General features: G+C 47.4%; 47 protein-coding genes, 9 tRNA genes and 1 pseudogene (1 of these 57 cut by a window edge). 17 read left to right on the top strand and 40 right to left on the bottom strand.

Translation table 11 applies throughout. The annotated features are described in order from the left end of the window. Together EYR25_RS18385 and EYR25_RS18390 are read left to right on the top strand one after the other, a co-directional pair. Positions 1–269, top strand: a 269-nt coding sequence (locus EYR25_RS18385; RefSeq protein WP_243729914.1) for a transposase, incomplete at its 5' end; no start/stop codon positions are given. 115 nt (positions 270–384) lie between these two features. Continuing rightward, positions 385–1,342, top strand: a pseudogene (locus EYR25_RS18390) (IS630 family transposase). Between the two features lie 231 nt (positions 1,343–1,573). Here EYR25_RS18390 and EYR25_RS18395 read toward each other — a convergent pair. From EYR25_RS18395 to recA, 14 genes are all read right to left on the bottom strand, one after another. After that, a tRNA-Arg gene (locus EYR25_RS18395) sits at positions 1,574–1,650 on the bottom strand. A 94-nt stretch (positions 1,651–1,744) separates the two neighbouring features. Next, positions 1,745–1,836 (bottom strand) — tRNA-Ser (locus EYR25_RS18400). 36 nt (positions 1,837–1,872) lie between these two features. After that, positions 1,873–1,949 (bottom strand) — tRNA-Arg (locus EYR25_RS18405). A 44-nt stretch (positions 1,950–1,993) separates the two neighbouring features. Further along, positions 1,994–2,070: transfer RNA gene (locus EYR25_RS18410), tRNA-Arg, on the bottom strand. Between the two features lie 43 nt (positions 2,071–2,113). Then, a tRNA-Arg gene (locus EYR25_RS18415) sits at positions 2,114–2,190 on the bottom strand. A gap of 43 nt (positions 2,191–2,233) precedes the next feature. Continuing rightward, a tRNA-Arg gene (locus EYR25_RS18420) sits at positions 2,234–2,310 on the bottom strand. Positions 2,311–2,393: 83 nt separating this feature from the next. Further along, a tRNA-Arg gene (locus EYR25_RS18425) sits at positions 2,394–2,470 on the bottom strand. Between the two features lie 28 nt (positions 2,471–2,498). Next, positions 2,499–2,575 (bottom strand) — tRNA-Arg (locus EYR25_RS18430). 18 nt (positions 2,576–2,593) lie between these two features. Continuing rightward, positions 2,594–2,685 (bottom strand) — tRNA-Ser (locus tag EYR25_RS18435). 203 nt (positions 2,686–2,888) lie between these two features. Next, the gene (csrA, locus tag EYR25_RS18440) at positions 2,889–3,086 is read right to left on the bottom strand and encodes a carbon storage regulator CsrA (RefSeq protein ID WP_006082602.1); all 198 of its coding nucleotides are present in this window, start codon (positions 3,084–3,086) and stop codon (positions 2,889–2,891) included. A gap of 118 nt (positions 3,087–3,204) precedes the next feature. Then, positions 3,205–4,461, bottom strand: coding sequence for an aspartate kinase (locus EYR25_RS18445; RefSeq protein WP_133182064.1), 1,257 nt, complete (start codon positions 4,459–4,461; stop codon positions 3,205–3,207). A 9-nt stretch (positions 4,462–4,470) separates the two neighbouring features. Continuing rightward, complete coding sequence (gene alaS / locus EYR25_RS18450) at positions 4,471–7,095, bottom strand: alanine--tRNA ligase (RefSeq protein ID WP_133182066.1); 2,625 nt, start codon at positions 7,093–7,095, stop codon at positions 4,471–4,473. 268 nt (positions 7,096–7,363) lie between these two features. Then, positions 7,364–7,831 carry a regulatory protein RecX gene (locus tag EYR25_RS18455; protein WP_412085088.1) on the bottom strand — a complete coding sequence of 156 codons (468 nt, stop codon included), beginning with the start codon at positions 7,829–7,831 and terminating at the stop codon, positions 7,364–7,366. Positions 7,832–7,848: 17 nt separating this feature from the next. Beyond that, complete coding sequence (recA, locus tag EYR25_RS18460; protein ID WP_023267542.1) at positions 7,849–8,922, bottom strand: recombinase RecA; 1,074 nt, start codon at positions 8,920–8,922, stop codon at positions 7,849–7,851. A 379-nt stretch (positions 8,923–9,301) separates the two neighbouring features. Between recA and mutS the strand changes: the two genes are divergently transcribed. Then, positions 9,302–11,887, top strand: a complete 2,586-nt coding sequence (mutS, locus tag EYR25_RS18465) for a DNA mismatch repair protein MutS (RefSeq protein WP_133182068.1) — start codon at positions 9,302–9,304, stop codon at positions 11,885–11,887. A 195-nt stretch (positions 11,888–12,082) separates the two neighbouring features. On the opposite strand, the gene rpoS is transcribed toward mutS, so the two are convergent. From rpoS to mazG, 11 genes are all read right to left on the bottom strand, one after another. Continuing rightward, on the bottom strand, positions 12,083–13,063 hold the full coding sequence (gene rpoS, locus EYR25_RS18470; RefSeq protein ID WP_011621912.1) for an RNA polymerase sigma factor RpoS: 981 nt from the start codon (positions 13,061–13,063) through the stop codon (positions 12,083–12,085). Between the two features lie 80 nt (positions 13,064–13,143). After that, complete coding sequence (locus EYR25_RS18475) at positions 13,144–14,040, bottom strand: peptidoglycan DD-metalloendopeptidase family protein (RefSeq protein WP_133182071.1); 897 nt, start codon at positions 14,038–14,040, stop codon at positions 13,144–13,146. Between the two features lie 97 nt (positions 14,041–14,137). Then, the gene (locus EYR25_RS18480; protein ID WP_133182073.1) at positions 14,138–14,773 is read right to left on the bottom strand and encodes a protein-L-isoaspartate(D-aspartate) O-methyltransferase; all 636 of its coding nucleotides are present in this window, start codon (positions 14,771–14,773) and stop codon (positions 14,138–14,140) included. After that, positions 14,770–15,519 carry a 5'/3'-nucleotidase SurE gene (gene surE, locus EYR25_RS18485; protein WP_133182075.1) on the bottom strand — a complete coding sequence of 250 codons (750 nt, stop codon included), beginning with the start codon at positions 15,517–15,519 and terminating at the stop codon, positions 14,770–14,772. The genes EYR25_RS18480 and surE overlap by 4 nt, the downstream gene beginning before the upstream one ends. After that, on the bottom strand, positions 15,516–16,643 hold the full coding sequence (truD, locus tag EYR25_RS18490; RefSeq protein ID WP_133182077.1) for a tRNA pseudouridine(13) synthase TruD: 1,128 nt from the start codon (positions 16,641–16,643) through the stop codon (positions 15,516–15,518). The genes surE and truD overlap by 4 nt, the downstream gene beginning before the upstream one ends. A gap of 29 nt (positions 16,644–16,672) precedes the next feature. Beyond that, complete coding sequence (gene ispF, locus EYR25_RS18495) at positions 16,673–17,152, bottom strand: 2-C-methyl-D-erythritol 2,4-cyclodiphosphate synthase (RefSeq protein ID WP_023267548.1); 480 nt, start codon at positions 17,150–17,152, stop codon at positions 16,673–16,675. Positions 17,153–17,203: 51 nt separating this feature from the next. After that, complete coding sequence (gene ispD, locus EYR25_RS18500) at positions 17,204–17,953, bottom strand: 2-C-methyl-D-erythritol 4-phosphate cytidylyltransferase (protein ID WP_133182079.1); 750 nt, start codon at positions 17,951–17,953, stop codon at positions 17,204–17,206. 10 nt (positions 17,954–17,963) lie between these two features. Then, positions 17,964–18,263 (bottom strand): cell division protein FtsB, encoded by a 300-nt coding sequence (ftsB, locus tag EYR25_RS18505; RefSeq protein ID WP_011625569.1) that lies wholly within the window; start codon positions 18,261–18,263, stop codon positions 17,964–17,966. 100 nt (positions 18,264–18,363) lie between these two features. After that, positions 18,364–19,659, bottom strand: a complete 1,296-nt coding sequence (gene eno, locus EYR25_RS18510; RefSeq protein ID WP_011621904.1) for a phosphopyruvate hydratase — start codon at positions 19,657–19,659, stop codon at positions 18,364–18,366. Positions 19,660–19,872: 213 nt separating this feature from the next. Beyond that, on the bottom strand, positions 19,873–21,513 hold the full coding sequence (locus EYR25_RS18515; RefSeq protein WP_011621903.1) for a CTP synthase: 1,641 nt from the start codon (positions 21,511–21,513) through the stop codon (positions 19,873–19,875). Positions 21,514–21,629: 116 nt separating this feature from the next. Next, positions 21,630–22,517, bottom strand: coding sequence for a nucleoside triphosphate pyrophosphohydrolase (gene mazG, locus EYR25_RS18520; RefSeq protein ID WP_133182082.1), 888 nt, complete (start codon positions 22,515–22,517; stop codon positions 21,630–21,632). 528 nt (positions 22,518–23,045) lie between these two features. Between mazG and EYR25_RS18525 the strand changes: the two genes are divergently transcribed. Beyond that, entirely contained in the window at positions 23,046–23,462 is a 417-nt protein-coding gene (locus tag EYR25_RS18525) for a hypothetical protein (protein ID WP_133182084.1), read from the top strand. Between the two features lie 150 nt (positions 23,463–23,612). Further along, the gene (locus EYR25_RS18530; protein WP_133182087.1) at positions 23,613–24,647 is read left to right on the top strand and encodes a transposase; all 1,035 of its coding nucleotides are present in this window, start codon (positions 23,613–23,615) and stop codon (positions 24,645–24,647) included. A gap of 383 nt (positions 24,648–25,030) precedes the next feature. Here EYR25_RS18530 and relA read toward each other — a convergent pair whose 3' ends face one another. Both relA and rlmD read right to left on the bottom strand, forming a co-directional pair. Then, entirely contained in the window at positions 25,031–27,238 is a 2,208-nt protein-coding gene (relA, locus tag EYR25_RS18535) for a GTP diphosphokinase (RefSeq protein WP_023267554.1), read from the bottom strand. A 190-nt stretch (positions 27,239–27,428) separates the two neighbouring features. Then, complete coding sequence (rlmD, locus tag EYR25_RS18540) at positions 27,429–28,778, bottom strand: 23S rRNA (uracil(1939)-C(5))-methyltransferase RlmD (protein WP_133182089.1); 1,350 nt, start codon at positions 28,776–28,778, stop codon at positions 27,429–27,431. A gap of 101 nt (positions 28,779–28,879) precedes the next feature. Between rlmD and barA the strand changes: the two genes are divergently transcribed. From barA to EYR25_RS18555, 3 genes are all read left to right on the top strand, one after another. After that, complete coding sequence (gene barA, locus EYR25_RS18545; protein ID WP_133182091.1) at positions 28,880–31,687, top strand: two-component sensor histidine kinase BarA; 2,808 nt, start codon at positions 28,880–28,882, stop codon at positions 31,685–31,687. Continuing rightward, a complete protein-coding gene (locus EYR25_RS18550; protein WP_023267557.1) occupies positions 31,662–32,261 on the top strand; it encodes a YjaG family protein in 600 nt (199 codons plus the stop codon). Before barA ends, EYR25_RS18550 begins: the two co-directional genes overlap by 26 nt. Before the next feature lie 98 nt (positions 32,262–32,359). Further along, complete coding sequence (locus tag EYR25_RS18555) at positions 32,360–32,593, top strand: DUF3319 domain-containing protein (RefSeq protein ID WP_023267558.1); 234 nt, start codon at positions 32,360–32,362, stop codon at positions 32,591–32,593. Between the two features lie 5 nt (positions 32,594–32,598). Here EYR25_RS18555 and lldR read toward each other — a convergent pair whose 3' ends face one another. Continuing rightward, positions 32,599–33,498 carry a LysR family transcriptional regulator LldR gene (gene lldR, locus EYR25_RS18560; RefSeq protein ID WP_023267559.1) on the bottom strand — a complete coding sequence of 300 codons (900 nt, stop codon included), beginning with the start codon at positions 33,496–33,498 and terminating at the stop codon, positions 32,599–32,601. A gap of 276 nt (positions 33,499–33,774) precedes the next feature. Between lldR and EYR25_RS18565 the strand changes: the two genes are divergently transcribed. Next, positions 33,775–34,737: an AEC family transporter gene (locus EYR25_RS18565; RefSeq protein ID WP_133182094.1), complete on the top strand. Its 963-nt coding sequence runs from the start codon at positions 33,775–33,777 to the stop codon at positions 34,735–34,737. Between the two features lie 129 nt (positions 34,738–34,866). After that, positions 34,867–36,525, top strand: a complete 1,659-nt coding sequence (recN, locus tag EYR25_RS18570) for a DNA repair protein RecN (protein ID WP_133182096.1) — start codon at positions 34,867–34,869, stop codon at positions 36,523–36,525. Between the two features lie 398 nt (positions 36,526–36,923). Here the strand turns inward: recN and EYR25_RS18575 are convergent, their stop codons facing one another. The 9 genes from EYR25_RS18575 to glyA form a co-directional block, all read right to left on the bottom strand. After that, positions 36,924–37,418 carry a phosphatidylglycerophosphatase A family protein gene (locus tag EYR25_RS18575; protein ID WP_133182098.1) on the bottom strand — a complete coding sequence of 165 codons (495 nt, stop codon included), beginning with the start codon at positions 37,416–37,418 and terminating at the stop codon, positions 36,924–36,926. Then, complete coding sequence (thiL, locus tag EYR25_RS18580) at positions 37,418–38,374, bottom strand: thiamine-phosphate kinase (RefSeq protein WP_011716204.1); 957 nt, start codon at positions 38,372–38,374, stop codon at positions 37,418–37,420. The genes EYR25_RS18575 and thiL overlap by 1 nt, the downstream gene beginning before the upstream one ends. Positions 38,375–38,452: 78 nt before the next feature. Next, complete coding sequence (gene nusB / locus EYR25_RS18585) at positions 38,453–38,857, bottom strand: transcription antitermination factor NusB (RefSeq protein ID WP_011621889.1); 405 nt, start codon at positions 38,855–38,857, stop codon at positions 38,453–38,455. Positions 38,858–38,871: 14 nt separating this feature from the next. Continuing rightward, positions 38,872–39,348 (bottom strand): 6,7-dimethyl-8-ribityllumazine synthase, encoded by a 477-nt coding sequence (ribH, locus tag EYR25_RS18590; RefSeq protein ID WP_133182100.1) that lies wholly within the window; start codon positions 39,346–39,348, stop codon positions 38,872–38,874. A 140-nt stretch (positions 39,349–39,488) separates the two neighbouring features. After that, a complete protein-coding gene (gene ribBA, locus EYR25_RS18595; RefSeq protein WP_133182102.1) occupies positions 39,489–40,592 on the bottom strand; it encodes a bifunctional 3,4-dihydroxy-2-butanone-4-phosphate synthase/GTP cyclohydrolase II in 1,104 nt (367 codons plus the stop codon). Between the two features lie 67 nt (positions 40,593–40,659). Continuing rightward, positions 40,660–41,316: a riboflavin synthase gene (locus EYR25_RS18600; protein WP_011716201.1), complete on the bottom strand. Its 657-nt coding sequence runs from the start codon at positions 41,314–41,316 to the stop codon at positions 40,660–40,662. Positions 41,317–41,323: 7 nt separating this feature from the next. Next, complete coding sequence (ribD, locus tag EYR25_RS18605) at positions 41,324–42,469, bottom strand: bifunctional diaminohydroxyphosphoribosylaminopyrimidine deaminase/5-amino-6-(5-phosphoribosylamino)uracil reductase RibD (protein WP_133182104.1); 1,146 nt, start codon at positions 42,467–42,469, stop codon at positions 41,324–41,326. 87 nt (positions 42,470–42,556) lie between these two features. After that, positions 42,557–43,006, bottom strand: a complete 450-nt coding sequence (gene nrdR, locus EYR25_RS18610) for a transcriptional regulator NrdR (protein WP_011073317.1) — start codon at positions 43,004–43,006, stop codon at positions 42,557–42,559. Between the two features lie 196 nt (positions 43,007–43,202). After that, entirely contained in the window at positions 43,203–44,456 is a 1,254-nt protein-coding gene (gene glyA, locus EYR25_RS18615; protein WP_011625551.1) for a serine hydroxymethyltransferase, read from the bottom strand. A 190-nt stretch (positions 44,457–44,646) separates the two neighbouring features. Here glyA and ettA point away from each other — a divergent pair, with 190 nt between their 5' ends. Further along, positions 44,647–46,314: an energy-dependent translational throttle protein EttA gene (ettA, locus tag EYR25_RS18620; protein ID WP_023267567.1), complete on the top strand. Its 1,668-nt coding sequence runs from the start codon at positions 44,647–44,649 to the stop codon at positions 46,312–46,314. A gap of 90 nt (positions 46,315–46,404) precedes the next feature. Here the strand turns inward: ettA and EYR25_RS18625 are convergent, their stop codons facing one another. Beyond that, a complete protein-coding gene (locus EYR25_RS18625; protein ID WP_133182106.1) occupies positions 46,405–47,316 on the bottom strand; it encodes a LysR family transcriptional regulator in 912 nt (303 codons plus the stop codon). Between the two features lie 189 nt (positions 47,317–47,505). On the opposite strand from EYR25_RS18625, the gene EYR25_RS18630 reads away from it, so the two are divergent. Both EYR25_RS18630 and EYR25_RS18635 read left to right on the top strand, forming a co-directional pair. Continuing rightward, entirely contained in the window at positions 47,506–48,405 is a 900-nt protein-coding gene (locus EYR25_RS18630; protein WP_133182108.1) for an MBL fold metallo-hydrolase, read from the top strand. 96 nt (positions 48,406–48,501) lie between these two features. Next, on the top strand, positions 48,502–49,155 hold the full coding sequence (locus EYR25_RS18635) for a DsbA family protein (RefSeq protein ID WP_133182110.1): 654 nt from the start codon (positions 48,502–48,504) through the stop codon (positions 49,153–49,155). 129 nt (positions 49,156–49,284) lie between these two features. On the opposite strand, the gene EYR25_RS18640 is transcribed toward EYR25_RS18635, so the two are convergent. Further along, entirely contained in the window at positions 49,285–49,620 is a 336-nt protein-coding gene (locus EYR25_RS18640; protein ID WP_023267571.1) for a TapY2 family type IVa secretion system protein, read from the bottom strand. A 22-nt stretch (positions 49,621–49,642) separates the two neighbouring features. Next, positions 49,643–53,314: a pilus assembly protein gene (locus EYR25_RS18645; RefSeq protein ID WP_133182112.1), complete on the bottom strand. Its 3,672-nt coding sequence runs from the start codon at positions 53,312–53,314 to the stop codon at positions 49,643–49,645. A 614-nt stretch (positions 53,315–53,928) separates the two neighbouring features. Here EYR25_RS18645 and EYR25_RS18650 point away from each other — a divergent pair. The 4 genes from EYR25_RS18650 to EYR25_RS18665 all read left to right on the top strand — a co-directional run. Next, the gene (locus EYR25_RS18650; RefSeq protein ID WP_133182114.1) at positions 53,929–55,095 is read left to right on the top strand and encodes a metallophosphoesterase; all 1,167 of its coding nucleotides are present in this window, start codon (positions 53,929–53,931) and stop codon (positions 55,093–55,095) included. 264 nt (positions 55,096–55,359) lie between these two features. Beyond that, positions 55,360–56,154 carry a substrate-binding periplasmic protein gene (locus EYR25_RS18655; RefSeq protein WP_133182116.1) on the top strand — a complete coding sequence of 265 codons (795 nt, stop codon included), beginning with the start codon at positions 55,360–55,362 and terminating at the stop codon, positions 56,152–56,154. A gap of 200 nt (positions 56,155–56,354) precedes the next feature. Continuing rightward, positions 56,355–57,467: an efflux RND transporter periplasmic adaptor subunit gene (locus tag EYR25_RS18660; RefSeq protein ID WP_133182118.1), complete on the top strand. Its 1,113-nt coding sequence runs from the start codon at positions 56,355–56,357 to the stop codon at positions 57,465–57,467. After that, positions 57,467–57,671, top strand: partial view of a multidrug efflux RND transporter permease subunit gene (locus EYR25_RS18665; RefSeq protein WP_023267576.1) — the 5' portion only. The gene runs 2,951 nt beyond the window's last position; 205 of the gene's 3,156 nt are visible here — the first part of the coding sequence; it begins with the start codon at positions 57,467–57,469; its stop codon lies beyond the right edge, outside the window. Before EYR25_RS18660 ends, EYR25_RS18665 begins: the two co-directional genes overlap by 1 nt.

The following is a 57,671-nucleotide window of genomic DNA, read 5'->3' on the forward strand; positions in this document are numbered from 1 at the left end:
TCACACTGGTGACAAACGTGCGTAAGAATATGAAAGCGAAGGCAATGTCGTTGTGGGATAGAGCGATGCTGTCGAGACGTTTCATNATAGAAACCATCAACGACCAGTTAAAAAATATCTCTCAAATAGAGCACTCTAGACACCGTAGCGTGCATGGTTTTATGCTCAATATGATTGCGGGACTTATCGCCTATCAATTGAAAGACAATAAGCCACAACTGAACATCACTCACGCGGAGTTTAATGCTATTGCAGTTATGGCTTGTTAAACCGATCTCAGGTTAATTATGTGATCTAATTGGTCATCAGTTTTTAATCATACAAAATATGAATCATCCCCACATCGCAGCCTGAGTAAAATCGGAGAAAAGCGCACGCAAACGTATGCGCTATCTTGCCTTACTCCATTTCACTGAAGGTCATTCTCGTACAGCCATCGCAAGCATGCTCAAGGTCAGTAGAACCAGTTTCAATCGCTGGGTCACCGCCTATTTAACCCATGGGCTGACTGGCCTTGCGATGCGCCCAATCCGGGCCGTCCTGCGACACTCTCCAACCCTCAGCTCGCTAAGCTTAACGCGTTCGTACAGCACAGAAGTCTATCTGAACAAGGTGGCAGGTTGATGGCCAAGGATGTCGGCCTGTATATTCAGTCTGAATTTGGCGTGACGTTCAAGCAAGCGAATATCTACCGCTTGTTACATCAACTTGGCTTCTCATGGATTACCACTCGCTCTCGCTACCCGAAACAATCTGAGGCTATACAAGAGGCTTTTAAAAAACTTCCGGATGGCAACGCTCCTTAACACACCTGGGCACATTGCACTCGCTCGCATTGACGTTTGGTTTCAAGATGAAGCCCGCTAATACTACCAGCCATATTGGGGCTGAGAAAGGGACTCGTCCACGAGTCGTCAAGCAACAACAATTTGAATCTGCGTATTGATATGGCGCCGTGTGTCCGGCAACGGGGGCGACACAAGCGATTATAGCCCCGCATGCCAATAGCGAATATATGCACGAGCATTTAAAACTGATTTCAACTGCCACCGCATTTTGACGTCATACGCTGGTCATCATGGAGGGTGCGGGCTGGCATCAACAGGATTTGGCTGATGGCTTTGCTAATCTGACGCTTCTCAAGTTGCCGCCTTATTCACCGGAGTTAAATCCGATAGAGCAGGTATGGTAATGGTTGCGTCAAAATGTGTTGGCTAATCGTTGTTTTAGTGGTTACGACGATATTGTCGAACAGTGCTATATTGCATGGAATACCTTCATAGAGAAGAAAGCAAGAATGATAGAATTGTGTACTAGACAGTGGACAATTTTGACCAGTTAGTTAATGGAATTGGTATTATCTCTTTAACTGTCGCCAAACAGCAAGCCAGCGCGATAAACATTACCGCTTAAGGCATAGGTACAGGATTAACCATAACGTGGCGTAAGAGGCGGATTATCAAGGCGCTAAAGCATAGGAAGAGATAAGGATTGAAGCGAGATTATGCGGAAAAATTCCATTAAAAAAGCCCTGCAATTGCTTGCAGGGCTTATCTAAATCTAACTAAATATATGGTGCGCGTGGAAGGATTCGAACCTCCGACCGCCTGGTTCGTAGCCAGGTACTCTATCCAGCTGAGCTACACGCGCTTAAATACGGGGTAAGTTGCTAACTTACCTACAGACTAGAGTTTAGAAGAAGCACTTAAGTCTCGCAAATTAAATCTATTCACTAGGAATAGAATGGCGGAGAAGGAGGGATTCGAACCCTCGATGGGAGATAAAGCCCATACTCCCTTAGCAGGGGAGCGCCTTCGGCCACTCGGCCACCTCTCCGCAAAATCTGCATTTGTAAGCTAATGCTTACTAAAATGGTGCGCGTGGAAGGATTCGAACCTCCGACCGCCTGGTTCGTAGCCAGGTACTCTATCCAGCTGAGCTACACGCGCGATTTTTGCGTTTTGCTAACAAAGCAAATGCTTTGCCTGCGAATTGGTGCGCATGGAAGGAGTCGAACCTCCGACCGCCTGGTTCGTAGCCAGGTACTCTATCCAGCTGAGCTACATGCGCATTTTTAACTGTTATCTCAACACATTCGCATTAAGATTGAATATGGTGCGCGTGGAAGGAGTCGAACCTCCGACCGCCTGGTTCGTAGCCAGGTACTCTATCCAGCTGAGCTACATGCGCATTTTTAACTGTTATCTCAACACATTCGCATTAAGATTGAATATGGTGCGCGTGGAAGGATTCGAACCTCCGACCGCCTGGTTCGTAGCCAGGTACTCTATCCAGCTGAGCTACACGCGCTTAAAAACACTTACTTGAAGCACTAACTACAAAATTTCGTCTGAAATTCAAACCTGATGAGTTAAACATAACTAATGCAGAGATGGTGCGCATGGAAGGAGTCGAACCTCCGACCGCCTGGTTCGTAGCCAGGTACTCTATCCAGCTGAGCTACATGCGCGACTTGTATCTATCTTGCTTCAATAAAATGGTGCGCGTGGAAGGATTCGAACCTCCGACCGCCTGGTTCGTAGCCAGGTACTCTATCCAGCTGAGCTACACGCGCACTTTTATCGGTAAGAAATGGCGGAGAAGGAGGGATTCGAACCCTCGATGGGAGATAAAGCCCATACTCCCTTAGCAGGGGAGCGCCTTCGGCCACTCGGCCACCTCTCCGTTTTCTTGGCGCACATATTACTGTTTGACGAAAATAAGTCAAACCCTTTTTCTGAAACAACTTCTGTTTGAAGCGTTTTTAATCACATTGCTGTTATATCAATCCAATGTGTTGATTTGCGCCAATCTTTCGGTTCAAAAAATAAAAAAGCCAGTTAAAAAACTGACTCTTCTATGTCGTTAATACTCGCCTAAACGCCGTATTAAAAGTTACCACCTTCTGAAGGTGTACCTGATTTTTCAGATTGAATGCGTTGGTAGATCTCTTCACGGTGGACAGAAACCTCTTTCGGTGCATTCACACCAATACGCACTTGATTGCCTTTTACCCCTAGCACTGTAACAGTGACTTCATCACCAATCATCAGTGTTTCGCCAACACGACGAGTCAAAATCAGCATTCGATAGCTCCTTTATGTCTTAATTCAGCTTACACACGGCACTCATCCGGTAGATGGGCTTATTATAGGGTCAGCTGAGTACAAATTAATAGTATTCAATACTCAAACGGTTATTTAATTACACCTTATTTAGCTCGAAAGCGTGATGTAGCGCCCGAACCGCCTTGTGTAAGTCCCTTTCATCGATCACAGTTGACAATTTACTCTCCGATGTCGAAAGTAACTTAGCATGGATTGTTTCATTACCCAATACATCTAACATCTTAGTCAATAATCCAACTTTTGCCTGTAAACCTTTGCCAACTAAAGACACTTTTGCACGTTGGCGCTCAACAATCAATTGGCCTAGATCAAGACTTTCACTTAAAAGCTCTAGCTCATGCAATAAAATATCCACCTTGGCTTCGGCCAGCATAAAACTGACACATTCGGCTGCCGAAGTCTCATTGAGTTTGAGCGGGGTAATAAACTCAACATCAATCTCAAGCCGTGCCAAGCAAGCTAACAGTGCTTGATAATGCTCACTGCTGGTAAATAACCCTTTTATGGTTAAGGTCGCGAGCGCCTTATTAATCGCAATACCTTGCACAGATGCTGCCATCGCCAGCTCGGACTCATCACCAAATTGGATTAATGTCCCATGGCCCGCCTCAAAGCTCGACAATACACGCAGTGGCACTTTAAAACGTTGTGCGTATTCAACCGAATCGGGATGCAACACCTTAGCGCCGAGTTTTGCCATTTCTAGCATCACATCAAAACCAATCACATCGAGGCGTCTAGCACTGCTGTCGATATTCGGATCGGTAGTAAATACACCGGGTACATCGGTAAAGATTTGGCATTCATCGGCTTTTAACGCCGCAGCGAGTGCCACCGCCGTAGTATCTGAACCACCGCGTCCTAAGGTTGTTACATCACCATTGGGATCGATACCTTGAAAGCCAGCCACTATCGGCACAATGCCGTCGTTTAGTAAGGAGGTTAAGTATGTCGTATCGACATGCTCAATACTCGCTCGACCAAACTGACTGTTTGTATGAATTTGCACTTGATCGCCAGTCAGGGATCTTGCATTAATGCCGCGACGTTGTAACGCCATCGCCATTAACGCAATACTGATTTGCTCTCCCGTCGAGACCAGCATATCGAGTTCCCGCGCACTCGCGCGGGGATCGATCTGCGCCGCTAACGCAAATAGTCTATTGGTCTCCCCTGCCATCGCAGAAAGCACCAAGACTTGCAGCTCACCATTGTGAGCGGACTTTGCAATTTGCTCGGCAACCACTTCGATGCGTTCAATCGACCCCACCGAAGTGCCACCAAACTTCTTCACAAAAAGCTTGCTACCACTAAGCTTTCGTTTTTCGAGCACAGCAACCTCTTAAGCTAAACGCTCAGTAATCCAAGGTAATACTTGAGACAGTGCCGCATCCAGATTTTCTGGTTGGCTACCACCCGCTTGGGCCATATCAGGGCGACCACCGCCTTTACCACCCACCTGTGCAGCAACCATAGCAACCAGTTCACCGGCCTTCACTTTACCGACTAAGTCGTTGCTTACACCAGCAATTAGGTTCACTTTGCCTTCTTGAGCCACACCAAGCAGGATAACGGTGGATTTCAGCTTTTGCTTTAACTCATCTTGCAGGCCACGCAGTGCACCTGCTTCAACGCCTTCAAGCTTCTTAATCAGCACATTTACGCCATTAACCACAACCGCATCACCAGCTAAATCAGCACTCGCTGCTGCCGCTAACTTATCTTTTAGTTGCTGCATATCTTTTTCAAGTTGCTTCATTTTATCCAGTTGCGCTTTCAGCTTAGCCACAACAGATTGAGTATCGCCTTTCAGCAGTGCTGCTGCTTCTTCAAGTTGCGCTTGTTGCTGTGCCACATAGGCCATCGCCGCAGCGCCGGTTACCGCTTCGATACGGCGAACGCCCGCAGCAATACCGCCTTCAGAGGTAATTTTGAATAGACCGATGTCACCAGTTCGGCCCACATGCGTACCACCACAAAGTTCGATTGAGAAATCGCCCATAGTGACAACTCGCACCTCGGCATCATATTTCTCACCAAAGAGTGCCATCGCGCCTTTTTCTTTCGCTTCATCAATCGCCATTTCAGCGACTTTCAGCTCATGGTTACGGCGAATTTGGGTGTTGACTAACTCTTCAACCTGTTTCAATTCAGCAGGCTTGACCGCTTCGAAATGAGAGAAGTCGAAACGTAAACGCTCAGGGTCAACTAACGAACCTTTTTGAGTAACGTGAGTGCCTAATACTTGACGCAGTGCAGCATGTAATAAGTGAGTCACAGAGTGGTTTAACTGAGTACGGTGGCGCAGTTTCTTATCTACTTTCGCTTCGAGTACTTGACCAACGCTTAGGCTGCCAGCCGTTAACGTCCCTTTGTGGCCAGAGGCTTGACCAAACTTTTGTGTATCGCTAACAGCAAACTCAATACCTTGAGCCACTAATACGCCCTTGTCACCGACTTGTCCGCCCGATTCGGCGTAGAATGGCGTCACATCAAGCACGACTACAGCATCATCACCCGCATTGATTGCAGGAACTGATTCACCGTTTAGGTAAAGTGCAGTGACTTTGGCATTGCCAGTGAGTTCTGAGTAACCACAGAATGCGGTTTCAGCATCAATTTTCAGTGCTGCGTTGTAATCGGCGCCGAAATTACCCGCGGCTTGAGCACGGCTACGTTGTTCTGCCATCGCCACTTCGAAACCCGCTTCGTCGACGATAATGTTGCGCTCACGGCATACGTCAGCGGTTAAATCCACTGGGAAGCCATAGGTATCGTACAGTTTGAAGACAGTTTCACCGTCCAAGGTGTCGCCCTGCAATTCGTTTAATGCGCTATCCAGAATACCTAAACCACGCTCAAGCGTACGGGCGAACTGCTCTTCTTCCGCTTTAAGGGCTTTTTCAACAATCACTTGGGTATCGGCAAGACCTTTAGCAGCATCGCCCATCACTTCAATTAACGTCGGAACTAACTTGTAGAAGAAAGCTTCGGTGGCGCCTAACTTGTTACCATGACGCACGGCGCGGCGAATAATACGACGCAGTACATAGCCACGACCTTCGTTTGATGGCATCACACCATCGGCAACTAAGAAGGCGCATGAACGGATATGGTCGGCAATAACGCGCAGCGACTTATTAGATAAGTCAGTCACACCGATGATTTCGGCCGCTTTAGCAATCAAGGCGCGGAAAATATCGATTTCGTAGTTTGAATGCACGCCTTGCATAATCGCAGCGATACGCTCGATACCCATACCAGTATCGACAGAGGGTTTTGGCAGCGGTAACATTTCACCAGAGGCTTGGCGATTGTATTGCATGAATACGATGTTCCAGATTTCGATGAAACGGTCGCCATCTTCTTCTGGGCTACCAGGACGTCCGCCCCAAATATGATCGCCGTGATCGTAGAAAATTTCGGTACAAGGGCCACAAGGACCTGTATCACCCATTTGCCAGAAGTTATCTGAAGCGAATGGCGCGCCCTTGTTGTCGCCGATGCGAATGATGTTTTCAGCGGCAACACCAATTTTTTTATTCCAAATTTCAAAGGCTTCATCGTCCGTTTGGTAAACAGTTACACACAGACGTTCCTTCGGTAGCTTTAATACTTCGGTCAGGAAGGTCCAACCAAAACGAATCGCATCTTCTTTGAAATAATCACCAAAGCTGAAGTTACCCAGCATTTCGAAGAAAGTATGGTGACGAGCGGTGTAACCAACGTTATCTAAATCGTTGTGTTTACCACCCGCACGGACGCAGCGTTGGGCAGTGGTCGCACGTGTATAGCTACGTTTGTCCATGCCAAGAAACACGTCCTTGAACTGGTTCATACCGGCGTTGGTGAATAACAGTGTGGGATCGTTGCCTGGTACAAGAGAGCTACTGTCCACAACTTGGTGACCATTGCTGCGGAAAAATTCGAGGAAAGCACTTCTAAGCGCTGCTGTCGTTTGATACATGAAATCGTCCTGAATTGGGTAAGCATGACCAGCTACACCATAAGGTAGCCGTATTTCTATTTGCCCAGCATTATAAGCAGACTAAGGAAAGACGACCAGCCTTGAATAGCGATATAGGCTTAGGAATCTCATATTTTCGGTGAGTTTGCTGCTAAGACATGGCTTATCACAAAAGCCAAGCGCTAAAGATGAGCCGAACCAGCACCCGCGGCCGAACGTACAAGACAATGAACAGACAAGCCTAGGGCGGCAAGTTTATGCCATGAAATTAGTCATCATTATCTGCCAAAGGGTCATAATCTAAGGCATAGGAGACTTGTTCGTAGTTAAAGCCTTGGCTCAGTAAAAACCGCACCCGTTTGGCTTTTTCTTTCGCTACTAGCTCACGGGATTGTGAGCCTTTAACCTCGGTGACTTTAGGGGTGACATATTTTTTGATGGCTTTGGCTTTTGCTAGCTCAAACCAATCATGATCATTTGCCGATAACGCGGCTTCGATACAATCCTTTGAAAGCCCCTTTTGGGCAATGGCTTGACGAATACGGATAGGCCCATGACCACGGGTAATGTGACTGCGAACAAGAAGCTCGGCATAACGCTTATCATTGATAAAGCCAGATGCTTCACAATCATCAAGCACAGGCTCGATATCAACGACTTCAAAGCCTTTTTCGAGCAGTTTAGAGCGGATTTCTTGGCGGGAATAGTCGCGGCGCGCTAACAGCGCGACCGCGATTTGACGGGCTGACTGGCTCAGAATACTTCGCCTGTTTCGAAATCAACATTACCTTCGTTACTCTCATCATCAGAAGAAGATGAAGACAATGCACTTGGGTTACTCAACAGTAATTCACGCAGTGTTTTATCGATTTCAGCAGCAATTTCTGGGTTTTCAGTCAGATATTTACCGGCATTTGCACGGCCCTGACCAATCTTGTCACCCTTATAGCTGTACCATGCACCGGCTTTTTCGATCAGTTTATGAGCCACACCTAAATCGACTAACTCACCAGTACGGTTGATACCTTGACCGTAAAGAATTTGGAACTCAGCTTGTTTAAATGGCGCGGCAACCTTGTTTTTAACCACTTTAACACGCGTCTCGTTACCTACCACTTCATCGCCTTCTTTGATAGCTCCGGTACGGCGAATATCGAGACGAACAGAAGCATAGAATTTCAGCGCGTTACCACCCGTTGTGGTTTCTGGGTTACCAAACATTACGCCAATCTTCATACGAATTTGGTTGATGAAGATTAACAGAGTATTCGATTGCTTGAGGTTACCCGCGAGCTTACGCATCGCTTGGCTCATCATACGCGCCGCTAGGCCCATGTGTGAATCACCAATTTCACCTTCAATTTCCGCTTTGGGTGTTAATGCCGCAACCGAGTCAACGATGATCACATCTACCGCACCAGAACGGGTTAACGCATCACAGATCTCAAGGGCTTGTTCACCAGTATCGGGTTGTGAACACAGTAAGTTATCGATATCTACGCCTAACTTTTTAGCATAGATAGGGTCTAGCGCGTGCTCGGCGTCGATAAAGGCACAGGTTTTACCTTCGCGCTGAGCGGCGGCAATCACTTCTAATGTCAGCGTCGTTTTACCTGATGATTCAGGACCATAAATCTCAACGATACGTCCCATTGGTAAACCGCCAGCCCCTAAGGCGACGTCAAGGGAAAGTGAACCAGTAGAAATAGTCTCAACATCCATAGAGCGGTCTTCGCCCAGCTTCATAATGGAGCCTTTACCAAATTGCTTTTCAATTTGGCTCAATACCGCAGCAAGTGCTTTCTCTTTGTTTGGATCGACCTTCATTCCTGTTCCCTCATCTAGACAGTATCAGTACTGTCAAAAGTGATATTCAATTTAATAAAGCGGGTGATCAAAAAGCGAAGCTCTTTGTCATAATCTGCTGACTAGTATACTGTACAATCATACAGTATCAAGACCTGTGAATGATTTATTTTTCAGTCAGAAAATTTTCCCGTTGAGACAAGCTTTTACCGACTCGTGCTGCAGATTTGTCAGGATATCAGTGAATATCCATGGTTTAAGGGTCAATTTTCAGAAAATTATTGCTAAGATTGGCGTCAATTTATTTTAGACAGTAACAGTGCACATTCACTGATTTTATCCCATTACTGTACGACTTATTTCCCCGCTTTGGGCCGGCATAACGGACGAAAACGATTTAATGAATCCTATAGATACCGATGATTTAGAAAAACATACCCCTATGATGCGTCAATATTTGACTATGAAAGCAGAGCATCACGATATGCTGCTGTTTTATCGTATGGGTGACTTCTATGAACTCTTCTATGATGACGCAAAACGCGCCTCTGAATTATTGGGCATTTCCCTTACGGCCCGCGGCAAAAGTGGCGGCGATCCGATCCCGATGGCAGGTATTCCTTACCATGCGGTTGAAGGCTATCTGGCCAAACTGGTTCAAATAGGTCAATCGGTCGCGATCTGTGAGCAGATTGGTGACCCTGCTACCTCAAAGGGCCCAGTTGAGCGAAAAGTGGTGCGTATTGTCACCCCAGGTACCTTGACCGACGAAGCCCTGTTGCAGGAGAGACAAGACAATCTGTTAGCCGCGGTTTACCAAGGTAAAGTTGGTTTTGGCTACGCGACCCTCGATGTGTCTTCCGGCCGCTTCGTGATTGCTGAATTAGAAACGAAGGAATCCCTCGAAGCCGAACTACAACGTACTAATCCAGTCGAAATTCTCTATAGCGAAGATTTTGGCGCTATGGAATTATTGAACCATTTCAAAGGCAAGCGTCGTCGCCCTGAATGGGAGTTTGATTACGATACCAGCATTAAACTGCTGCTGGCTCAATTTGGCACTAAGGATTTGCACGGCTTTGGGATTACCGATGCGCGGCTGTCGCTGCAAGCGGCTGGCTGCTTAATGCAATATGTGAAAGACACCCAGCGCACCGCCCTACCCCATATCAATGCCATTACCCGCTTCAATCAAACCGATACGATTGTCTTGGATGCGGCAACGCGCCGTAACCTCGAGCTGACACAAAATCTGAGTGGTGGTCGAGATAACACCCTAGCAGCCGTGCTTGACAATACCGCAACAGCGATGGGCAGCCGGATGTTGCAACGCTGGATCCATCAGCCGTTGAGGGACCATGCCCAGATTTTTGCTCGTCAAACGGCCGTGAATGAATTACTCAAGACTACGGCCCATGAGTCATTGCATGAGCAGCTTAAAGCCCTAGGCGATATCGAACGTATCATGGCAAGGCTGGCACTGCGTACCGCTCGTCCAAGGGATTTTGCCCGCCTACGCCAAGCATTAAACCTATTGCCTCAGTTGCAGCAGTCACTCGCGCAGCTAAGTGCGCCCCATATGGTGAAACTAGGCCAACTCTTAGGTGAATTTCCCGAAGAGCAACAGCTGCTTGAGCGCGCCATTGTCGATAACCCGCCCATGCTTATCCGTGATGGCGGCGTGATCCGCGAAGGCTACAATGCCGAGTTAGATGAATGGCGAGGCTTAAGTGAAGGGGCTACTGATTATCTTGTTCAGCTCGAGGCGCGGGAAAAAGAGCGTACCGGCATTGCCACGTTGAAGGTTGGCTACAACCGAGTGCATGGCTACTACATCGAAGTCAGTCGCCTGCAATCGCAGCAAGTGCCATTAAATTACCAGCGCCGTCAAACCCTTAAGAATATGGAGCGTTACATCACGCCTGAACTTAAGGAATACGAAGAAAAAGTGCTGTCGAGCCAAGGTAAGGCGCTTGCCCTTGAAAAACAACTTTGGGACGAATTATTTGATTTAATCCTCCCCAAGTTGCATGAACTACAAGCCTTTGCCAGAGCGGCAGCCGAACTCGATGTGCTGAGTAACTTTGCCGAACGTGCCGAAACCTTAGGCTATACCTGCCCAGAACTGAGCAGCGAAATCGGGGTAAAAATCGAAGCGGGTCGCCACCCTGTGGTTGAGCGTGTGAGTCAAACGCCTTTTATCGCCAATCCTGTCACCCTGCACAATCAACGCCGGATGTTGATTGTTACCGGTCCAAACATGGGCGGTAAATCGACCTACATGCGCCAAGTGGCGCTTATCACCCTAATGGCCCATATTGGCTGCTTTGTGCCAGCAAATCGCGCCATCATAGGCCCTATCGATAGGATTTTTACTCGGATTGGCGCCTCAGACGATCTCGCCTCTGGCCGTTCAACCTTTATGGTGGAAATGACAGAAACGGCAAATATTCTCCATAATGCGACCGCACAGAGTTTAGTCTTGATGGATGAAATTGGCCGTGGCACCTCAACCTACGATGGTCTGTCATTAGCTTGGTCTGCAGCGGAATATTTAGCGCAACAAGTCGGCGCAATGACGCTGTTTGCGACCCATTATTTCGAGTTAACACAATTACCGGAACTCATGGCTGGCGTCTATAACGTGCACCTCGATGCGATTGAGCACGAAGACACCATCGCCTTTATGCACGCGGTGCAAGAAGGTGCGGCCAGTAAGAGTTATGGCTTACAGGTTGCGGCCCTTGCCGGGGTGCCAGCTCGGGTGATTAAGGCGGCAAAACACAAGTTACATCAGCTTGAGAGCCGCGATAATCAAATGGAAGGTGCTAATGTTAACGGCACTAGGGCACCAATCCAAACCCTGTTAGCCCTGCCTGAGCCGGTGGAGAACCCAGCCGTCAGCAAATTAAAAGCCATCAATCCCGATAACCTGACCCCAAAACAGGCGCTAGATTTACTCTACGAGCTAAAACGCTTGAGCTAACACATAGAGTGAAAACTCGCGATAGCATAAACGTGAAAGCATAAAAAAACGCCCTGAAAATTGGGCGTTTTTTTATGACTTATTGAACTGGTTTAAGGCTAAATTCAAATCCTTTGTCTTCTAACTTTAACCTCTTAACTTTAGTCTCTGAACCTTAATTTCTAAGCCTAGTTTCTAAACTTTAGTCTCTAAACCTTAGTTTCTAAATAGTGCCTCGACAGAGAGACCTTGAGCGCCTAACAAATCACGTAAGCGTTTAAGGGCTTCCACTTGAATTTGGCGAACACGTTCACGGGTGAGGCCAATTTCTGCGCCCACGTCTTCAAGGGTTGAGGGTTCATAACCTAACAAACCAAAGCGGCGTGCTAACACTTCTCTTTGTTTGGTATTAAGTTCGTTGAGCCATTTGACCACTGAGTTAGAAATGTCTTCATCTTGTACTTTGTAGTCTGGGCCTACGTTGTCGTCATCGGCAAGCACATCGAGTAAGGCCTTGTCGTTATCGCCACCTAAGGGGATATCGACAGAGGTGATCTTCTCGTTAAGCTTCAGCATACGGCTGACATCAACACTGGATACTTGCAGTTTTTCGGCAATTTCTTCTGCAGTAGGTTCGTGGTCAAGTTTTTGCGCTAATTCCCGAGCCGTACGTAAATACACGTTGAGTTCTTTTACAACATGGATTGGCAAGCGAATCGTGCGGGTTTGATTCATGATGGCACGTTCTATGGTTTGTCTGATCCACCAGGTCGCATAGGTTGAAAAACGGAAGCCTCTTTCAGGGTCGAATTTTTCCACCGCACGGATCAAGCCAAGATTACCCTCTTCGATTAAATCCAGCAGCGCTAGGCCACGATTATTGTAACGACGGGCAATTTTAACCACGAGTCGCAGGTTACTCTCAATCATGCGATTACGGGATTTTTCGCAGCCTTTTAAGGCCTTACGGGAAAAGTAAACTTCTTCTTCTGCGCTAAGCAGTGGGGAAAACCCTATTTCACCTAAATAGAGTTGGGTGGCATCAAGATTTTTTTGCAGGTCATCTTGAACCTGTTGTTCGAGTCCTAGTTCTTGAACTAAATCAGCGGCAATATCCTCTTTATCGAGATCAAACTCTGCGGTATCGACGGAAAAATCTACTAGTTCTTCTGCGGCAGTGCTATTTATGCGGCTCATGATCAAATCTCCCAAACCTAATGTAAACTGCTTGAATTACTGCAATTTTTTACCCTCCATGCCAACAAGGCCCTAAACAATCATTGTTTAGGTAAATAGTTAAGTGGGTTAACAGACTGGCCGTGGTAACGGATCTCGAAGCGAAGCATTACCTGATTGGTACCTGTACTGCCCATTTTTGCAACTGTCTGTCCAGCAAGGACATGTTGCTTTTCTTCGACTAAGATCTGATCTGCATGAGCATAGGCACTAAGGTAATCGTCACTATGTTTAATAATCACTAAATTACCATAACCCCTAAGAGCACTACCTGCGTATACCACCCGCCCATCTGCAGCGGCTTTGATGATATCTCCGCGTTTTCCTGCGATCTTAATTCCTTTATTTCCCTGCTCATTGGCAGAGTATGTCCCAATCAATTTACCTCTTACTGGCCATTGCCACTGACTCACACTGTCTGGCAGTGTTGATGTCGGTGCAACGAGCGAAGAGTTAATATTTTGTTGAGCACTTGTTGCAGAATACGCAGGCTTGGCTTTCTGATCAAGTGTTTTTTTCTGCTGTTCACTTGACAAGTTTTTAGTGGAAGAATTGTTACTAGCTGATTGTTTATCAACAGAATTTGCTTTATTTTGCCCTTTAGACGCAGAATTACTTCCACCTAAAGTAGTAGAGCCTTTGCCATGTTGCCCACGATCATTCGTTAAATATAAAATCTGTCCAGGGTAGATGGTGTACGATTTATCTAATTGATTAATTTTAGCAATTTCGGCGAAATCTTTACCCGCTGCCCAAGAGATCGAGTAAAGGGTGTCACCTTTCTTAACTTTATATGAATTAGATTTAATGTGGCCTTTGTTATGTTTGGAATAACTGTGGGAAAGACTTTCGACAGGTGCGGGGCGACTCGCCTGAAAGCTACAGCCCGCAAGCAACAACACTAAACTGAGGTTTAAGAGTAAACCCACATTCAACAATAAAAACTCCTCTTTAGGGCTATCTTACTGTTTTACCAAATCATTAAGGTCAAGTGTTTAACGAAGTGACCTAAAGCTAAAAACTTAAGTAAAAAACTTAAGCGAGCTCACCATTGACCAAGGGCACAAATTTGACGGTTTCGATCACTTCAGAACTAAAACGGTCTGTGCGGCGGGTAAAGCGCATCAGTTGCTGCGTCTCTTCACCAACAGGGATAAGTAATACGCCGCCTTCGGCTAGCTGGGATAATAAGGCTTCAGGAACCTTGGCCGCTGCCGCCGTGACCATAATGCCGTCGAAGGGGCTGCGATTCGACCAACCCTGCCAACCATCGCCATATTTAAATGAGACATTATGAAGATCGAGTCGTTTTAATCTTTGCCTCGCTTGGATCTGTAGCCCTTTGATACGCTCAATGGTGCACAGTTCTGGCACTAATTGCGCGAGTATCGCCGCTTGGTAGCCAGAGCCCGTTCCTACCTCAAGCACCTTTTGCGGCTGATGTTGCAGCAGTAACTCTGTCATACGAGCAACGATATAAGGCTGAGAAATGGTTTGTCCTTGACCTATGGGCAAGGCGGTATTTTCGTAGGCTTTATGGGCCAGCGCATTATCAAGAAACAACTCACGCGGGGTATGGGATATTGCCTTAAGAACGGCTGGATGGCGGATCCCCGCCTCCTGAAGCTTTTTAGCTAAATTCACCGCCGATGTTAAGGCAACTCGAGTCATATTTTATCTACCCAATCTTGCAATACCGATAATTGTCTATATGCGGTCAAGTCCACGGTTAAGGGAGTGATCGACACATAACCATGGGCTACCGCATGGAAATCCGTTCCTTCACTCGCATCTTGTTCAACACCCGGTGGGCCAAGCCAGAAAATCTCTCGTCCCGCTGGATCTTGTGTTCGCACTATGCCTTCGGCCTTATGCCGTGCCCCTAGGCGCGTCACCCTGATCCCTTTAATCTCATTGAGCGGTAAATCGGGCACATTGATATTGAGGATCTGATCGCTCGCAATCGGATGGGCTAACAGCCCCTGTACAATTCGCCGTGCATACACTGCTGCGGTGTGATAATGCTTTAATGCCTTACCATTAAGCGAAATCGCAACGGCGGGGAAACCTAAAAAACGCCCCTCCATCGCCGCCGCAACCGTGCCCGAATATAAAGTATCATCCCCCATATTCGCGCCAGCATTAATGCCCGATACCACCATATCCGGCTCACCATCACAAAGCTCGCGTATGGCTAAGTGAACACAATCAGTGGGTGTACCGTGAACCGAAATATAACCATTATCTAACCTATTAATTCTTAATGGGTTAGTCAAGGTTAAAGAGTTACTTGCGCCGGAACAATTACGATCGGGCGCGACCGTCATCACAGTGGCGATTTCGGTGAGCGCCTCGGTTAAGGCTTTGATCCCCGATGCATTCACCCCATCATCATTACTGACTAGGATGCGGATCATAAAGCGGGCTCGCCATTCTTTATAACATTGACCTCTGCAACATCATTTTCAGTGGCGACATTAGCCTCAGGAGCATTCGCATCAGGCGTGACTGTCGCTTGCCATTGCAGCTCTTTCACATCTTTATAATCCACCAGTTCTCTTAACAGCGATGTCGCAAAGCTGCCCGCAGGTAAGATAAATTCGAGCACTAATCCATCCACAGTTTGCTCGTATTTAAGGCCTTGAGGCTCGAGTAGCAATGGGCGACGCTCCTGCTCAAGCCCCGCGTGCTCAAGGCCGTAGCAATCTTCGCTTAGCTCTGCCATAGCGAGGGTTTCAACCTCAGCAGCTTCACCCTGCGGCAGCATTTTTCCGCGTCCCCAGAGTGGCGCAGAAAGCTGAATATCTTTCTCAATTAAGCGTTTTAATACTACTAAGTCCCATTCAGGCGTGACGAAAAAGCTCTTACTGCCCGCTAGCATCACGCAATCCCCCGCTAAGGGTTTAGTGCCATGATTGGCCAAACGATAGGAGACGACAGTATTGAACAGATTGGAGCGTACCGCAGACAGATACATGCTGCGCTTATTACGGTCTTTCACCTTTTTACCCGCCAGCATTTGCCGACCAAGCACCAAGTTTTTGCCATCGTGACCGAAACGCTGCTCACCAAAATAATTCGGTACACCGATTTGGCTGACTTTTTCGATGCGACTGATAATGTCTTCCACGTTTGTGACATTACGCAGGGTTAGAATAAAACGGTTGCCCAAGAGCGCGCCAATACGCAGTTTTTTACTGTGGCGACTACTGGATAATATGGTTAAGCGCTCGCTGTTTAGCTCGCTCCACGCGGGGGTTTCTTTACCTGGGATACGAATGCCAAACCACTGTTCTGTGATGGCATTTTTATCTTTTTGTCCGGCATAGGTCACTTCTTTCGGATGAACCTTAGCGAACTTCGCCAGCATTTCAGCCACTTGCACCGTGTTTAGCCCATCCTTACGAATGTGGACTAAATGATGCTCGCCCTCGCCCGACGGGCTAAAAGGCAAAATCTCTTTCACGATAAAGTCGCTGTTAACGGTTCTTAAATCGGCAGTGGCCGTCGGTTTGCCGTACAGGTAATGTAGTTCGCTCATGGGTCTTTCTTATCTCTTAAAGTTTCAGGCTATTGGCGGCTGAGTAATACAACGGCTTCAACCGCAATGCCTTCTTTACGGCCGGTAAAGCCGAGTTTTTCGGTGGTGGTGGCCTTAACGTTGATATCGGCAATGTCAGCATTAAGATCGGCCGCCAACACTTGGCGCATATCCTCGATATACGGCGCCATCTTAGGCGCCTGGGCAATGATAGTGACATCCAGATTACCCAGCTCAAATCCCTTCGCCCGCGCTAACGCATAGCAGTGGCGCAACAAGACGCGACTATCGGCGCCCTTATAGGCGGCATCGGTATCGGGGAAATGTTTACCAATATCCCCAAGGGCCATCGCCCCTAGAATGGCATCGGAGATGGCATGCAACACCACATCACCGTCGGAATGAGCCACCAGCCCAGTTTCGTAAGGGACTTCGACCCCACATAAAATTAACGGGCGCGCTTCACCAAATTTATGGACATCAAAACCATGGCCGATTCGGATTTTCATTACTTATTTCCTAACGTATTTAATAGATTGCGCAATTCACTCTGCTTGGCTTCAAGCATTCGCGCGCAGTAAAAAAAGCTCTGCCAACTCCAAATCATCGGGATGAGTGACTTTAATGTTATCCGCCCGCCCCGCGACCAAACCTGGGGAAATACCCGCCCACTCCATCGCCGAAGCTTCATCGGTCACGACGGCCCCCGCGGCAAGCGCGGCTTTTAAATGTAATCGCAACAAGGAGGTTGGGAATAACTGCGGCGTCAACGCATGCCAGAGATTATCGCGGCAAACAGTCGAGCTAATTTCACCTAAGCAATTGGCGCGCTTCATGGTATCCCGCACAGGCATAGCCAAAATCGCCCCTTGGGGAAAGTGCACCCGCGATGCCAACAATTTATCTATGTCTTGCGCAGTCAGGCAGGGTCTGGCCGCATCGTGAACTAAAGCCCAACCATTATCAGGCGCCTTATCGAGTGCCGCCAGCACCGAGTCGGCGCGCTCAGAGCCACCAATGACAGTTACCAGCTTGGGATGCTTGGACTGAGGCAACGCAGCAAACTCGGTATCCTCAGGATGCAGCGCCACAATCACTTGGTTAATTTGCGGATGGGACAATAACTTGTCTAAGGTATGGGCCAGAATGCTTTGCCCTAGCAAGGTTAAATATTGCTTGGGTTTGCCCGCGCCCATGCGGCTGCCAATCCCCGCGGCGGGCACAATCGCCACCACATGGTGCGAGAAAGGATCAATTTGAACTGCAACTTGGGTTTCGACCTGCGGCGCGGCCTCTAATACGGTATCCATAGGCGCTCCGTTACTGCGAGGGACTCGATACTGAACGGTCACCGCCCACCACGCGATAGAAGGTTTCGCCTTCTTTCACCATGCCTAGCTCGTTACGCGCCCGCTCTTCAATCGCTTCGGTGCCACTCTTAAGGTCGATAATTTCCTCTTTAAGCACTTGATTACGCTCATTGAGTTTTGCATTACCTTCTTGCTGAGCCGCGATCTGTTTTTGCAGAACAAAGTATTCAGGCAGGCTGTTATCGCCCGACCACAGCCGATATTGCAGCAAACCGAGAAGCACTATGAGTGCAATGACAAAGAATTTCATGGAGGAATTAGCGTCAGTATCTTGAATTAAAAAAATATACTGCAGATAGTACAACAAAAAAGGCCACCAAGTGGTGGCCTTTTTACATCAGACGACTAAATTACGCCTGACCTTTGATTTCTTTCAAACCACGGTATGGCGCTTTTTCACCTAATTGCTCTTCGATACGCAGCAATTGGTTGTATTTAGCAACACGGTCAGAACGGCATAGTGAACCGGTCTTGATTTGACCAGCCGCAGTACCTACCGCTAAATCAGCGATAGTAGCGTCTTCAGTTTCACCGCTACGGTGTGAAATCACCGCAGTGTAACCCGCTGCTTTTGCCATACGGATAGCCGCTAAGGTTTCAGTTAATGAACCGATTTGGTTGAACTTGATCAGGATTGAGTTAGCGATGCCGTTCTCGATACCACGGGTTAAGATCTTAGTGTTAGTTACAAATAAATCGTCGCCCACTAATTGGATCTTGTCGCCCATGATCTTAGTTTGGTATGCCCAACCATCCCAATCTGACTCGTCCAGACCGTCTTCGATAGAGACGATTGGATATTGTTCAGTCAATGATTTCAGGAAGTCAGAGAAACCGTTTGAATCGAATACTTTGCCTTCGCCAGACAGGTCATATTTACCGTCTTTGTAGAACTCAGAAGCGGCGCAGTCTAATGCCAGAGTCACGTCGGTACCCAGCTTATAACCTGCTAATTCAACGGCTTCTTTGATTACCGCTAATGCATCAGCGTTAGAAGACAGGTTAGGTGCGAAACCACCTTCGTCACCTACAGAAGTGCTTAAACCTTTACCGTGCAGTACTTTTTTCAGGGTGTGGAAAATCTCAGCACCCATACGTAAAGCTTCGCGGAAGTTTTTCGCACCAACAGGTTGAACCATGAATTCTTGGATATCAACGTTGTTATCAGCGTGCTCGCCCCCGTTAAGAATGTTCATCATAGGCACTGGCATAGCGTATTGGCCAGGTGTGCCGTTTAATTCCGCAATGTGAGCGTATAAAGGCATGCCTTTGAATGCTGCAGCCGCTTTAGCCGCCGCTAAAGACACAGCCAGAATCGCGTTAGCGCCTAACTTGTCTTTGTTTTCAGTGCCGTCTAAGTCGATCATAATTTGATCAAGCTCAGCCTGTGCAGTCGCATCTTTACCGATTAACGCCGCACGGATAGGGCCGTTTACGTTAGCCACAGCAGTCAATACACCTTTACCTAAGTAACGGCTCTTGTCGCCATCACGCAGTTCCAGCGCTTCGCGGCTACCGGTAGAAGCACCAGATGGCGCAGCCGCCATACCGATAAAACCACCTTCTAAATGCACTTCGGCTTCAACTGTTGGGTTACCACGAGAATCCATAATCTCGCGACCAATCACGTTAATAATCTTAGCCATATTACCCTCGATTTAAGTTTAAAAGAGAAAAGAAAAAACCAATACCAATGGGAATTAACAGATGTAGAGTACGACCAAAATCTTTAAATTCCGTTTACTATTTCCGTCTATACGCATGTCGTTTATACACATGGGTATGAGTTTTGACTCATGATTACGCGGCCTGAGTGTAACAAAAGGCCGGGCCCACTGTCGCGGGTCCGGCCTTAAAATTTATTTCTTCAGATCACGTTTTTGATGTGCACTTGCGGCAGCAACGAAACCTTCGAACAATGGATGACCATCGCGTGGGGTCGAAGTGAATTCTGGGTGGAATTGACCCGCTACAAACCAAGGATGATCTTTAAGCTCAATCATCTCGACCAGTTTACGGTCCGAAGATAAACCACTAAATACCAGACCCGCTTGTTCTAAACGTTCTCTGTACTTGTTGTTCACTTCGTAACGGTGACGGTGACGCTCAACACAAGTGTTACCTTTGTACGCTTGCGCCGCTTTTGAACCTTCAAGTAGGTGACATAACTGCGCACCTAAACGCATAGTGCCACCTAAATCAGAGGCTTCATGGCGTTGTTCAACGTTACCTTCTTCATCAACCCATTCAGTGATTAAGCCAACCACAGGGAATGGCGTTGCTTTATTGAACTCGGTTGAGTGTGCATCGGCCATGCCTGCAACGTTGCGAGCAAATTCAATCAGCGCCACTTGCATACCTAAACAGATACCAAAGTACGGCAGCTCGTTTTCACGGGCATATTTAGCCGCCAGGATCTTACCTTCCACACCGCGCTCACCGAAGCCACCAGGAACTAAGATACCGTCTAAACCTTGCAGCACTTCATCGCCTTTGGCTTCAACGGTTTGAGAGTCAATGTACTTGATGGTTACTGATACGCGATTTTTAAGGCCAGCGTGTTTTAATGCTTCGTTGACTGACTTATAGGCGTCTGGCAGTTCGATGTATTTACCCACCATACCAATCACGACTTCGCCGTTTGGATTAGCTTCTTGGTAAATCACGTTTTCCCACTCAGACAAGTCGGCTTCACGGCATTCTAAGCCAAAACGTTTAACGACTAGGTCATCTAGACCTTGTGAGCGCAGCAGCGCTGGGATCTTGTAGATGCTGTCGACGTCTTTTAATGAAATAACCGCACGCTCTTCAACGTTACAGAATAACGAAATCTTCGCACGCTCGTTGGCAGGAATCGCGCGGTCACCACGGCAGATCAGCACATCGGGTGCAATACCGATAGAACGCAATTCTTTGACTGAATGTTGAGTCGGTTTCGTTTTCACTTCACCTGCAGCGCCAAGGAATGGCACTAAGGTTAAATGCATAAACAGGGTACGATCGCGGCCCAGTTCAACGCCTAATTGGCGGATAGACTCAAGGAATGGCAGTGATTCGATATCACCAACAGTACCGCCGATTTCAACGATAGCCACATCGTGACCTTCACCACCAGCAATCACTTTTTCTTTGATCGCGTTAGTGATGTGTGGGATCACCTGAATCGTCGCGCCTAAATAGTCACCGCGACGCTCTTTACGCAACACTTCCTCGTAAATACGACCTGTGGTGAAGTTGTTGCGACGGTTCATCTTAGTGCGGATGAAACGCTCATAGTGGCCTAGGTCAAGGTCTGTTTCTGCGCCGTCCTCAGTCACAAACACTTCACCATGTTGCGTTGGGCTCATGGTACCTGGATCAACGTTAATGTATGGGTCCAGTTTCATGATGGTTACATTGAGACCACGGGCCTCTAAAATTGCGGCTAATGAAGCGGCTGCAATGCCTTTACCTAGTGATGAAACCACACCACCAGTAACGAAGATATACCTTGTAGTCATGCTGAACCTGAGAAAATGAGTTTGAAAATACGTGCTTGTAAGAAAGCACTAGGACGGGGCAGTAGTATACCAAAGGTGTTGCCATTCGACAAACACCAATCCGGATAATTTGCCCTTTATCTTGGTTCGCCCTGTTTAACCTTATCCCAGTAGGCATCTAACTCTTCTAAGCTATGTTCTTCTAATGCTTTATTATTTTGTCTCGCAAATGCCTCTACACCTTTAAAACGGCGTTCAAATTTAACATTGGCTTGGCGCAGCGCTTGTTCTGGGTCCACCTTTAAATGACGCGCCAAATTCACCACCGCAAATAATAAGTCGCCCATTTCGGCCTGCACTTTGGCTTGGTCAAGCCTTGGCTGATTCACCTCCGCCAGCACTTCATCAATTTCTTCATGGATTTTTGCGACAACGGGCTCAAGCTCAGGCCAATCGAACCCGACACGTGCAACCCGCTGCTGAATTTTGATTGAACGGGATAACGCCGGCTGCGCGCGCGGAATATCATCAAGCACAGAAACCTCGCTTGATGAAGTCACCCCAGCCGCCAGAGCCTTTTGTTCACGCTCGCTGGCTTTGATTGCTTCCCAATTCGCTTTCATCTGCTGACTACTGGCATCGGCCTCAAACGCCTCAAACGTGGCTTCACCAAACACATGGGGATGACGGCGGGTGAGTTTGTCGGTGATTTTATTAACGACTGTGCTGAAATCGAACCTGCCCTGCTCTTTGCCAAGCTGGCAATAAAACACTACTTGGAATAATAAATCCCCCAGCTCATCGGGCAATTCGTCTAGGGCTAAACGCTCAATCGTGTCAGCCACCTCATAGGCCTCTTCGAGGGTAAAAGGCACTATGGTTTGAAAGGTCTGCGCCTTATCCCAAGGACAACCCGTTTGCGGATCGCGCAGCTTCTCCATAATCTTCAGTAGCGGCGCAACATCGGTTGCTGAAAGTGCTGTTGCTGAAAGCTCAGTAATAGAAGGCGTGGTATGGGAAGTCATGCTGATATCCTTTCAAGAGAGTCGACACAAGTACAGGATGCGTAAACAGGAATACACTCAAGCTGAGTCGCAACTAAGGCCGTAATAAAGCGCTAATGATAAAGTAGCCAAGCTCAAAGTGCTATTTTGAGTCTGATATTAGGTTTTAGTGAAGAAGATGCTCAAAAGTGTGTTTCGGCTCGTTAACTCAACCGAAAATTCCCACTACTGCTGGCAAACAAATTCTTATCTATTTGCCTATGTTTGGCCTTACCAGAAATCGGCTAAGAATGTATGGGTATACAGTCGTATTTAAATTTAGGTATTTTTGTATGATTTTAAGACAAGAACAGTGCGCACTAATTCCATGCGCAATAAATAAAACGCTATAAAATCAATTGACTATAGAGGCTGAGTTTTAGTTAATAGGTTTGGAAAACGCGCATGCGCGTTTTTCCAGATGGTTTATTTGGCAGAAAGCTGATAAGTTCTTTGCAATACAAACAGTTAGTGATGCGCGTTTTCACTGGTCCAACGAGGTAAACGCGCATGCGCACTAATAAAATGTTAAGTGCTTTTATGAAGAAAATTACCATCCTACTAATAGTTATTACAATCTTATTGTTCTGGACTGCAGTACATAAGCCAGGAGGAAGCTTAGAATATTATTTACTGTTAAAACCTTACCCGACATTAGATTTATTCTTAGGAGGCGGAGAAGAAGGTAGCTACGCTCGCAGGCTTGCGAACGGAGAATTTCCGGCTTGGCTTGTAAATGAGCACTATATCAATCTTGCGTCGAGTAGCTGGGAAGGTAGTACAAAGGCTTGGGAATATCTAAGAAATGGCTCCTTAATAGTTGTGTTTTTGGGATGGCCTATTTTACTTATCATTTGGTTGGTCTTATCAATCAAAACGCACTTAACAAGGCGCTCAAGCAAGGACGCCGTAACCGGCGCCGCTTAGCTTGGCGTTATAAAACACAGGGATAGTCATGCGTTTTTCCATAGGCAATTCACACAGTGAAAAATAGCAAGGACAGCCATATCTTTTGTGTTTTTCAGCCCCTTCTACTAGGCTTTAAATTATCCTGATTTTGTCTGTGTGGAGTTTGCTATGACTTCGGCCAGAAGACAGCTAATTGATGCTAATGCAACGCCCTTTTATCACGTGATAAATCGCTGTGTTCGCAGGGCTTTTTTGTGCGGTGAGGATAAGTTTTCAGGGCGCAGTTACGAGCATCGACGTGGCTGGATTGTAGATAAAATTAAGGCATTATCTGCGATATTTTGTATCGATATTTGCGCCTACGCGGTGATGAGTAACCATTACCACTTAGTGCTTAAAATAGATGTCGATAAGGCCAAATCGTTAACGCAAAAAGACATTATCAGCCGTTGGTGCCAAATCACTAAAGGCCATGCAATTGCTACTAAGTATATGAATGGTGATGCTTTAATCGAAGGTGAACGCATGTTACTCGATGGCTTAATTACCGAGTGGCATGAACGATTAAGCAGTATTTCTTGGTTTATGCGTTGTTTAAATGAAGAAATTGCCCGTAAAGCCAATCGAGAAGATGAGTGTAAAGGCGCCTTTTGGGAAGGTCGTTTTAAATCGCAAGCACTGTTGGATGAACAAGCCTTGCTCGCGTGCATGATGTATGTCGATTTAAATCCAATCAGAGCAGGCATTGCCGATTCTTTGCAATCCTCTGATTTTACATCGATTCAGGAGCGAATTGACTCGCTAAACACCTCAAATCATCCATCAACCATCCCAGTGCCTCAAACTGACTCCGCAACCAATCAAGCTCATATTCTCCGCAAATCGTTGGTCCAATTCGATGGCGCAGCTCACCTGAATCAGCAAGTGGGCATTCCATTTCATTTTGCCGATTATCTCGAACTGATTGATTGGACAGGCCGCGCCATCCGTCTTGATAAGAAAGGCTATATCGATAACCAGCGACCGAAATTACTCAATGAATTAGGCATTCCGCCCGATGCGTGGCTCACATCAGCCAAAGAGTTTCGACGTCAATACAGTGGCATAAGTGGTCGATGGGATAGCATGTGCGCGTTTAAAAAACAGCATAACAGCGGCAAATGGTGTAAAGGAAAAGCATCAAGCCAAGCGTTACATCCTTAAGTTGCTCACGACTCAGCGTTTAGGATTATTTTTTTTATCCGAAATGAAGATAATTTCGCGCAAAACATAGCACGCTTTTGTCCCAAAGCATGCTATGTGTCTCTTTGAAACCTACAGCCAACAACGATGCTAGGAAGCTGAGCAATGGTGATTAGCGAGACGACCGTCCGCCCCTCTTTGGCATCCATGCCACCGTGGCATTCGTGAATCCATTCACATCACACGGTGCGGTCGAGCATCAAAGGACGGACTCGCTGCGCGTCGGAGAGCAAATGCCATTGCTCAGAATGATGAACAGCCTCCCTGCCCTCCAATATATCTCTTATCAAAGTATCCTATATTGCTAATTTCGAGGCTAATCGCTTCGAAAGAGATTGCTAACCTTAAAGCCGTCTTGCTTCTATCACGCTATCGACCTGGGAGAGCTTAGATAACACCCGCGATAATCCATCGAGGTTGTATAGCTCTAATTCCAGCTCAATGGCTGCCGTCTGATTCTTAATATCCGATGACGAGCTCATGGCGAGCACATTGGACTTTTCGGCGGCGAGTACTGAGGTGAGATCCCGCAATAATCCGCTGCGATCATGGGCTAAGACACGCAGGCGCATGCGATAACCACCTGAATAGTTCTCGCCCCAAACCACATCGACGCCACGTTCTGGGTGAACGCGCATCAACTCTTTCACCTGCTCACAGTCGGAGCGATGCACAGAAATACCGCGCCCTTTGGTGATAAAGCCTAAAATCTCATCCCCAGGTACGGGCTGGCAGCAACGGGCGATATGGCTGAGTAAGTTACCCACGCCATTCACTTCCACCTGTCCTCGGCTATTGGTGCCAGATTTAGATTGGCTCTTCTTAACTAATTCTTCAACCGCATCTTCTTCGCTCGCCTCATCGAGGCGCAACTTACTTTGGATATGGTTAACAACCTGATGTAAACGCACATCACCGCCGCCGATTGCCGCAAGCAAATCGTCCATACTCGCCATATTAAAACGCTCAACGGCGATGGCGGCATCTTTGATTTTAAGGCTGACTCGCGCCAGCTCAGCTTCGAGCATTTCTTTACCGGCGATAATATTTTTATCGCGGTCTTGCTGCTTAAACCAATGCTGAATTTTCGAGCGCGCCCGCGATGTGCGGATATAACCTAAGTTTGGATTGAGCCAATCGCGCTTAGGATTGGGGTGCTTCGAAGTGATGATCTCAATGCGCTCGCCCGTTTCAACCTGATAGGTAAACGGCACAATGCGGCCATCGACCTTGGCGCCGATACACTTATGGCCAACCTGCGAGTGAATATAGTAGGCAAAGTCGAGCACGGTTGAACCGAGCGGCAAGTCGACCACTTCACCGCTTGGGGTAAAGACATAGACTCTATCTTCAAACACTTGGCTGCGGACTTCTTCAACCAAATTGCCGCTTTCGACCACGTCCTCCTGCCATTGCAGAATTTTACGCAGCCAATTGATTTTTTCTTCGTAGCCGCTCTGTTTGCCGGAGTGATTACCCTCTTTGTATTTCCAGTGCGCGGCAACCCCCAGCTCTGCATCTTCATGCATATCTTGGGTACGAATTTGAATTTCAACGGTTTTACCTTCAGGCCCTACCACTACGGTATGAATCGATTGATAACCGTTAGGTTTAGGGTTGGCCACGTAGTCGTCGAACTCGCGCGGGATATGGTGCCATAGCGTGTGCACCACCCCTAAGGCGCCATAACAGTCCTGCAAACGCTCGGTGACAATCCGCACGGCACGCACGTCAAACAACTCATCAAACTTGAGGTGTTTGCCCTTCATCTTGCGCCAGATGCTGTAGATATGTTTTGGACGACCATACACCTTAGCGCGGATATGATCCTCATCGAGGCGTTGTTGCAACTGCTCGACAAATTTTTCGATATAGACTTCGCGGTCTAACCGCTTACCATCAAGCTGTTTGGCAATGTCCTTGTAGGTATCTGGATGCAGATAACGGAAGGAAATATCTTCTAACTCCCACTTTAACTGACCAATACCCAAACGGTTAGCGAGCGGCGCATAGATATCGGCAATTTCGCGAGCCAGCAAGACGCGGGTTTCTTCGTCGGCATTTTTCACGGCGCGCAGCAAACAAACACGCTCGGCCAGTTTTATCACCACCGCGCGCACGTCTTCGACCATCGCCAGCAACATGCGGCGGATATTGTCGATTTGCGGCTCGGTTGAGCGGCTATTAGGATTGATTTTTAACGCGCCAATGGCATTCATGGTCACCACGCTGGCGACTAACCGCGCCAGCGGCTCACCAAACTTTTCTTTGATCGCTTCTTCGTTTAATAAGCCCGCATCAAACACCACAAACAGGATGGCCGCTTGTAGTGTCTCGATATCCATATTCAGCGGCGCGAGGATTTCAATCATCTCTCGGGCACGTTCGAGCAGTTCTCTTTTCGCGGCAGGACTCTTAGCGGGTAAAGCATCGACCTGCTCAATCAGGGCGAGCAAGGTTTGCGCCTCATCGACATGACTAACATAGCGAGCCACCCACTCTTCAAGATGAAAATCGGGATCATTAAAGTGCGCTTCGCGAACAGAGACCATCTTAATTTGTTTCCTTATTCGTGCTCAGAGAAAAGTGGCACCACCTCGGCACTCCTATCTTCAGCATTGGCACGGACTTGTCAAACCCAACGAGACGAAACTTCACATTTTTTACGTTATTCAAACGCTTTGCTTACTTTACACTCGAATAACGCGGGCAAGTGAAGCAACCTTGCCCAGCCTGCAAGACTTATTTTGCAAGCTCAAAAAACGCCATGGCTTCGATATGATGTGTCTGCGGGAACATATCGATTAAGCCTAACTTTTGTAACTTGTAACCACGTTCGAGTAACACCGCACTGTCGCGGGCCAAGCTCGCCGGATTACAAGAGACATACACCACTTGGCGGGGTTTCATCTTCTTAAGCCATTGCAAACTCTCAAACGCCCCCGCGCGCGCAGGGTCGAGTAGCAATTTATCAATCTTGCCCATCCAAGGCTCACAGGATAAATCGGCACTTAAGTCGCCATGGTAAAAGGTTAAATTGCTCAAGCCATTCGCCGCCGCGTTTTCACGGGCTTGACTGACCATTTCTGGCACCCCTTCAACCCCAATCACTTCGGCACCCAGTTTAGCTAAAGGCAAACTGAAGTTCCCCATACCACAGAAGAGATCGAGAATGCGCTCACCCGGCTGCGGTGCTAACCAGTCTAACGCCTGCGCCACCATGGCCTTGTTAATTTGCGCGTTGACTTGCACAAAGTTGCCTGGGGTAAAGGTTAAGCTCACAGGGGTTGCATCGGCTTTATCATCGAGCAACTGGTAAACAGGCAATAACAGCGTGCCATTGACGCCATGGAACTCACCGTTGTTATCCTGCAAACAAATATGGATTTGGTGCTGCTCGGCAAACTGCGCAAGCTTGCCCATATCCTTATCGTTTAAGGATTTAGTGATCCTAATTACCGCAAAATGACCATTGTCGGCATCAATCAATTCTACATGCCCAAGGCTCGATTTCGCCGCCAGTTGATTAAGCAACTTAGCAAATGGCGCGATTAAATCCGCTAAGGGTTTCGCCAAGACTAAACAGGTATCAATAGACACGACTTGATTGCTGCTTGAGGCACGAAACCCTAGGCTCAACTGCTTGGTATTTTTATCAAATAGGGTCGCAAGGCGGGCGCGGCGACGATAGTGCCAACCTTCGCCCGTTAATGCGGGCACTGATTTGCCTTCGGCGCCAGCAAATTTTGCCATAATATCCACCAGAGCCGCCGACTTATGCTCACGCTGGCCTGCTAATGACATATGCTGTAAATCACAGCCACCACAGCTTTGGTAATGGGGACATAAGGGCGAAACCCGCTCAGTGCTTGGCGTCTCGACTTTAATCAGCTTGGCACGGGCGTAATTTTTCTTTTGTTCGGTTAGCTGCGCTTGCACGGTTTCACTAGGCAAGGCGCCAGGGATAAATACGACTTTTCCCTGATGTTGTGCTATACCAGCCCCTAGATGATCGAGCTGGTGCACGCTAAAGGATTGCTTCGCAGACAATTGCTTGGAACTATTTGGTTTTGCTTTAAAAAATTGTGCCATTTCGGCCTCTAAATCAATAAAAAACTGGTAAAGACCGCCCTTTTTCTGGCAGTCTTATAAAATTATATCGTCCCTAGAATTTAGGAAACTGCGCTGCGGCTATGAACCCTGTCAACAACATGACCAAATACAGCTTACGTTCCTGGGTTCTGGTGCTTGCGCTTGCGCCGACGATCTTAGTCGGTATTCTGCTGGGCAGCTACTTTACCATAAATCGCTTCTATGAACTCGAAGATACGCTGATTGAACAGGGCAGCAATATTATCGAGCCACTGGCAATTGCCAGTGAAGTGGGACTTGTGAGCAATGACAGGGAAGCGACCAAACGGCTCCTTGCCGCAGCCCAACTGAATAAATCCACGCTCGTTAAATCTATCGCTATTTTTGACATTCAAAATCAACTGTTTGTCACATCGCATTACCACAAAGATTTCGAAATCATGCGCTATAAAGAGGCGCTGACCAATCTGCACAAAACCGAAATCGAACATGTGGGCGACAGCCTTATCCTACGCACACCGATTTTTGCCACCGCGCCAACTGCGGCGGGGGCGCCCGTGAATTTTGATATCCAAACCGATAATGGCGAATTGCTTGGCTATATTTCGGTGATTATCAATAAAGAACGCGCGCTGCTCGAACAACACAGGGCCGCCGTGGCCGCCTTTATTATCGTCTTGATTGGGGTGCAATTAAACCTGTTGTTTACCTTTCGTCTGGTTAAAAACGTTACCCAGCCGATTACAGAAATGGTGCGGGTGGTCGCCAAAATCCGTGAGGGTAAACTCGATGCTAGGCTTGAGGGCAATCTTATCGGTGAGCTGGATTTGCTTAAACGCGGTATTAACGCCATGGCGGGCTCACTATCGGAATATCACGATGAAATGCAGCAAAATATCGATCAGGCAACTTCGGATCTACGGGAAACCTTAGAGCAGATTGAGATCCAAAACGTCGAGCTCGACTTAGCGAAAAAACGCGCGCTGGAGGCCAGTCGGATTAAGTCGGAGTTCTTGGCGAACATGTCCCACGAGCTGCGCACACCATTAAACGGCGTGATAGGCTTTGCCCGTCAACTCGTTAAAACCCCGCTGCACTCAAGCCAAGTCGATTACATTAATACCATCGAACGTAGCGCCACTAACCTGCTGGCAATTATCAACGATATTCTCGACTTCTCGAAACTCGAAGCAGGCAAAATGGTGTTAGAAAACATGCCATTCGGCCTTAGGGAAACCCTAGGTGAAACCATCACCCTAATATCAGGTAGCGCACAGGCCAAAGGGCTGGAATTGGTCGTCGATATTGCGCCCAATGTCCCCGACAATGTTAACGGCGATGCGATGCGTGTTTGTCAGATTATCAATAATTTAGTGGGCAATGCCATCAAGTTTACCGATTCGGGCAGCGTATTAGTCAAGTTAGAGTTACAAAACCAGACCGATGATCAAGTGGTGCTACGCTGTGATGTGATTGATACCGGCATTGGAATTGATGAAAACCAACAGGATTTCCTGTTCCAAGCCTTTGGCCAAGCAGACTCCTCGATTTCTCGCCGCTTTGGCGGAACAGGGCTAGGGCTAGTCATCACTAAGCGCCTCGTCAATCAAATGGGCGGCCAAATTGGCTTTACTTCTTCGGTGGATAAGGGCTCGAACTTCTGGTTCACCCTACCATTAGGCCTAGGTCAATTCCAGATTGGCGATTCGCTCCCCCTTGAAAAACTCAAAGACAAGACAGTGCTGTTTTATGAGCCCAGAGTCCTCACCCATTCAGTAATTAGTCGTCAGCTAAAACAGTGGGATACAAAAGTAACCCACCATCAACACATTCCAAGCTTGTTAACGACGCTCTCGACCACTGAGCATCAGTTCGATTATGTGTTATTGAGCTGCCATGGATTTAGCAATTCTAACCAATTGCTCGGTACCTTAAACCAAGCTAAGGGTAAGACGGATTGTTTAATCGTACTGTTCGATTGCCAAGAACAAGATATGCTCAGCCAGTTTATTCGCCCCAATGCCGATGTAGTATTGTCACTGCCCGTAAGCGAACACCAACTGGCGCGCAATATGCTGTATCCACCGATGGAATATGACATTTTACCTCCCGTGGCGATTGCTGTACCTGCTGCACGCCAATCCCTCACCGTATTGGCGGTGGATGATAACTTTGCCAATCTAAAACTGATTGAAACCTTGCTCAATGAACTAGTCACAACCGTTATCGCCGTTAACAGCGGTGAAGAAGCAGTCAAACAAGCCAAGAATCGCACCTTTGACCTTATCTTTATGGATATCCAAATGCCGGGCACCGACGGCATCAGCGCGACTAAGCAAATTCGCCAAGGGTCGATGAACCGCAATACACCCATTATTGCCGTGACCGCCCACGCGATAGCAGAGGAACGTGAGCTGATATTAGGTAGCGGTATGGATGGTTATTTGCCTAAGCCTATCGATGAAGCCGCCCTCAAAGCGGAGATAAACCGCTGGATCACTCGGCCCAAGTTCACCCATTTCGATTTACATACCCTCAACTGGGATCTTTGCTTAACCCAAGCTAACCATAAGTCGGATTTAGCTTTAGATATGCTGCGCATGCTATTGGATTCCTTGCCTCAAACTGTCTCGGCTATTGAGACGGCGCTGAGTCAGAACGATCAAGCGAGTATGCTGACAACCGTTCACAAACTTCACGGTGCCAGTTGCTATTGCGGTGTGCCAACCACACAGCGATTATGCCAAGAGATTGAATCGGCATTGAAACGTGATGCCCGCGTCGAAGATCTCGAACCGGAAATACTAGAGTTACTTGATGAGCTAACTAAGGTAGAATCGGCGGCAAAACAAGTGCTATCACAGCTATCAGCGGAAATAACAGATGACCAAAAAAACGGGCTTCTTTAAGCGTTTAAAAGCGCTAGAACTACCACAGAAAAAACTCTTTGCCATTGCTCTTTGCCAACGAATGTTACCAAATTACCAATTGTTTTCAGAGGTTTGTGAGTTTGGCGATCCTGCGGTATTAAGCACTGTGCTCGATCTTCTTTGGCAATCCCAGTACGACAACAAGCTAAAATTCAACATCGATGTGCATCTGCAACGCTTAGAAGATAACACCCCAGAACCTGCCGATTTTGATAGCTATGGCGTATACCCAGCGATGGACGCCGTAGTTGCGCTCTCGACATTACTTGGTGCGATTCAGACCAACCTTGAAGAAGATATCACCAATATTAGCAAGTTATCCTCAAGCACTGTGGCGAACTATATCGAGACTATCAGCGATGTGGATTTAACCGATGATGCCTTAGATGACTACGTCTTCGCCCATGAAGTGATGGAAGAAGAGCGCGAACTGCAAAATACGCTGCTGGAAATCATCGAAGAAAATCCTAAGATCACCGCCGAGTTGGTGAAAGGTTTACGCAAAGAGATTATCGAAGCCGGTGTATCGAATATCGGCATTAGCGTGGCCTAAATAGGAACAGGCTACCTAAGAGACTTGGCTTTTAGGTAGCATCTTATACTGGGGAATACTGCACGAGGGGATAGGACTTAGCTAGGCATCCATTCAATATGAGAAAACTCGTTTACCAAGGATTTATCTTAACCAATAGCGAAGGCCGCACCGATACCTGGAAACTCACCATAGGTGAGCAGAGCCGTATTGGCTCTTTGTTTGAACTGCGCCGTTTAGTCAGTTACTACCTTGAACTGGGGATTGTGCCCGCCACCCGCGCTAGCCTTCAAGAGGCGAAACAGACCCAAAACTCCATGAGTAAAAATCCGCTAAAACCACGCAAACGCTAACGAGCTTACGCCATCGAAAACAGCTCGGGCGCCTTAGACTGCATAAACTCGATAAACACTTTTACCTTTAGCGGCTGCTGACTTCGCTGATGATACAGAATCGATATTCTGCGCTGTTCACCTATCCATTCGGGCAAAAGCACTTTTAACTTTCCCTCTTTAATCTGCTGTTTTACAAATAATTCAGGGCCATAGAGTATACCGCCGTGATCGAGTGTCGCCTGAATCGCCCCGTGCAAATCAGTGAGCGTAAGCTTTGTCGGGCCATTAAAATAAAACGACTCGCCATTCGGGTGCTTTAAGTGCCAGTTAAACAGTGGCCACACCTTAATTAACTGATGCGCTTCAAGATCATCGGGATGGGTTAACTTAGGCGCCGAGGCTAAATATTCTGGCGTCGCAAACAAACAATAATCAAGCTCGCCTAAGGTACTCGACACCCAAGAGGAATCGGGCTGGGCACCGCCCACTATCGCCACATCAATCCCTTTATCAATTAAATCCACCAACTCATTGCTTTGGGAAATATGTAGGCGAATATCGGGATATAAACGCCCAAACTCGTTCAGTGCACGGATAAAAATGATGGAAATAATCGAAATCGGCGCCGCAATCCGCAATGTCCCTTCGGGTTTATCACTTCCGACACCGCTGAGTTCATCAAATTGGGCAATGACACTCTGATAACGTTGGAATAATGCTAGACCTTCTTCGGTTAATCGCAGCTTACGGGTGCTACGCATAAACAATTGCTTATCTAGCTTTTCCTCAAGCTTGGCCAGCTTGCGACTCACTGTGGCGATGGGCATGTCGAGCTCTTTAGCCGCTTGGGAAAAACTCCCCGCATTCACTAAATGCACAAACAGATAAATTAACTGTAGCTCGCCGCCTACATCATCAGCCATTTTCAATCCCTATCATTTATGTCAGTGCCAGCATCCATAACGCGCACTAACTCATTGTGTTTTAAACGTAGAATTATTCATTTCTACGACCATAGCGCAATAGCTCTTAGGGAGAATGCTATGCTATTTTGCTAACAAATTTACTGCGCTAGCGCCGATTATCATTAATTCGCTGAAATAACATCCCAGCCGACTTCGCCTTGACGGCTTGAATGAAATCAAGCATCACTAAGGCTATCTCGTGGGATAAGCAACACAAAAGGATGAGTGAGGGTCATGACCATTTTAACCCCTCTGTTTGCCGTCTTCGGGATCATGCTACTGGGCACACTTGTGCAAAAACTGCGCTTTCTCCCAGTAGAAACAGACCAAGTACTCAATCAATATGTTTACTATATTGCGTTTCCTGCCATCCTATTGATAGCACTGGCACAGCAGCCGATTGAAGACATTCTGCAATGGAGATTTATTGCCGGATACAGTGCCGCCATGCTGGTGATTTACCTCATTTGTATTAGCATCTCCCTACTGGTTAATCCTAAACAACATGCAATTGCCGCCGTGCGCGCCTTAAATGCGACTTTTGGTAATACCGCATTTATCGGTATTCCACTCCTTATCATCTTATTTCCCCAGCAACAAAGCGCCTTAGTTGCCGCTGCGATTGCCAGTTTATTGTCCGTGCTCATGTTTGCCGTGGCCTTGGTCTCGCTAGAACTCGCCACCAATAAACAGCGACAACATCACGCCGCGGTGATCATGCTGCTAGCCGTGGTGAAAAACCCAATTGTAATCGGTTGCTTTATTGGTGTGGCTATTTCGGCATTAGGGATAACTCTCCCCTCCGGTTTGGCAATGATGATCCAGCAGATAGGCAATACGTCCAGTCCCTGTGCCCTCTTTGCCGTCGGCATGGTATTGGCGAAAGCCATGCGCTACCAAAAAGATAGCAAGGTCTTTAGCCTGACAAACTTTATCGAACTCAGCCTTATCAACCTGTTTAAACTTATTCTGCAACCCGCCTTGGTTTACTTCATGTTAAAAGGCTTGGGTGTCACCGGTGACTACCTCGTTATGGGTGTCATACTTAGCGCCTTGCCCACGGCGGCAAGCGTCTATCTTTTGGCCCAACGCTATAACACCCAGGCCTCCAGCAGTGCCCAAGGGATACTCTTTGGCACTATAGTGACCTTTTTCAGCCTACCCATTCTGGAACAACTTGTTAAAATCTATTCATAAACAACTAATTAGATTTTATAACAAAGCGACATGTCGAATATTCACCCAAAGTTACTTTACTGTATATAAATTCAGTATATACTGTTTATCAATACAGTGATTTGGTAAGTTTTTCGACAGGAACTCACTATGCTTTGCCAACTCAGCATCAACAATTTCGCTATCGTACGTTTCCTTGAACTGGACTTTCGCCCCGGTATGACCAGCATTACCGGTGAGACTGGCGCGGGTAAATCTATTGCCATCGACGCCCTTGGCTTGTGCCTAGGTAACCGTGCCGATGCCAGCAGTGTTCGCCCTGGCGCGAGCAAAACCGAAGTCAGTGCCCGATTTTCACTCGAGGATGTGCCTCTGGCAAAACGCTGGCTCGAGGATAACGATCTCGAACTCGATGATGAGTGTATTCTGCGTCGAACCATTGGCAGTGACGGCCGCTCACGCGCCTATATCAATGGCAATCCCGTTCCTTTGACTCAGTTAAAATTACTGGGGCAATTACTTGTAGGGATCCATGGCCAACACGCCCATCATGCCATGTTAAAGAGTGAACACCAGCTCACCTTACTCGATAGCTACGCCAATCACAGACTACTGATAGACGCAGTGGCGGCAAGCTATCAGCGCTGTAAACAAATCGAAGCCGAACTCAAGCAATTAGAAGCCTCCCAGCAGGAACGTATCGCCCGTAAACAACTGGTGCAATATCAAGTTGAAGAGTTAGATGAGTTTGATCTTAAGGTGGGAGAGTTTGAAGAGATTGAACAGGAGCACAAACGTCTCGCAAACGGTACCGAATTGGTCGATAGCTGCCAAGCCAGCCTGTTTTTACTCACAGATGGTGAAGAGAGCAATATCGAGTCACTGCTGAATAAAGCCGTCAGCCTTGCAGAGAATTTGCAAAGCTATGACCCCGCATTAACCAATGTCAGCACTATGCTGAACGAAGCGCTTATTCAAGTGCAAGAGAGCGCTGGCGAATTGCAGCACTACCTAAGTAAACTTGAACTCGACCCCGCGCATTTTGCTTATTTAGAGGAAAGGCTCTCTAAAGCCATGCAACTGGCCCGTAAGCACCATGTCAGCCCAGAAAAATTAGCCGAGCATCATCTCGCCCTCAGGGCCGAACTCACCACACTCGATGATGATGAAAATAAGCTAGAAGATATTCAACGCCAAGTGGAGGCCAGTAAAGTGGCCTACCTCGCTAACGCACAAAAGCTGAGTCAGAGCCGCGCCCGTTATGCAAAAGAGCTGGATAAGTTAGTGACTCAATCCATCCACGAACTCAATATGCCTAAGGGTAAGTTCACCATTGAAGTGAATTTCAACCCAGAGATCATGTCGATGAACGGCAGCGATAATATTGAGTTTATGGTTACCACCAACCCAGGTCAGCCGTTACAACCTATATCTAGGGTTGCCTCAGGCGGCGAATTGTCACGTATAGGCCTTGGTATTCAAGTGATTACCGCGAAAAAGGTTGCCACACCGACACTCATTTTCGACGAAGTCGATGTGGGTATATCGGGCCCTACTGCTGCTGTAGTTGGACGTATGCTACGCAGCCTTGGCGAATCGACCCAAGTATTGTGTGTGACCCATTTGCCGCAAGTTGCAGGTAATGGTCACCAGCATATGTTTGTGAACAAATTCAACAAGGCGGGAAGTACAGAAACCACTATGATGCCTTTGGATAGGGAGCAACGTATCCAAGAATTAGCCAGACTTCTTGGTGGCGATACAATTACTGCTAACACTCTCGCTAATGCACGAGAATTATTACAGTAAGAATACACTAAGCCAAATATTCCACGTCATAACCAATGCCTTATCTACATCAGATAAGGCATTGGCATTTATAGGGTAACGAACTTTAGTTTGAGTTAACTAGGGCGTGTTGACGTTTCAGTTTTTTGCAGCAATTTGGCTGGCGTTTATGCAAGGCAACGTCCGTACTGTGTAGTTATTCTACATAAACGGACGATAACGCGGCAGAAACGCCAGCCAAATGCTGCCCGAAGGATTCGTCTGGCAGCCCTTGCTCTTACTTTCTGTCATAAGAGCCGCTCATCATTTGAGTAGAATCACGACACATCATTCCTCGTTTCGTGAGCAAGTGCTTGCCAGAACGAAGAAAATCTAATCTCGAAACGTCAACAAGCCCTAGATGAATAACCAAAAAGAGATTATTGGCTAATAAGGACAATCACTTGCAAACAAACGAGAGCGAAAATCCCTGCCAGTACATCGTCGATCATAATGCCAAAACCGCCTTCGACCTTGGCATCGAGCCAACGGATTGGCCACGGCTTGATGATGTCAAAGAGACGAAAAAGCACAAAACCAGCAATTAACCAGAGCACTCCGGCTGGCGCCGCAATCATAGTGATTAATAGACCTGCGACTTCATCCCAAACAATTGCACCATGGTCATGTACGCCCATGTCCTTCGCAGCCTTATCACAGATATAAATCCCCGCGAGTACGCACACTAAGGTCACGGCTAAATACCAACTCAAGGGCAATTGCGCCAACAACAAATAGAGCGGGACGGCCGCCAAGGTACCAAAGGTGCCGGGCGCCTTAGCCGCTAAACCGCTGCCAAAGCCTAATGCTAAAAAATGGATCGGATTTTTAAGAGACAGGCGCGACAGCGCCTGATCTTGGGATAACAACTTCATTAAAAGTGCTCAAAGCCATGATATGGCGGCGTAAACGGCTCACCATTGAGTTGCAACTTAAGTTTACTGCCCGCACAGATTTGCCCAACCCGCACAAACTTAGTTCCTGCGTGACTCAGTGCTGTTTCTAACGCACCTTTTTGTGCCTCTGGCACGGTAAAGAGCAGTTCATAATCCTCGCCCCCCGTTAGCGCATAACCTAAGGCATGCTCTTCGCTCACGGTATCTTGCATCGCGCGGGACAACGGAATCGTGCCCACATCCACAACCGCGCCTACCTGCGATGCTTTGAGGATATGGCCAATGTCGGAGATAAAACCGTCGGATAAGTCGATAGCACTGGATGCTAAAGATCGTAATGACTGACCCGCTAACACTCGAGGCGTCGGACGATAATGGCGATTAATTAAGAACTCTTTATGCTCCGCACGTGCATGTTGCACACCGCGGATCAAATCCAGCCCTAATGCTGAATCGCCTAGCGTACCGGTCACATAAATCCAGTCACCCGCTTTTGCACCGTGACGAGTCAATGCCTTACCCTGCGGCACTTGGCCATGCACGGTAATATTAATGGCTCTAGGGCCGCGAGTAGTATCGCCGCCAATAAGGGCAATGCCGTAATACTCAGCCGCTTCGAAAAGTCCCTCACTAAAACCACTCAGCCAGGCTTCGTTAACCTCTGGCAAAGTAAGCGCAAGCGTCATCCAAGCAGGCTCAGCACCCATGGCCGCTAAATCAGAAAGATTCACGGCTAAGGCTTTGTAACCTAAAGCTTGAGGGGGGATATCGGGGAAGAAGTGAACGTTTTCGACTAAGGTATCGCAGGAGATGGCGATCGACTTGTTTTCGGCGGGCTGCACTAGGGCGCAATCGTCACCAATACTCAATTTGACATCACGGCGCGTTGGGCCGCGGTGATTGAAATAACATTCAATAAGTTGGAATTCTTTCACTGTACAGTTTGGCGCGACTCACATCGGCCACCTTTGTTAGCAATGAAAAACGGTATCCTAAGATACCGTTTGTCCTTATTACTTACGTGCAACCAGTTTGTCGAGTAATCCATTAACAAACTTATGGCTTTCATCCGCACCGAAAGCTTTAGCCAGTTCAATCGCCTCGTTAATCGCGACTTTGAACGGCACATCTTTACGGAAAGTCAGCTCATATGCCGCTAAGCGAACTATGGCCTTCTCCACTGGCGACACCTCATCAATGGGGCGGTCTAAGTGTGGAATGAACAACTCATCCAGTTGGGTTTTCTTAGTTGCTACGCCTGCAAATAGCTCACGAAAATAAGCTACATCAACACCGTCGAGGCTCTGTTCAGTTAAAAACTCGTGCTCGACATCGGCAATATTATTCCCGCTTAGTTGCCATGAATAAATGGCTTGTACGGCTAAACGGCGGGCCTTGCGGCGCTCAGAAGGCTTCATTATGTTTCCTACTATTACAACTGTTGTTCAAGCTGTTGCAGAACATTGACCATTTCAAGCAGGCTTAGTGCAGCTTCGCCGCCCTTGTTACCCACTTTAGTACCTGAACGCTCAATGGCTTGTTCAATGGTATCTGTCGTCAATACACCGAAGGCAACGGGCAGATCGAACTCTAATGCGATTTGAGCTAGACCTTTGTTACATTCACCTGCAACAAAATCAAAATGAGGTGTACCACCACGGATCACAGCACCAAGTGCGATGATACCGTCAAACTTACCACTTGCAGCAACACGACGTGCAGCCAGCGGTAACTCAACCGCACCAGGTACACGGACAACAGTGATGTTTTCATCACTGACTTGGCCAAAACGTTTCAGCGTGTCAAGTGCACCTTCAAGCAGGCTCTCAACTAAAAAGCTGTTAAAACGCGAAATTACAATCGCAACTTTGGCATTCTTCGCTTCGATATTACCTTGAACTACGTTCATTTTCTTACCTAATTTAGCTAAAGCACCCAGCTTGGGCGAAAAGTGGCGACATGATACCACAGTCAAACGCCTACAGCCTTATGCAAATGATAGAAATGGTTAATTTTACCTTAGTGCAACATCTAATTAAGCTTAGCCTGTTACTCCGCCACGTATTCGGTCACTTCAAGACCAAAGCCTGAGAGTGAATGGTAACGCTTAGGCGAACTTAAGAGTCGCATTTTAGTTACTCCAAGGCTGGCAAGGATTTGCGAGCCCACACCCACGCGGCGTGAAGTGCCTTGCCATTTTGCAGGAGCGGGAGCCTGACCTTGATCTTCCGCTTCAAAGGCTTTGACTTTAGCGAGAATTTCACAGGTATGCTCTTGATTGCCCAGCAGCACCAACACTCCACCTTCGGCAGAAATCCGCGCCATGGCTTTTTCAAGCGGCCAGCTACGCTGCTGATCGCGCTCAGAGTGAAGTAGATCGTTAAACGTATTCTGTAAATGTACCCGCACTAAACAGTCAGGCTTCACCTCGCCTTTCACTAAAGCAAAGTGTAATTGATTGTCGATAGTATCCCTAAAGGTCACCATATCGAACTCACCAAAACGGGTTGGCAGTTTGCATTTGGCTTCACGCACAACGGTCGTTTCTTTGGTGTTACGGTATTCAATCAGGGCCGCAATAGTGCCGATTTTAATGCCATGTTTTTCAGAGAAAATCTCTAAATCAGGGCGGCGAGCCATAGTACCGTCTTCATTGAGGATCTCAACAATCACCCCTGATGGTTCAAGCCCCGCTAAACGGGCTAAATCACAGCCTGCTTCAGTGTGACCAGCGCGGGTTAACACGCCGCCGTCCTGCGCCATTAATGGGAAGATATGACCAGGCTGAACTAAATCCGATGCCTTGGCATCTTTAGCCACGGCTGCTTTCACCGTCACCGCGCGATCGTGGGCCGAAATCCCGGTGGTTACGCCTTCTGCCGCTTCAATCGATACCGTAAAGTTAGTCGAGAACTGCGCATTATTGTTAGTCACCATCAAGGGCAGGTTTAACTGCTGGCAACGGGCTTTAGTCATGGTTTGGCAGATGAGCCCACGGCCGTATTTCGCCATAAAGTTAATCGCTTCAGGCGTCACCAACTCGGCCGCCATAATCAGGTCGCCTTCGTTTTCTCTGTCTTCGTCATCCATCAAAATAACCATTTTGCCTTGACGAATATCCTCGATGATCTCTTCTATACTGTGCAGCGCCATTGTAGGACCTTTATGATTTTACTGTTGTTATGAAATTCTATACCTAAGTGAGCTAAGTGCCAGTGCCCTAACGCACAAAGCCAGCACGGGCTAACATTTCCATGGTCACCCCACCGCCTTGGGTTTCTTTAGTATCAAAGCGCATTAAACGCTCTAAATAGCGGGCGATTAAATCCACTTCAATATTCACCTTATCGCCGGCTTTCAAATCTACCAGTGTGGTTTCACCCGCCGTATGAGGCACTATGGTTAAACGAAAACGGTGTCCATCGACCTCGTTTACCGTCAGGCTCACGCCATCGATGGTGATAGAACCTTTATGGGCGATATAGCGCGCCAGCTCAGTTGGCGCCGCTAACCAAAACTCAATCGCTTGACCACGAGCAAGACGCTGCTCTACGGTGGCAATGCCATCCACATGGCCGCTCACCATATGCCCGCCAAGGCGAGTTGTCGGGGTAACGGCTTTTTCAAGATTGACCTTAGTACCCACTTTATAGTTTGCAAAACCTGTGAGACTGACAGTTTCAGCCGACACATCCGCCACATAGCCATCGGCTAATTGTTGCACCACAGTCAAACATACACCGTTGGTGGCGATACTGTCGCCTAAACGCACATCGCTTAAATCCAGTTTGCCACTGGCGACCGTTAAACGAATATCATCGCCCTTACGTTCAAGCTTTCGCAGCGTGCCAACGGCCTCAATAATCCCAGTAAACATGGCTAACTCACTTATTTGCTAGAGATGGATTGGACTCGAGCCTCAAGGTAAAACGCATATCCGCGCCCACTTTACGCTCATCGACCAGTTTGAGGGTCGGAATATCGGCCATCATTTGATAATCGGGTAATTCGAGTAGATTACGTCCTTGTGCTCCAAGGATTTTCATCGCTTGATACAGTACTAACTCATCGGCTAATCCCACGTCGATAAAAGCACCCGCTAAGGTCGCACCCGCTTCGATAAGCACCTGATTACAGCTTTTGCCTAAATAGCTTAAGAGTTCGGGTAGCGAGATTCGACCATCAATCGCCGGTAATTGAAGACAAGTCACATGGGCCGGCAACTGCGCCACAAAGGCTGGTGAGTAAGGCTCAGTTGAGACTAATAAAATCGGCGATTCAATCGCAAGCAAGGCTGCCGTAATCGGCAAGCGGCAACGACTATCTAAAATCACCCGCAGCGGCTGTAAAATTTGCGCCTCACTCAATTGCGAGCTAAGACTGCCAAGCTCTGAGTAGCGCACATTGAGCGAAGGGTCATCGGCCAGTACGGTTTCAATCCCAGTGACCAGTGCGCAGGCGCGCAAACGTAAGCGCTGCACATCGCGGCGAGCTTCGGGGCCTGTAATCCACTTAGAGACACCGTTGGATAATGCGGTTTTACCATCGAGACTCGCGGCAAGCTTTACCGTCACCCAAGGTAGACCCGACTCCATGCGCTTCATAAAACCAAGATTTAAAGCGTAAGCTTGGTCGCGATGTAAACCGACATCCACTTGAATGCCCGCATCGCGCAGCATTTGAATACCGCGACCACCGACCTGCGGATTGGGATCTTCAACCGCCACCACCACACGTTTTACACCTATGTTGATCAACGCCAAGGCGCAGGGCGGCGTACGACCATAATGGCTGCAAGGCTCTAAGGTGACATAGGCGGTCGCGCCACGGGCAAGCTCGCCAGCCATGCGCAGTGCATGCACCTCGGCGTGGGGCTCGCCGGCTTTTTGATGATGACCTTCACCGACAATCTGATTATCTTTTACGATAACGCAGCCCACACTGGGATTGGGGCGAGTGGTATAAAATCCTTTGCGAGCCAGTTGTATGGCTCGGCTCATCATCTGGTTATCGAGTTCTGACCAATTCATATAAACCCTATGAAATCTTGAGGAAGCGTGCCCGAATGCGGCGCATAACGAGGCGCTAACCTAAGCGCTAACCTAAGATAACCCATGTTACTTTTGCAGTTTCGCAATCGCCTCACCAAATTCGGAGACGTCTTCAAAGGCGCGATAAACCGAGGCAAAACGAATATAGGCAACCTTGTCTAGGCTCATTAACTGTTCCATCATCAAGTTACCTATCATCTCGGATGGCACTTCACGCTCGCCAGTCGCCCGCAGCGTTGACTTGATTTTACTTAAGGCCTGCTCGATTTCATCCATAGACACGGGGCGCTTTTCGACCGCGCGTAACATGCCTGCTTGCAGCTTTTCTTCATCGAAGGGTTGGCGCGTACCATCGCGTTTAATCACCCGTGGCATGACTAATTCGGCGCCTTCGAAGGTGGTAAATCTTTCGTGGCATTCGGTGCATTCTCGGCGACGACGCACTTGATGGCCTTCCGCCACTAATCGGGAATCGATCACTTTTGTATCTGTCGCGCTGCAAAATGGACAATGCATTGAGCCTCCTGCCGTGAATGGAATAAAGCCTATCTTGCTTAAACCGAGCAGGTTTAAGTCTAAGATTTTAGCAATAAAAATGGCCGCTTAATGCGGCCATGGGATTTTATCCTATTTATCGGCTGAGGTTAACCACCTAAGAGTGACACCCTAAGCAGTTGTGAACTCAGCCGCCATATTCAGATAAATTAACGAATTAACCGTAAACAGGGAAACGGGCGCACAGTGCCAATACTTGGCCTTTTACGCGCTCGATAACCGCCGGGTTGTGGGCATCGTCGAGGATGTCACAGATCCAACCGGTTAACTCTTTCGCTTCAGCTTCTTTAAAGCCACGGCGAGTGATCGCAGGCGTACCAATACGCACACCAGAGGTCACGAATGGAGAACGTGGATCGTTTGGCACAGAGTTTTTGTTTACTGTGATGTTTGCGCTACCTAAAGCGGCATCGGCTTCTTTACCCGTCAGGTCGCGACCAATTAAGTCCACCAGCATTAAGTGGTTGTCAGTACCGCCAGAAACGATCTTGTAACCGCGCTCTAAGAACACTTCAACCATGGCTTTAGCGTTCTTAACCACTTGTTGTTGGTAAGCTTTGAACTCTGGCTCTAAAGCTTCTTTGAAGGCGACCGCTTTACCCGCGATAACGTGCATCAAAGGACCGCCTTGACCGCCTGGGAATACCGCTGAGTTCAGCTTTTTGTATAGCTCTTCATCATCGGCAGCAGACAGAATGATACCACCACGAGGACCGGCTAAGGTCTTGTGAGTGGTTGAGGTCACAACGTGAGCGTGTGGCACTGGGTTTGGATACACACCAGCGGCGATAAGACCCGCAACGTGCGCCATGTCGACAAACAGGTAAGCACCGATTTTGTCTGCAATTTCGCGCATTCTTGCCCAGTCAACGATGCCTGAGTAAGCAGAGAAACCACCGATCATCATCTTAGGCTTATGTTCAACCGCCAGACGTTCCATTTCGTCGTAGTCGATTTTGCCTGATTCATCGATGCCGTAAGGAATGATGTTGTACAGTCTACCGGAGAAGTTTACAGGTGAACCGTGGGTCAAGTGGCCACCATGAGCGAGGTTCATACCTAAAACGGTATCGCCTGGTTTTAACAATGCCATGTAAACGGCGCTGTTTGCTTGAGAACCTGAGTGAGGTTGTACGTTTGCGTAAGTCGCACCAAACAGTTGTTTTGCACGCTCAATCGCTAAGGTTTCAACTACGTCCACATACTCACAACCACCGTAGTAACGCTTGCCTGGGTAACCTTCGGCGTACTTGTTGGTTAATTGTGAACCTTGCGCTTGCATCACGCGTGGACTGGTGTAGTTTTCAGAAGCAATCAGCTCAATATGCTCTTCTTGACGCAGAGTTTCGTTCTGAATTGCGTTGAACAGTTCCGGATCATAATCTGCGATATTCATATCTTTTTTCAGCATTGCTTACTCCAGCTGCCAATTCTTGTAGGTAGGGTTGCGCGGTATTCTACTCGTAACGAGCCGACAATCCCAGTCTCTGAAACATGAAAATCCTACAGTTTTACCTTGAACTCGCCTCAATGCCGAGTTGAGTTCGGCGCACAATCGAGTAGAATTAGCCGCATCATTAGTCACTTATAGATGCAGAAAAATGGCTCAGTTTGTTTACAGCATGCTGCGGGTGGGCAAGGTTGTTCCTCCTAAGAAGCAGATCCTTAAAGACATTTCCTTAAGCTTTTTCCCCGGCGCAAAGATCGGTGTGTTAGGTCTTAACGGTTCTGGTAAATCCACCCTACTGCGCATCATGGCCGGTATCGATACCGAAATTGAGGGTGAAGCGCGTCCAATGCCGGGCCTGAAGATTGGTTACCTGCCACAGGAACCGAAACTCGACCCAACGCAAACCGTACGTGAGGCGATTGAAGAAGCGGTTTCTGAAGCCAAAAATGCCCTCAAACGCTTAGACGAAGTCTATGCCGCTTACGCGGATCCCGATGCAGACTTCGACGCCCTTGCCAAAGAGCAAGGTGAACTCGAAGCGATCATTCAGGCGCAGGACGCCCACAATCTGGACAACATCCTCGAGCGTGCGGCGAACGCCCTTCGTCTGCCAGATTGGGATGAAAAGATTGAAGTCTTATCGGGTGGTGAGCGCCGCCGTGTGGCGATTTGCCGTCTGCTGCTGGAAAAGCCAGAGATGCTGCTACTCGACGAACCGACCAACCATTTGGACGCCGAATCAGTCGCTTGGCTCGAACACTTCCTGCAGGAATACTCGGGCACCGTGGTGGCGATTACCCACGACCGTTACTTCCTCGACAATGCTGCTGGTTGGATTTTAGAACTTGACCGTGGTGAGGGTATCCCATGGGAAGGCAACTACTCTTCATGGCTTGAGCAAAAAGATGCTCGCTTGAAGCAGGAATCGGCCGCTGAAAGCGCGCGTCAAAAGACCATTGCAAAAGAATTAGAATGGGTTCGCCAAGGTGCGAAAGGCCGTCAGTCTAAGGGCAAAGCCCGTATGGCGCGCTTCGAAGAGCTGAACACCACAGATTACCAAAAACGTAACGAAACCAACGAGCTGTTTATTCCGCCTGGACCACGTTTAGGTGATAAAGTCATCGAAGTGAAGAACTTAACCAAGTCCTATGGTGATCGCGTGCTAATCGATAACCTGTCGTTCTCGATTCCTAAGGGCGCGATCGTCGGTATTATCGGTGCCAACGGTGCAGGTAAATCGACCCTGTTCCGCATGCTGTCTGGCAGCGAGCAACCTGATAGCGGCACCATTGAGATAGGTGAAACAGTACAACTGGCGTCGGTTGAGCAGTTCCGCGATTCGATGAATGACAAGAACACCATTTGGCAAGAAATCTCTGGTGGTCAAGACATCATGCGCATCAACAACATGGAAATTCCAAGTCGCGCCTATGTTGGCCGCTTTAACTTCCGTGGTGCGGATCAGCAAAAGATTATCGGTACTCTATCGGGCGGTGAGCGCAACCGTGTTCACTTAGCCAAACTGTTGCAGGCTGGCGGTAACGTACTGCTCCTCGACGAACCAACCAACGACTTAGACGTTGAAACCCTGCGCGCACTGGAAGAAGCGATCCTCGAATTCCCAGGTTGCGCTATGGTGATCTCGCACGACCGTTGGTTCTTAGACCGTATCGCGACCCACATTCTGGACTACCGCGACGAAGGCCAAGTAAACTTCTACGAAGGTAACTACACCGAATACTCGGCATGGTTGAAGAACACCTATGGTGCCGATGTGATTGAACCACACCGCTTAAAATACAAGCGTATGACGAAATAGATTTAGAACCTAACCTTATTTAAGGAGCTTAACTCGAAAGAGTTAAGCTCCTTTTTTATGGTAATTGATTAGGCAGAACTGACTTTGGCGCTATTTCAAACTAGCAAAATAAGCGACCAACATATCCATCATCACTCTTAATGCAGGCTGCATATGTTTACGGGATTGATATACGCCGTATACGCCCAAGGTTTGAGGTTGAAACTCCAGCAACAATGGCACTAATTCGCCAGTGTCGAGATAGGGCTTCGCCGCCCACAGGGGCTGCATGGCAATCCCCTCCCCCGCTAAAGTAGCGTTTAACACCACCATAGAATCATTGGCACTTAAATTACCTCTTACGGGAATATTAAAAAGCTGTCCCGCCTCGATACCATCAGGATGATTAATTTGAGTAAAACGCCACATCACATCGCCAAAGTAGGAATAGGTCAGGCAATTATGCCGGGTTAAATCCTCAGGATGTGTGACAGCCGAATGGGTGGCAAGGTAACGTGGCGAGGCGCAGACCACAGACTCACATTCCCCTAAGCGCCTTGCGATAAGTGAAGGATCGAGTTCGTTGGTGATTCGAATAGCAAGATCGATGCGCTCAGCGACTAAATCAACGGTTTGACTCGTTACATGAAAGTTCACACTCGCCTGAGGATATTGGGATAAGTAGGGACGAACGACCGTGGGAAGGAGCAAATGCGCCATAAATTGCGAACAGCTAATCCGCAATAATCCTCTGGGTTGGGCGCTTTGGGCATGACTGACGGTGGGGACTTCCTGTGCTAATTCAAGCAAACGCTGGCAGTAATCGAGCACTTGCTCGCCCGCACTGGTCAAGCTCAAACGTCTTGTCGAGCGGTGCAACAAACGTGCGCCCGACCATTCCTCTATCTCGGCCAAATAACGAGTTACCATAGAGCGCGACATATCTAACGCCTCGGCGGCGCCAATCATGCTCCCCCGATCGACGATAGTCACAAACACCTTTGCCGCTTCGAGTCTATCCATGGTTTATCCGCCTTTATGTTGATTACCTTGCACTAAATAATCGGTTTTAAACGTGTATTCATCCGAATTATGCAACAAATAAGCGCAATTTGTCGTGTTTATCTAAGTTTTTTTGCAACCTAAACTAAGCTCACTTTTGCAGCAGTGCAAATCACCGAATCCTATTTGAATGAATAAGTGAGAACAGAAATGACACTATTGAATGCTCTAAAATTAACCTCTTTGAAACCCCAGTTAGCCGCAACCATGCTGATGGCGGGAATGGCTACTGCTCAGGCAGCACCTTTGCAAGTGAGCCATTTTAATCCGGGCGAAAACAGTATTTTTGCGGTGTCTTCAAGCTTTATCAGTGGCGAGCATGAAATGATGTTGGTCGATGCTCAGTTTCAAAAAAATGATGCCCAAACCTTAGTGGATACCATTAAGGCCAGCGGTAAAAAGCTTACCTTGGTGTATATCAGCCATAGCGATCCGGATTTCTACTTTGGATTGGATGTGATTAAACAAAACTTCCCCGAGGTCGAAATTGTCGCCACTCAAACTACGGTCGATGATATTAAAGCCTCGATGGAGGGCAAACTGGCCTACTGGGGACCGATTTTAAAGGACAATGCCCCGAGCCAATTAGTGCTGCCTAAGGTGGTCACCACCAATCACTTTAGTATCGACGGTGAACAAGTGCTGATTGAAGGGCTAGAGGATGCTCACCCTAAGCATACCTTCCTGTGGGTACCGTCGGCTAAAACCATCACTGGCGGCGTTGAAGTGTTTGATAACACACACGTTTGGATGGCAGATACTCAAAGTGTAGAGTCGCGTAAAGCTTGGTTAACCCATTTAGAAAAGATGGAAGCCTTATCCCCCAAAGAGGTTATCCCTGGACATTATCTCGGTGATGCCAGATTTGATAAGCGCGCCATCGCCTTTACTCGCGATTATATTAATGCCTTTGAAAAGGCAGCCCAAACAGCAAAAGATTCTGCGGACTTAATCGCCAAGATGCTCACGCTCTACCCACAAATTCCTTTAGATGCAGGGCTTGAGATCAGTGCCAAAGTGATTATGGGTGAAATGCGCTGGCCAATGTAACCAAATTGGGGCATGGCTAATCCTGCCCCACTCATTCAAAGGTTATGCATTAACTCACGAGTCAGAGCACAAAATAGTTTTGTAGGAAGCACATAAATGAATACCACAGACAATCCCAAGGCCGTTTTACATGCCATTATCGATCCTCTGTGCGGTTGGTGTTACGCGGCCGCACCGCTGTTTGATGCTGCAGCCGCTGCCGGATTTACCATCAAACTCCATGCGGGTGGCATGCTCACAGGGCCAAGGCGCAAACAGATTGATAACCAATGGCGCGATTACGTCATGCCCCATGACCAACGGATTGCCGCGCTAACGGGACAAGCCTTTGGTGAAAACTACTACGAAGGCCTATTGCGTGACACGAGTATCGTATTGGATTCGGCGCCGCCGATCAGGGCGTTACTCGCTGTGGCCGCCTTAGGAGGCGATGATTTAGCCTACTTACATGCGGTGCAGCTCGCCCATTATCGCGATGGCAAATGTGCGAGTGATGAAGGCAATTTGCATCTTTTAGCAGAAGAATTAGCGCTAAACGGTGCCGACTTTGCCCAAGAATACGCTAAAAATGAAGACGCATTCTATCAACATATATTGGAAACTCGGGCGTTAATGAATCAGCTCGGCGCCCAAGGGTTTCCGACGGTAGCGCTAGAAACCAGCGAAGGCAATTTAAAACTGCTCAACCACAGCCGCTTTTATGGCCAACCTTCGACTTGGCTTGAATATCTGAATAAGCAGCTATCTTAATCGGCAGCTTTCTTATCAAGTTAGTGATTAAAAGTATGCGCCTTAGGGAGTTGACTAGCTAAGGCGTAATACCTTCGTCCCGAGCATAAAACGATTAGCTAAGTCTTTTTTAAAGGCTTAGCCAATCTATTAGCCTTGGTTTTCTGGTGCAAGCTCAGCCTGCTTAGCCTCTTCAAGAGTAAAACTCTCGGAGTTTTTCACACACTCAAGTACCGCTTTAGCGTAGAGTGGAATAGGTTTATCCCGCGGTAAACGGGGTAATTCGGTCCCAGGTAAAGAAAGCAGATACTGATTGACCTTAGATTCAAACCACGAGAAGCGTATTAACTTAAGCCCTTGGTTTGTTTCCAAATAGCATTTGTAATCCTGTCGTTTCTCGGTTTCTGCCGCCATCGCAGGCCATTGGAGTCCCGATAGCAGCAACAAACCCAAAGCACCGTATTTCATCATAAGGTTATCACTCATCTCAACTCGTTAACTCTATGTATTATTGACTAATGTAATAATAAATTTTGTTCGTTGTTGGCCCACCACCAATACACTTAGGGTTACCACTTTCACATGTCGCCTCATCAGGTACCGCATTACCAATACCAATCAAAAACATATCTGGCGTAGGTACTTTGGCATTCGGATCCTTAGGCTGCTCGGCGGGAGGTATCACCAACTGCGGCGTATCCAATACTAGTTCGCCAGCATATAAATAATCCGTTTTGTAACCACGAGTGCCTCTATGTAAATTCATCTTATAGAGATAACCCTTACCCGAACTTAAGCATTGATTGACTGAAGCATCGCTGCCGGGCACAAAACTGGTGAAATACACTTCCCCCCCGACTATAGTCGCGGACGAAAGGCTCTTTTCACCTTTCCGGGAAAAGTTATAGTACCAGCCTCGTTTTTGGCTAAAGGCAATCTCGCTAGCTTGATCGTTTGGCGCAGCCGAACTGACATCATATAAATCGCTTAACTGTAAGGCACTTGGTATCGGCTTTTGATTAGACTTACCTTGGAAAGATTGAGTGACTATGTTCCTATCTTGCAACACAAAAAACATATCCGAGCGAGATACATCACTCGGCTTTGCCCTGTGACCGCTGCCAACAACCACGGCATCGTAGGGAATATTTTGCGTCGTCACTGTCTTAGTGGATTTTCCATTCACCACCTGAGTTAACTCGAAGGTATTAGTCATAATGGTTTGTGCAACCGTGGGGCCGGAGAAGAAACGTCTGTCACTTGCCACCGCACTCTTATCCCCTAATGCGGCAAATTTAAATCCTGACCAAGTCGCCGAATCCGCCGAAGGCATGTCCATCCGCCACACATTTCCTTGAGTGTCAGTAGCATAGAGTCTATCTGTTCGACCATCGCCATTACCGTCTAACACGGCAACACTACTCGGAATACTATTTGCAATACCGGGCAGCACTGTGTTTGCGCCGCTGCCGCCAAATTGATGGATTAGCGCCCCCGTTTGCGCATCGACAATAAACACCCCTCGACCACGGCTGTCGTCACTACCAATCTCAGCGCCATCCTTGGTCGCAGGGGAATATCCCGCACCAAAGATAAGCACGGGTTTATCCCCTGAAGCGCTTGGAATCGTGGTAACTACAGGCGTAGACCAAGATTGACCCAACTCCCCCATCCCTGGCGAACTGGCATCAATCTTCCACATAAAAGTAGGGTTATTGGGGGAAGAGATGTCGAGGGCATAATAGGCATTTCCACCACGACGCATCCCCACAAAAACCCATGCTTTTTCAACCCGTTTACCCTGCATTTTGGTATAGGCCACTGGCGAGCCATCAATACCGTAAACAGAGTGAACGCCCGTTGGCGCATTGGCCTTCAAATCGCGAAGATTTGGCAGCAACTCATAGGGGATGAATCCCCAAGTCTCTGACACTGCATTACCTTCATCCTTAAACATATGCAGGAACCCATGGTTAGTCCCGACAAGAATTCGGATATCGGGCTTATCTTCAGATCCAAAGTTGAGTGCTAAGGGTTTGGAATGTAAAGCATCCCCCATTATATCGGTGCGCCAATTAGGGGTTGCGCCACTGACAGCACCTAAATCCTGATTCTTATCATTATCAACATCGATGCCCTTGGTCCAATCAAATAAGTTGGTCAACTCAGTTTCATCGACCCCCATATAGAAGGCTAAACGTGCATTACCACCCGCTTTTCGAGAAGCGTTAGACAGAGTGAAAGGGCTCAAGCCTGTACCTAAATTACTGTATAGGGTACGGCTGTTGGCCTGCTGCATTGAGGCTAGTACCCCGCCCCGCTTCACATCGTTACCATCACCACCAGCAGCACATTCATCGGCCGGGGTCCAATAGGAACAAGCATCAGCTTTGATATTGCCATCCTCACCTATTGCATTATTGCCTTTACTATCGACGACATCGCCACTACTGGTCACCTTAAATTTCTTGATATTGCCTAACCATCTCGGGCCTTTGTTCGGCAAGAACATAGAGTAATAGGCAGAATCAAAGGTTTGCGTTCGATTAAAGTTATTACTTGCCACTGAGGGCGAGGTAAAGCTGGCATTTTTTTCGAGGATATTGTTTAAGGCCGTTTGTAATGAAGAACGTAATTTGCTGGCATCGGTCGCATCGTAATACTTGCCACCACCATTTTCAGCGGTTTGTTTAAGTAGATGTTCGGCACTGGCTGCACCTTCACTAAAGCCAATGGTAAAGGTCCTAACGGTTTGTTTGCCTGAGGAATTAGGATTAACGTCTTCATTTCTCATCCAGCCAGAAAGCGCACTTAAGTAACTAACAGGCCTGGAAGTATGTTTTCCAACGCCTTTGGTTAACTGTTCAACCAAATTATTGGCCGCATTATCCAGCGTTGGCTCACCGTCGGTGATATAGATGATATAAGCTTCATTTTGGCAACGTTTAAAGGGCGAGTTATAGTTATTGGTCCCTTTTACCAAGGCTTCCGGATCGGTAAAGGGGTTTCTATTCGCTTGGTAAGTCCCCTGATATCGCCCCCACTGATCGTAATAATGGTAATCGCTGTCGTCGTCACCAAAATACTGACTCTGGCCACCAAAATAACGATATGCCTCATAGAGGGTTTCGCATAAAGGGGTATTTTGAGCATAGTTAATATCATTAACTCCACTGAGCAAATCAATTTTAGCTTGGGCAGACATAGGTTTAATCCCTGAGATTATCCGTCCACCGTCACGCTTTCCTTCATCTGGACCATTCATGTTAAAAATCGCCAGTCCAAAATCCACTCCCGGCGTAGTTAAGATCACGCTTTCAATCGCATCCTTGGCCAATGCTAAGCGCGTTTTATTGACCTTGGTTTTAGGGCCATGCAGCCAGTTTAGATAATCTTCGGTATAGACAGTAACCACTTTGCCAGTACCAAAACCGGTATTTTCTGCTTTTGCCTTAGCGGCGGCCTTGGCACTATCTGATGAGTTAGCATTGACCGCGGTGTAACGTACAGGTTTATTTGGTGTTCCTAAACTGTCCACGGGTAACCCTTGGGCTTCAGATGCTGCGTTACCGAATTTCTCCTCTTGGATATCTTCAAAACAATCGACAGCGAGGATCGAGCCACCATTTAACTCAGAAAACTCTCTCCAAGAACCTGAACCGCCCGAAAAACCATATTCCCTAAAGAATCCAGTAAAAGTGCCGTAACGGTTAAGATATTCCCATGAGCTCTCGCAGCCATTGAGCGAACCTCTGAACTTACGCTTTTCCTGCCGCGAACTAGGGTTAGGCGCAGTAGTATTTTCCGACGAACCTCGGCTATAAAATAAATTCCCCGATTGGGCGTAATTTATTTTGCGCTTATTTTCGTAAGGCGCTTCAACATCATATGCAAGACTACTCATGCTGCCCGAGTTATCAAAAATAATCAGCACTTGAGGACGCGAACCATTGCGCGCAGAAGCTTCAAAGACATAAAGTTCAGTGTCATCGGCATGACTCGGCGCTATAAATAAACTCGCAGCACACACAATGACACTCGAAAGAATAAAAGAAACAACCGACGTTAGCGTATGGCAAACGTTTTGTTTACGAATTATCCTGATAATTAACGAGAACAAACGAACAAGAGAGAATACCAACCAATTACTGGGTTGGTATTTTAAAAAATACGGGTTCATAAAGTACGCATATAGGTTATTTAGACAAACACACATCAACCTAAGGCTTAACACTTTAAATCACACTATCACAAATAACGGCGAAGCAAAGTTACCGAATTGAATCCAGTAAAATCATAACATTAGGTATCTAATGTTGCTTTTTATCATTACCAACACTTATTTGGCAATAAATATAAAAACTATTTAAACTAAAACGAAAATATCAATAAAAGATGTATCGATAGCAATATCACCCATCTATTTATTTGAACAATCTGATATAAACAAACTTTCAAGTAACCGTATAAAACCCTATATAATAAATGGCTAAATAAAGCTAAAAATAATTAGGGCGTGTGACGTTTCGAGATTAGATTTTGTTCGTTATGGCAAGCACGTGCTCACGAAACGAAGAATGATGTGCAGTTATTCTACTCAAATGACGAGCGGCTCTTATGACAGAAAGTAAGAGCAAGGGCTTGCCAGACAAACCTTAGGGCAGTATGCAAAGCATGGTTTTTAATCGCTTGCCCATAAAATAATCTATCAAATGCTCCCTTGCTGCATTCCATTATTAACATTATGCTAACCACCCCTGAATAGGTGGCAAAAACGATAATAAGGATCATCGAATGAACATACTCTCCGAATTTGGCCTAGCTGATACCCAAAGCCCATCGCAGGAGGTGTTCACGAACGTCTCAACCAAAAAACGTTATGCTATCGCTACTCAAGGCGCTTTAGTTTCACTGCTCAGTTTATTTTCTATAGCCACTCATAGTGCAGAACCAACTGCCACAAACGCCTCGATTACCGATGGCCCCTATGTGTTTCTCAACCAAGGACAAGAAAATACCGCCTACTGGATTTGCCAAAGTGAATTAAAGCAAACCCCTATCGCAAACAACCAATTAGCTCGCCCCAATGATTGCGGCAACTTGCCACAACCTTTACGCCATGACGAAGCCCCTCAGATTGAAGCCGATACTTACACCCATGCGGGTAAAATTGTGGCCTTAAGCGATGTGCATGGCCAATTTGATGTGATGATTAACTTGCTCAAAGCCCACAAGATTATTGATGAAAATAATCATTGGGCCTTTGGCGATGGTCATATGGTGATGACGGGCGATATGTTCGACCGCGGTCACCAAGTCAACGAAGTCCTGTGGTTTTTATATGAGTTAGACAAGGAAGCGCAAGCCGCTGGCGGTCGTTTACATTTACTTATGGGCAACCACGAGCAAATGGTGTTTCGCGGCGACTTACGTTATGTGAATGAGCGCTATCAAACCTCGGCCGAATTACTCAATCGCAGCTATGATGCGCTCTACAACAAAGACACCGAAATCGGCCGTTGGCTTCGTAGTAAAAACACGCTAGTGAAGATCAACAATCTGCTATTTATGCACGGTGGAATAAGCCCTGAGTGGGTCGAGCGTAAACTCAACATTAGCGATGCCAACCAGTTATTTCGCCAACATTTAGACGATAAAAAAGAAGATTTAAAACAAAACGATCTGCTGAACTTTCTGTTTTTCACTAACGGACCAACTTGGTACCGTGGCTACTTTAAAGACGCGCTTAGCGAGCAAGAAATTGACCAAATCCTTAACTACTTTAAGGTTGACCATATCATAGTCGGACACACCTCGCAGGATCGTGTTCTTGGGCTTTACCATAATAAAATCATTGCTATAGATAGCAGCATTAAGAATGGTCAATCTGGCGAGCTATTGCTGATAGACAAAGATAAACTTACCCGCGGCCTCTATCAGGGTGAGCAAGTACAACTTTAAGCCATGAGCACAACATTAAAGGATTAAGGGTTTACGGCATTCCCCCATAAGCCCTATTTTTCGAGATTATGATTCGACTCGATATCCATTTTTCGCTGTAGTTATGGATAGTTATTGCCATACTTATTGCCACAGTTATTCTCATAGCTATCGCCACAGCCGTTGTCATCGCTCTCACCATAATGACAACCACACAAAATTCCCACTCAAGATTCAAACAACCCCTATACTCAGCAAAGTGACTGTTTATTTTAAGGGATGAGTATGAACCTCAAGTCGCTAATCAACATTAGCCTTGTGTTATCACTCTTAGGATTATCCGCCCCCTGTGTGGCAGGGCGAGATTTAACGTTGGTGGCGACTAACTATCCTCCCTTTTATAGCAGTGAGTTACCCGATCAAGGTGGCGTCGCGCTTGTGGTCAAAGAAGCCTTTAAACATCAGGGTTACAATGCCAGTGTCAAATTCTATCCCTTCGCGCGGGCAGCATTGCTCGTTAAAACCGGCCAAGCCGATGGCATTATTGGCCTTTGGTACCGTAAAGAACGTGAGCAATGGGCACACTATTCCGATCCCATCCAGGCAGTTCAAATTGTGTTTTATAAACGCAAGGATAATCCGTTAAGTTTTAGCCAATTAACAGAGCTAAAGCCCTTCACCATAGGCATTGGTCGAGGCTATGCCAATCCACCTGAGATAGCCGCCGCGGGATTGACAACAGAAGAAGGCAGTTCAGATGAGATGAATCTTAAGAAATTATTTCTAAAACGTATCGACTTAGTCTTAATAGGCCACAATCTTGCTCAGTATTTGATCAAGCAACATGAAAGTGAATTTACCGATGCCTTCGAACAAGTTGGCGATCCTATCGCGACTGAAGTATTTCATTTAGGGGTTTCATTAGCCGTTAGCGATCAAACAACCTTAGTGTCTGAGTTTAACAAAGGGCTTGAATCAATGGAGAAAGATGGCCGTTTAGCCGAGATTTTAAGCCAGTTTCCGCAACTGCCGCCCGCCGTCGATCCGATAGAAAAAATACGAACACAAGCACATCCTTAGGCGCATAACTAGGCTATTTTACTTTGGGTAAAAATAGCCTAGAAAACTTAACGTTGACGCCCTCAACAAAAAACACAATTTCTTTCACTTTCGAGTGCTTAACTTTACAAACTTTTACCCACCTGATGACGGTTATTCACTAGAATAGCGCCATTAGTACGAACGCCTGTTAACTGTTTTTGTGCGAGATAATTATTCCAATGAAAAAAACCATAATAGCCATTGCCTTAATTGCTGCGGTTGCTACCGCTGTGAGTTTTAGTGATGTATTGCAGGCGGCCAAACCCGAAAGTGCGCCCCATTTAATGCGTACAGTACCTGTAGTCACAGGAGAAGTGGTTGAACATCCACTGGCACAATCAATTTCACTCATAGGTAAACTCGCCGCCGATCGCGCCGTGGTTATCGCGCCGCAAGTCACAGGCAAAATTAAACAAATCGCCGTGACATCTAACCAAGCGGTCAAGAAGGGCCAACTGCTTATCGAGCTTGACGATATGAAAGCCCAGGCCGCGGTAGCCGAAGCCAATGCCTTTTTAAATGATGAAACCCGTAAACTCAGGGAATTTGAAAAACTCATCAGCCGTAATGCCATCACCCAAACCGAAATCGATGCGCAAAAGGCTAGTGTCGATATCGCTAGAGCCAGACTCGCTTCGGCGCAGGCGGATTTACATTACCATTCGCTAATCGCCCCCTTTGCCGGCAAAACCGGTCTGATTAACTTCAGCGAAGGAAAAATGGTCAGTATTGGCACTGAGTTGATGACCTTGGATGATTTATCCAGCATGCGACTCGACCTACAGGTGCCCGAACATTTTCTATCACAGCTCAGCATTGGCATGCCCGTCTCGGCGACCAGCCGCGCCTGGCCGGGGGAAACCTTTATCGGCAAAGTGGTCGCCATCGATCCCCGCGTCAATGAAGAAACCTTAAACCTGAAGATCCGCGTGCAATTTGAAAACGCGAAAAATCGCTTAAAGCCCGGCATGATGATGTCATCAACCATCACCTTCCCACCGATTTCCGCCCCGATTGTGCCAGTGCAAGCCTTAGAATATTCAGGCACTAAGCGCTACGTGTATGTGGTGGGTGAGGACCATATCGCCCATCGCACCGAAGTCATTTTAGGCGCCCGCGTGGGGGACCAAGTGCTTATCGATTCTGGCCTAAAGATTGGCGACAAAGTGGTAGTGCAAGGGCTAGTGAATATGCGTGATGGCTTAAAGATCAATGAAGTCGCGCTCGAAGCCAATGGCAAAACTAATCGCCCGACAGCCAAGTCTGACGTCAACACTGCGGAGACGAAATAATGTGGCTGTCCGATGTATCCGTTAAGCGACCCGTTGTCGCTATCGTATTAAGCTTATTGCTGTGCGTGTTTGGCTTAGTGTCCTTTACTAAACTGTCGGTGCGGGAAATGCCCGATGTCGAAAGCCCAGTAGTGACCGTCAGTACCAGCTACTCCGGCGCTTCGGCCGCGATTATGGAGAGCCAAATCACTAAGACCCTCGAAG

Origin of the sequence: Shewanella decolorationis, assembly GCF_004354305.1 — a bacterium.
In the GTDB taxonomy this organism is placed as follows: Bacteria; Pseudomonadota; Gammaproteobacteria; order Enterobacterales; family Shewanellaceae; genus Shewanella; species Shewanella decolorationis.

What these genes read in the sequence shown, in the direction of transcription:
- EYR25_RS18525 (WP_133182084.1), top strand. Translation starts at nt 23,046, where the DNA reads ATGCGCACTAATAAAATGTTAAGTGCTTTTATGAAGAAAATTACCATC.
- surE (WP_133182075.1), bottom strand. Translation starts at nt 15,519, where the DNA reads ATGATCCGCATCCTAGTCAGTAATGATGATGGGGTGAATGCATCGGGG.
- EYR25_RS18630 (WP_133182108.1), top strand. Translation starts at nt 47,506, where the DNA reads ATGACACTATTGAATGCTCTAAAATTAACCTCTTTGAAACCCCAGTTA.
- EYR25_RS18660 (WP_133182118.1), top strand. Translation starts at nt 56,355, where the DNA reads ATGAAAAAAACCATAATAGCCATTGCCTTAATTGCTGCGGTTGCTACC.
- EYR25_RS18480 (WP_133182073.1), bottom strand. Translation starts at nt 14,773, where the DNA reads ATGACTCGAGTTGCCTTAACATCGGCGGTGAATTTAGCTAAAAAGCTT.
- EYR25_RS18625 (WP_133182106.1), bottom strand. Translation starts at nt 47,316, where the DNA reads ATGGATAGACTCGAAGCGGCAAAGGTGTTTGTGACTATCGTCGATCGG.
- ribD (WP_133182104.1), bottom strand. Translation starts at nt 42,469, where the DNA reads ATGAATTGGTCAGAACTCGATAACCAGATGATGAGCCGAGCCATACAA.
- nusB (WP_011621889.1), bottom strand. Translation starts at nt 38,857, where the DNA reads ATGAAGCCTTCTGAGCGCCGCAAGGCCCGCCGTTTAGCCGTACAAGCC.
- rlmD (WP_133182089.1), bottom strand. Translation starts at nt 28,778, where the DNA reads ATGGCACAATTTTTTAAAGCAAAACCAAATAGTTCCAAGCAATTGTCT.
- eno (WP_011621904.1), bottom strand. Translation starts at nt 19,659, where the DNA reads ATGGCTAAGATTATTAACGTGATTGGTCGCGAGATTATGGATTCTCGT.
- relA (WP_023267554.1), bottom strand. Translation starts at nt 27,238, where the DNA reads ATGGTCTCTGTTCGCGAAGCGCACTTTAATGATCCCGATTTTCATCTT.
- ftsB (WP_011625569.1), bottom strand. Translation starts at nt 18,263, where the DNA reads ATGAAATTCTTTGTCATTGCACTCATAGTGCTTCTCGGTTTGCTGCAA.
- EYR25_RS18645 (WP_133182112.1), bottom strand. Translation starts at nt 53,314, where the DNA reads ATGAACCCGTATTTTTTAAAATACCAACCCAGTAATTGGTTGGTATTC.
- lldR (WP_023267559.1), bottom strand. Translation starts at nt 33,498, where the DNA reads ATGGCTGATGATGTAGGCGGCGAGCTACAGTTAATTTATCTGTTTGTG.
- csrA (WP_006082602.1), bottom strand. Translation starts at nt 3,086, where the DNA reads ATGCTGATTTTGACTCGTCGTGTTGGCGAAACACTGATGATTGGTGAT.
- recN (WP_133182096.1), top strand. Translation starts at nt 34,867, where the DNA reads ATGCTTTGCCAACTCAGCATCAACAATTTCGCTATCGTACGTTTCCTT.
- EYR25_RS18655 (WP_133182116.1), top strand. Translation starts at nt 55,360, where the DNA reads ATGAACCTCAAGTCGCTAATCAACATTAGCCTTGTGTTATCACTCTTA.
- EYR25_RS18600 (WP_011716201.1), bottom strand. Translation starts at nt 41,316, where the DNA reads ATGTTTACTGGGATTATTGAGGCCGTTGGCACGCTGCGAAAGCTTGAA.
- EYR25_RS18565 (WP_133182094.1), top strand. Translation starts at nt 33,775, where the DNA reads ATGACCATTTTAACCCCTCTGTTTGCCGTCTTCGGGATCATGCTACTG.
- mazG (WP_133182082.1), bottom strand. Translation starts at nt 22,517, where the DNA reads ATGACTTCCCATACCACGCCTTCTATTACTGAGCTTTCAGCAACAGCA.
- mutS (WP_133182068.1), top strand. Translation starts at nt 9,302, where the DNA reads ATGAATCCTATAGATACCGATGATTTAGAAAAACATACCCCTATGATG.
- EYR25_RS18635 (WP_133182110.1), top strand. Translation starts at nt 48,502, where the DNA reads ATGAATACCACAGACAATCCCAAGGCCGTTTTACATGCCATTATCGAT.
- glyA (WP_011625551.1), bottom strand. Translation starts at nt 44,456, where the DNA reads ATGCTGAAAAAAGATATGAATATCGCAGATTATGATCCGGAACTGTTC.
- EYR25_RS18530 (WP_133182087.1), top strand. Translation starts at nt 23,613, where the DNA reads ATGACTTCGGCCAGAAGACAGCTAATTGATGCTAATGCAACGCCCTTT.
- rpoS (WP_011621912.1), bottom strand. Translation starts at nt 13,063, where the DNA reads ATGAGCCGCATAAATAGCACTGCCGCAGAAGAACTAGTAGATTTTTCC.
- EYR25_RS18515 (WP_011621903.1), bottom strand. Translation starts at nt 21,513, where the DNA reads ATGACTACAAGGTATATCTTCGTTACTGGTGGTGTGGTTTCATCACTA.
- EYR25_RS18640 (WP_023267571.1), bottom strand. Translation starts at nt 49,620, where the DNA reads ATGAGTGATAACCTTATGATGAAATACGGTGCTTTGGGTTTGTTGCTG.
- EYR25_RS18550 (WP_023267557.1), top strand. Translation starts at nt 31,662, where the DNA reads ATGACCAAAAAAACGGGCTTCTTTAAGCGTTTAAAAGCGCTAGAACTA.
- nrdR (WP_011073317.1), bottom strand. Translation starts at nt 43,006, where the DNA reads ATGCATTGTCCATTTTGCAGCGCGACAGATACAAAAGTGATCGATTCC.
- truD (WP_133182077.1), bottom strand. Translation starts at nt 16,643, where the DNA reads ATGAGCGAACTACATTACCTGTACGGCAAACCGACGGCCACTGCCGAT.
- ribH (WP_133182100.1), bottom strand. Translation starts at nt 39,348, where the DNA reads ATGAACGTAGTTCAAGGTAATATCGAAGCGAAGAATGCCAAAGTTGCG.
- barA (WP_133182091.1), top strand. Translation starts at nt 28,880, where the DNA reads ATGAACCCTGTCAACAACATGACCAAATACAGCTTACGTTCCTGGGTT.
- ribBA (WP_133182102.1), bottom strand. Translation starts at nt 40,592, where the DNA reads ATGGCGCTGCACAGTATAGAAGAGATCATCGAGGATATTCGTCAAGGC.
- ispD (WP_133182079.1), bottom strand. Translation starts at nt 17,953, where the DNA reads ATGGATACCGTATTAGAGGCCGCGCCGCAGGTCGAAACCCAAGTTGCA.
- recA (WP_023267542.1), bottom strand. Translation starts at nt 8,922, where the DNA reads ATGAAGGTCGATCCAAACAAAGAGAAAGCACTTGCTGCGGTATTGAGC.
- EYR25_RS18555 (WP_023267558.1), top strand. Translation starts at nt 32,360, where the DNA reads ATGAGAAAACTCGTTTACCAAGGATTTATCTTAACCAATAGCGAAGGC.
- EYR25_RS18575 (WP_133182098.1), bottom strand. Translation starts at nt 37,418, where the DNA reads ATGAAGTTGTTATCCCAAGATCAGGCGCTGTCGCGCCTGTCTCTTAAA.
- EYR25_RS18650 (WP_133182114.1), top strand. Translation starts at nt 53,929, where the DNA reads ATGAACATACTCTCCGAATTTGGCCTAGCTGATACCCAAAGCCCATCG.
- ispF (WP_023267548.1), bottom strand. Translation starts at nt 17,152, where the DNA reads ATGAAAATCCGAATCGGCCATGGTTTTGATGTCCATAAATTTGGTGAA.
- alaS (WP_133182066.1), bottom strand. Translation starts at nt 7,095, where the DNA reads ATGTATCAAACGACAGCAGCGCTTAGAAGTGCTTTCCTCGAATTTTTC.
- ettA (WP_023267567.1), top strand. Translation starts at nt 44,647, where the DNA reads ATGGCTCAGTTTGTTTACAGCATGCTGCGGGTGGGCAAGGTTGTTCCT.